Below are 57,671 nucleotides of genomic sequence, written 5' to 3' on the forward strand. Positions count from 1 at the left end.
CGCCTGCAGGCGAGTATCCAGGGTAGTGACGACCGCTGGCAAACCGACTCACGCTACCTGCCCGCGCTGTCCGAGGCCGGCGTGCCGGTCGAACGGCGCGTGTTCGGCCATGGCCACTATCTGCGCCCGTGCATGATCGAGCTGATTGGCTGCAGCAAGGTGCTGCTGCAGGGCTACCAGGTCAATGCCGCGCCGTTCTGGCTGCACCACCCGGTCAATTGCAGGGACCTCGTGTTCCGCCGCGTGAACATGGAAAGCCTGGGCCCGAACAGCGACGGATTCGACCCGGAGGCTTGCGACGGCGTGCTGGTCGACGAGTGCCACTTCAATAATGGCGACGACTGCATTGCCATCAAGGCCGGCAAGAACCGCGACACGCAGCATGGCCCGACGCGCAATATCGTCATCCAGCGCTGCGTGATGAACAGCGGCCATGGCGGCGTCACGCTCGGCAGCGAGATGGCTGGCGGGATCGAGCACGTCTACGCGCAGCAGCTCGATTTTCGCAATACCCATTGGAAGGACGATCCGCTGAACACGGCGATCCGGCTCAAGACGAACATGAACCGGGGCGGCTTTCTGCGCCACCTGTACGTGCGCGACGTGACGCTGCCCAATGGCGTGGCGCTCGAACCGGGGCTGTACAAGCCGCTGGCCGGCGCGCATGAACTCAAGAAGCCGGTCGCCTCGAGCGCCGGCGCGATCATCACGATCGACTGCGATTACGTGCCGGGCGACGACACGATGCGCAGTCGTCCACCGCAGGTGTCGGACATCGACATCCGCAATGTGCGCGCCAGGAATGTCGCGACGGGGAAGGGTCAATTCTCGTGCTATCAGGCGTTCGTGCTGCTCGGCCCCGTGGCGTCGAGCTTCAACGGCAAGCCGGGCACCGTGATACCGCCGATCGCGCGCGTGCGCATCAGCGATTCGGATTTCGGCACGCCCGCCAACACGCGCCAGCCGTGGTTCGTGCACAACGCTGTCGACATCACGTTGGACAACGTCACCATTGCGGGCAAGCGATACAAGCAGGTCTTGCACAAAAAGACCTGACTCGCAACAGGTCAGGCCAGATGAAAAATATTTTTCAATTGGTCTGACCAAAATTGCCAGTTGTGACATAGAATTCAAAAACTGGCCTGACCAGATTAAACAATGCAGCGCCGGTGGACCAACCGATGTCCACCCCGATAAAAACGCATGGAGACAGCATGAACCAACACCCGCACCGCGCATCGCTGCGCAAACTCACCCTGTGCCTGCTCGGCATAGCCTCGGTATCCGCCATGTCGCTGGGCCCCGCGTTCGCGCAGGAAGTGGCCGCGACACCGGCCGGCGCCGGCGCAGCGCAAACGGTGGTCGTCACGGGCCTGCGCGCCTCGCTCGAAAGTGCCCTGAACGCCAAGCGCCAGGAAAACGGCATCGTCGACGTCATCAAGTCGGAAGACATGGGCAAGTTCCCTGACACGAACCTGGCCGAGTCGCTGCAGCGCGTGCCGGGCGTCGTCATCGACCGCGATGCGGGTGAAGGCCGTTCGATCACGGTGCGCGGCCTGGGCCAGGACTTCACCCGCGTGCGCATCAACGGCATCGAGGGCCTGGCCACCACCGGCGGCACCGACAGCTCGGGCGGCACCAACCGTGGCCGCGGCTTCGACTTCAACGTGTTTGCGTCTGAACTGTTCAGCGCCCTGACGGTGCGCAAGAGCTCCTCGGCCGATGTCGACGAAGGCTCGCTTGGCGCCACCGTCGACCTGCAGACGCTGCGCCCGTTCGACCTGAAAGGCTTCAACGCCACGGTCGCCCTCAAGGGCAAGTACAACGACGGCTCCGAGAAGACCGATCCGCGCGCGGCTTTCATGATTTCGGATACGTTCTTCGACCGCAAGGTCGGCGTGCTGGTCTCGGGCGCATTCTCGAAACGGCGCGTACTGGAAGACGGTTTCAGCACCGTGCGCTGGGATAACGGCCCGTCGTCCGGCGGCTGGTGCGCACCGCAAGGCGCTGCCGCCGCCAACCCGGCCAACTCCACCGCGACCACCTGCGGCCCCGCCGCACAAGGTGTCGCGCGCCTGCCGAACACCCCGGAAAACCAGGCTGCCTACAACGCCGCCAGCAGCCCGGACAACTTCCATCCGCGCCTGCCACGTTATGGCCGCCTGACCCACGACCAGGATCGCCTGGGCCTGACCGCCTCGGTGCAGTGGCGCCCGCAGCGCGGCACCCTGCTCACGTTCGACATGCTGTATTCGAAGCTCGACGCCACGCGCCAGGAAGACTTCCTGGAAGCGACCTCGTTCAGCCGCAGCGCCAGCCAGGGCGGCAAGCCGCAAATGAGCGTGGTACAGGCCGAGTATGCGCCGAACGGCGCTCTGCTGTACGGCAAATACAACGGCGTTGACATCCGCTCCGAGCAGCGCTTCGACGAACTGAAGACCACCTTCACGCAGCCGACGCTGACGCTCGAACACAAGATCACCGACACGCTGAGCATGAGCGCCCGCTACGGCCGCGCCAATTCGAAGTTCCGCAATCCGGTGCAGACCACGGTCACGCTCGACGCGCTGAACGTCGACGGCTACACGCTCGACTTCCGCAACGACGACCGCCGCCCGGTCATCGGCTATCCGTTCGACCCGATGGGCAACCGTCTGGGCCTGGTCGGCGTACCGCAGGTGGCCAGCGGCACCCAGCCATCGACGGTCCCCAACACCACGACCAGCGAGATCCGCACCCGTCCGCAAGGCACCGACAACGTCAACAACGTCGGCCAGTTCGACCTGGCGTGGGAAGCCAGTGACATCTTCACGATCAAGGGTGGCGTCAACAGCAAGAAGTACAGCTCGGACACCTACGAATTCCGGCGCGTGAACCAGAACGACACGATCTTCGCACCGCCCGCAGGCGCCACCGGCCTGACGTCCAACCTGACCGGCTTTGGCAGCAACCTGGGCCTCCCCGCCGGAAATCCGACCGGCTGGGTCGTGCCGAACCTGCAGGCGATCGCCGCTGCCTACGACATCTACTGCAACTGCATCAAGAGCGGTCCTGCAGGCGGCCCGGGCGACTTCCGGCTGTCGTCGATCGAGAACGGCAATGCACGCGGCAACAACCGCTCGGTCACCGAGAAGAGCGATGGCCTGTACCTGATGGGCGAGTTCCGCTACGACCTGTGGAATATCCCGGTGCGCGGCAACGTCGGCGTGCGCCATGTGAAGACCGACCTGTCGACGACCGGCTACCAGGCCGCCGGCGGTGGCACCGCGGTCACGGTCGACCACGACTACAAGGACACGCTGCCATCGTTCAACCTGGCTGCGAACATCACCGACGAATTCATCGTGCGCGTCGGCGCCGCCAAGGTCATGACGCGCCCGCAACTGGGCTTCCTGTCGCCGGGCGGCAGCATCGCGACCACCGGCAACCTGTCGATCAACACGGGCAACCCGTTCCTGAAACCGTTCCGCGCCAAGACCTTCGACACCAGCTTCGAGTACTACTTCAAGAACAAGGCGTTCGTCGGCGTGGGCCTGTTCCAGAAGAACATCGACACCTATATCCAGAGCCTGCGTACCAACGTGGCGTTCCGCGATTCGGGTCTGCCGCTGTCGCTGCTGCCGGCAAACTTCACGGGTGAAGAAGTGTTTGCGCTGACCACCCCGGTCAATACCGACGGCGGCAAGCTGAAAGGCTTCGAGATCAACTACCAGCAGCCGTTCACGTTCCTGCCTGGCTGGGGCAAGAACTTCGGCACGCTGCTGAACTACACCCGCGTCTCGTCGAAGATCGAATACCTGGTCTCGCCGACCAGCGACGCGCGCATCACGGACGACCTGCTGAACCTGTCGCCGAAAGCATGGAACGCCACGCTGTTCTATGACGACGGCAAGTTCAGCGCGCGTGTCTCGGCCGCCCAGCGCTCGGGCTTCGTGACCCGCGTGCCGGGCCAGAACAACAACGACGTCGAAGGCAAGAACGAAACCCTCAACGTCGACCTGTCGTTCTCGTACAAGGTCAACGACAAGCTCGAGTTCACGCTCGAAGGCGTCAACCTGACCAACGAAGAGAGCGACCAGTTCATCAGCCGGGCGCGCAACAGCGTCGTCGTCAACAACGTCACGGGCCGCGAATATCTGTTCGGGCTGCGTTACAAGTTCTGACCGAACGCGTCCTCGCGTCCTTGGGCCCGCGCTTGCGCGGGCTTTTTTTCGTCCGCGCCCGGCATGCCCCGGCGGCACGCCGGGCATCCGCCTGGCCTCAGGTACGCTACAATCTACGGCCCGCGACGCACGCGATTTTCTCCAACCTGCCAGCGAAAGACCCATGAGCACCTCGACCGAGATTGACAACGGCCTCCCCCTCGACATGACCATCTTCGGCGGGATGGGCGACCTTGCCATGCGCAAGCTGCTGCCCGCCCTGTACATGGCCTACCTGCACGGCAACCTGCCGACATCGACCCGCATCCTGTCGACCGGCCGCCAGGACTATGACCGCGCGGCCTATCTCGCCTTCATCGAAGAGCATTCGCGCTCGTTCATCAGCGGCGACAACTTCAACGAGAAAAGCTGGGCCGGTTTCCTGGATCTGCTGGTCTACGTGAAGGTCGACGTCGCTGAGGCGCCGGTCTTCGACACGCTGCGCGACGTCTCGCGCGATGGCGCCCAGCGCGTGTTCTATCTCGCCACCGCGCCATCGCTGTTCACGATGATCTGCGACAAGCTCGCCGCCACCGGCCTGGTCGACGCCAATGCGCGCGTCGTGCTCGAGAAACCGCTGGGGCGCGACCTGGCCTCGGCCGTCGAGATCAACGAGGCGGTCGGCAAGCACTTTGCCGAGTCGCAGATCTACCGCATCGACCACTACCTGGGCAAAGAGACCGTGCAGAACCTGATGGTGCTGCGCTTCGGGAACTCGATCCTGGAACCGCTGTGGCGCGCGCCGAACATCGCCAGCGTGCAGATCACGGTGGCCGAAGAAGTCGGCGTGGGCAGCCGCGCGGGCTTCTACGACAGCGCCGGCGCGATGCGCGACATGGTGCAGAACCACCTGATGCAACTGTTGTGCATCGTGGCAATGGAGCCGCCAACCTCGCTCTCGCCCGACGCCGTACGCGACGAAAAGCTCAAGGTGCTGCGCTCGCTGCGCCGCATGGGCCTGGCCGATATCGCGCGCGACACCGTGCGCGGCCAGTATTCGCGTGGCGTCAGTGGCAACCAGGAAGCCAAGGGCTATCACGAAGAAAGCAACGTGCCGGCCGACAGCCACACCGAGACCTTCGTCGCCCTGCGTGCCCACATCGATACCTGGCGCTGGTCGAAGGTGCCGTTCTATCTGCGCACCGGCAAGCGCATGGCGCGCCGCTCGTCGAAGATCGTGATCGAGTTCGCCAATCCGCCGTTCCCGCTGTTCCCCGAAACGCCGGGCGGCGTGGCCAATCGCCTCGTCATCGAGCTGCAGCCCGAAGAAGCGATCAAGCTGCAGATCTTCGCCAAGCAGCCGGGCAGCGGCATGCTGATGCAGCAGGTCGCACTGAACCTCGATCTGCAATCGGCATTCGCGCAGCGCCGCGCCGAAGCCTACGAGCGCCTGCTGATCGACGTCGTGCGTGGCCGCCTGACGCACTTCATGCGCCGCGATGAACTCGAGGCAGCGTGGGAATGGGTCGAGCCGATCATCAATGGCTGGGAGACGCTGGGCGAAAAGCCGCATGCGTATGCGGCCGGTTCGTGGGGGCCGCCGGAATCGTTCGCGCTGCTGGCGCGCGACGGCTTCGGCTGGGTCGAGTAAACGTTTCGACCCACCCGCCGGCGCGGCCTCAGGCCGCGCCGGCTTCCAGGTTGGCGCGCACGCGCGCCAGCAACGCCATCAACTGGGCCTGCTCGGCCCCGTCCAACCCTGCCAGGGCAATCTTCCCCAATGCGCCGCTTTGCCGGCGCAGTTCCTCAGACACGGCCTGCCCTGCACTGCTCAATGTCAGCCGTGTACTGCGCCGATCCGCCTCATCGGCTGTCGCATCGAGCATCCCCGCATCGCGCAAGCCCTTGATCAGGCGCGCAACCTGCGCCTTGTCACGGCCCGAATGCGCGACCAGATCGCTCTGCGTCGCGCCGGGATGACGCCCGAAAAACCGCAGCACCTTGATTTCCATGTGCGCCAGCTCGTGCGAGCCGGCCTGCACGCCGCTGCGTAGACCGCGCATTTGCTGCGAACGATACAGGTGCACGATCGCGTGCATGACCTCGAGCGGATCTTCGCCGCCTTTTTTGTTGACTTTATCAACTTCTTTTTGCATAATGGTGGACGTTATCAACTAATTGATGAAGTGTAGCATGAGTGAAAACCGCATCCCCACGATCGAACGCGTGCGCCACGACCTGAAACTGCGCGAGGTCACCGTGGCGCGCATCAACCGCGTCAGCCCCGGCTTTGCCGGCATCACCTTCCAGGGCGAGGCGCTGGCGGACTTCACGTCGCTGTCGTTCGACGACCACGTCAAGTTCATGTTCAACGACGCCAGTGGCGAACAGGTACGGCGCGACTACACACCGCGCCGCGTCGACACCGACGCCCGCGAGATCGACATCGAATTTGCGCTGCACGGCCATGGCGGCGCGGCCGAGTGGGCGCGCAATGCAGCCATTGGCCAGCGCGCGACCATCGGCGGGCCGCGCGGTTCGATGATCTTGCCGCTGGCGATGGACTGGCATCTGCTGATCGGCGACGACAGCGCGCTGCCGGCCGTGACGCGCCGGCTCGAGGAATTGCCGGCAGACGCCCGCGTCGACGCAGTGCTGCTGGTGGGCGCCGCGGACCGTCGCACGTTCGTGACCCGCGCCGATGCCCGCATCCACTGGGTCGACAGCGACGATGCGCTGTTGCAGGTGCTGAAGGCGTTGCCGTTGCAGCCGGGCGCCGGGCTGGCCTGGGGTGGCGGCGAAGCGGCGCTGATGGCGCGTGTGCGCCAGGTGCTGGTCGAGGCAGGCATGCCACGCCAGGCCGCCAAAGTATCGGCCTACTGGAAGCGCGGCGTGGCCGATCATCACGAGCGCCTGGACTGACAGGGCAGCCGCTCAGCGCGGATAGGTGAACCCGGTGGCGATATCCATCGGCGCCAGGCGTTTGCCATCGCGTACCATCAGGCGGTCGGGCGGCTCGTCGCCGGCCAGTGCGCCCGGCGTATTCAACAGGCCTTCGCCCTGGCGCACGAGCGGGTCGCTGCGTTCGTAGACGTTGCGGCAACCGGTGGCCTTCAATAGCGCCTGCACGACCGGCACCTTCCACATGTCGACACCGGCAGCGTTGAACTGGCAGATCAGGTAACCGTCGGCACCACCATACTGATGTACCTGCAGGCCCGGCAAGCCGTCCTTTTCACCATCGATCAAACCGATCAGCGCCTGCGGATCGGCAATGCGCAAAGCCGCGGCGCGCTTGTCGATGGCGCCCTGGACGCGGCGCTTGATCATTGCATGATCGACCGGTTCGTCTTCGCGCAACGACCACATGCGCCCGACGATCTGCGACTTGGCGTTGTAGGCGGCGCGGCCGATGAACTGGCGCGTCGACGTTTGCACGATGGCGGTGATGCCCGGCTTGTTGCGTTCGTGGCCCTTGCCGTCGACTTTTTCGACGGCCGACAGGTAAATCCACGGGTCGCCGGCGAGCAGGGCTTTTTCCTTGCCCTGCTTGATGGTGATGATGAGCATGTGTGACTTTCGTTTGCAGGACGGGGATGATACAGCAATGCGGCGCCCTTATCTCCCCTTGTTGACGACCTCAGTCCACCGGCGTCGGCAGCGGCTGGCCTTCGAAATGCGCGACCAGATTAGCCACTGCCAGCGCGCCCATCGCGCGCCGCGCTTCAACGGTAAAACTGCCCACGTGCGGCGTGAGCACGACATTGTCCAGCGCCAGCAGCGCCTGCGGCACCTGCGGTTCGTGTTCGAACACGTCCAGGCCCGCAGCGCCCAGCCGGCCGTCCTGCAGCGCCGCTACCAGCGCCGCTTCGTCGACCACGGTGCCGCGCGCGATGTTGACCAGGGTGCCTTGCGGCCCCAGCGCCTCGATGATCTCCCGGTCGATCATGCCCTGCGTATCGGCGCCGCCCGGCATGCACAGCACGAGCATGTCGCTCTCCTGTGCCAGTGCGAGCAGCGTCGCACTGCGCTGCGCGGGCGCCGGCCCGGGGCTGCGCTGGTAGTAGCGGATCTGCAGCCCAAAGCCCTCCAGGCGCGTGGCGACAGCCTGGCCGATGCGCCCGAAGCCGACGATGCCGGCGACCTTGCCCTTCAGTGCGCGCGCCTGCACGTGTCCCAGGGGCGCCTTGGCCAGCCAGTCGCCGGCGCGCACATAGCGATCGAGCACCGGCAGGCGCCGCACCGTGGCCAGCAGCAACAACACGGCGAAATCGGCCACGTCGTCGGTCAGCACGTCGGGCGTGTTGGTCACGTGAATGCCCTTTTCAGCCAACAGCGACAGCGGCACCGCATCGACGCCCACGCCGTGCACCGTCACGATCTCAAGCTGCGGCAGGCTTGCCACCAGCGCCGGCGTGACACCGACCGTGCCGGTGGTGAGCACACCGCGGATGCTGCCGGCGATCGCGTCGAACGCGGCGTCGCCCGCCTGCGGGATCGCTTTCATGAAGTGACAGTCGAAGGCTTGCGCCACCTGTTCGCGCACGTCGTCCGACCAGACGCTGCCCAATACGAGAATGCTCGGTTTCATCGTTCAACACCCTGCCGTTTCGCCGTGGAAGATGGCCCGAGTATGCCAGAGGCGTCGCATGCCGGGCGCGGCGCAGGGTAGAATGCCGGGCTTTGCCACTGCATGAACGCCGCCGTGCACAGCCTCCCAGTCAATCCGCCAAGCCAGCGTATCGCGTCGATCGATGTCGTGCGCGGTCTCGTCATGCTGATCATGACGCTCGACCACGTCCGCGAAACCTTCTATCTGCAGCACCAGGTCAGCGACCCGATGGATGTCGCGAGCACCGACGCGGCCCTGTTCTTTTCACGCCTTGCCGCGCACTTCTGCGCGCCGATGTTCGTGTTCCTGACCGGCCTGTCGGCCTGGCTGTACGCCAATCCGGCGAGCGGTCCGCGCAGCGCGACGGGGTTCCTGGCCAAACGCGGCGCCTTCCTGATCCTGCTCGAAATCGTCGTCATCAACTTCGCCTGGACCGGCACCTTCACGCCGCAGACCGTGTATCTGCAGGTGATGTGGGCGATCGGCCTGTCGATGCTAGCGCTGGCCCTGCTGCACCGTCTGCCCCTGCTGCTGCTGGCGGCCATCGGCGCGGCGATCATCGGCGGCCACAATGGGCTGGCTGGCGTGGCGTTCGCGCCGGATACCTGGGCCGCCAGTGCCTGGACGATTCTCGAACAGCGCGGCAACCTGATGTACGACCCGGTGCGGGTGCGCATCAGCTATCCGCTGCTGGCGTGGATCGGCGTGATCCTGCTCGGTTACGTTTGCGGCCCGCTGTATGCGCGTGGGATGCCCGCCGCACAGCGCCGGCGCTGGCTGGTGCTGGCAGGTGCGGCCAGCCTGCTGCTGCTCGCGCTGCTGCGCACCTGGAACCTGTATGGCGAGCCGCTGCCATGGGCGCCGCACGAGACGCTGCTGCGCAGCGCGATGTCGTGGCTGAATTTCACGAAGTACCCGCCATCGCTGGACTTCCTGCTGCTCACGCTCGGCGTGGGCCTGCTGGTGCTGGCCTGGATCGAGCGCATCGACGCTGGATGGGTACGGATCGCGGCCGTGTTCGGTGGCGCGCCGCTGTTCTTCTATATCGCGCACCTGTATCTGTTGCTGGTGGCGCAGCGCGTGGCCGCGTTCGTGCTGGACCTGCCGCGCGTGGATGTCGGGCATGTCTGGCAGGTATGGCTCGGCTCAGTCTTGCTGGCGCTGCTGCTATACTGGCCAACAAAGCGGTTTGGCCATTACAAGCGCGAGAGCGGCAAGGCCTGGGTCAAGTACCTGTAGCCACCGGCTGCAATGTCGGCATGGTCATTGCCGTCACGGCCCGGGTGGTAGCGAGCGCAAACCCCATGGCGATTCCTTCACGCCGCGATTGGCGCAGATCGCCAAAGCCGGTAAAGTGCCATGGTCGCCACTTCGATGGGATCGCCATGTACGCCAGCAACTGGACTACCCTGGGGCCGCAGCAGGTACAAGCCCTCAGAAATATGGACCGCAGCCGCCAGGAGCGTGGCCGGCAACTCGAGCAGGCCGGTCACGGCCCGCAGGAAACGCCGTTTTCGGTCATCCTGGCCGAGACAGGTCTGCAACTGCGCCGCTACGAACCTGCCGCCGCCGCCGGCGGGCCGGCCGTTTTGTTGGTGCCGGCGCCGATCAAGCGCGCCTATATCTGGGACCTGGCGCCCGACATCAGCGTCGTGCAGCGCTGGCAGGAGCGCGGCTACCGCGTCTACCTGGCCGAATGGCTGCCGATGCCCGACGGCGACCCGGCCGTTGGCCTGGCCGACTATGGCGACCGCATGCTGTCGAGCTGCCAGCGCGCCATCCAGGCCGATAGCGGCGAAGCCAGCCTGACGGTAGTGGGCCACTCGCTCGGCGGCATTCTCGCCGCGATCTACAGCGCCATGCATCCCGGGCACGTGACGGCCACCGTGCTGCTCGAATCGCCGCTGGGCTTCGGGCATGGGGCCTCGTGCTTCGCGCCGCTGGTCAAGGCCACGCCCGATGCGCGCCAGATTGCCGACACGTTCCGTCACATCCCGGGCGCCTTCCTCAACCTGATGAGTGCGATGGCCGAGCCGCAGGCCTTCGGCTGGGAGCGCGCGACCGACCGCTGGCTGTCGCTGTTTGACCCCAAAGCGCTGGCCACGCACATGCAGGTCGAGCGCTGGAGCCATGACGAATTCCCCCTGCCCGGCAAGCTGTTCGTCGACATCGTCGAGTCGCTCTACCGCAACGATGACTTCATGGGCGGCCGGCTCGTCATCAACGGCCGCACGATTGGCCCGGCCGACCTGCGCTCGCCATTGATCAGCGTCGTCGATTTTCGCAGCAAGGTGATTCCGCCTGCCGCGATGGTGCCATTCCACGAGGCGACCTCGAGCGTGCGCAAGCAGGTGCTGCAATACCATGGCGACATCGGCGTGAATCTGCAGCACGTTGGGGTGCTCGCCGGGCGCAACGCGCATGCGACGCTGTGGCCCACCATCTTCGACTGGCTCGGCGCGCCCGCGTCGAACGGTTGAGCAACGATCAGCGGCGCAGCCTGCGCCGCTGATCCCCTGTTGCCCCCATCCCCGTCAGGCAAGTCCATCCAGGTTGGCGCGCCACGTTCCGCTGGGCAATCGCGCGCCGCCGTCCAGTCGCCGTCGATACCATGATTTGAGGAACAGCGAGTGCGCGGCCGCGTGTCGGCAGCACTGGATACGACCAACCACGCAAGGCGCTCCTTGAGCCGCCGGGCAACTTCCTGACATATCCGCCATGGATACCATCGAAGCTGAATGCGTTGTTTCATCACGTGCCGGCACCCGCCCCCGGCCGACGATCGGCCTGCGCGAGGCGGTAGCCGTCATCGTCGGCGTGGTCATCGGCGCGGGCATTTTCAAGGCACCATCCCTTGTCGCCAGTCTCAGCGGCGGCGCCACGCAGATGTTCACGCTGTGGGTGCTGGGTGGCATCCTGTCGCTGATCGGTGCGCTCTGCTACGCCGAGTTGACGACCACCTATCCGCACGCTGGCGGCGACTACCATTACCTGCAGCGCGCATTCGGCCGCCCGGTCGCCTTCCTCTTCGGCTGGGCCCGCTTCTCCGTCATCACGACCGGCTCGATCGCCCTGCTCGCGTTCGTGTTCGGCGACTACATGCAGCAGGCGGTGCCCCTCACGGTGCTGCCCGGCGACTGGGGCAGCACGGCATATGCGGTGGCAGTCATCGCCGGCCTGTCGCTGCTGAACCTGCGCGGCATCCGCACCGGCGCCGGCGCCCAGACCCTCCTGACCATCACCGAGATTCTGGGCCTGCTCGTGATCGTCGGCGCGGCCGCCCTGTTTGCCGATCCGGCGCCGGCGCGCAGCGCTGCCGCGGCTTCTGCTGCAGTGCCAGAAGTCGCCGCGCTCGGCATGGCAATGGTCTTTGTGCTGCTGACCTATGGCGGCTGGAACGAGGCCGCCTACATCAGCGCCGAACTGCGCGGCGGCCCGCGCAATATGGTGCTCGCGCTGACCCTGGGCATCGTGGTCATCACCGTCCTGTATCTGCTGGTGACGTGGGCCTACTGGACCGTGCTGGGCCTGGAAGGCATGGCCGCGTCCGAGGCCGTGGCGGCCGATGTAATGAAGACCGTGTTCGGCGCGCCCGGCGAGAAGATCATGGCGGTGCTCGTCGCGGTCTCGGCCCTCACCTCCATCAACGCCACGATGATCGTCGGCGCCCGCACCAGTTATGCCGTGGGTCTGGACTGGAACAAGCTCGGGCCCCTGGCGACCTGGGATCACGAACGCGGCACGCCGACCGTGGCCATGGCGGTGCAATGCATCGCCGCGCTGGCGCTGGTCGGACTCGGCGCCGCGCTGGGCAGCGGGTTCAAGGCCATGGTCGAATTCACGGCGCCCGTGTTCTGGCTGTTCTTCCTGCTCACCGGCCTGTCGCTGTTCGTGCTGCGCCGGCGCGAGCCGCAGATGCCGCGCCTGTTCAGGGTGCCGCTGTATCCGGTGTTGCCGCTGCTGTTCTGCGCCAGTTGCGCCTACATGCTCTGGTCGAGCCTGTCGTACGTGTACAGCCAGTCGCTCGGCGGCCTGAATGCGGCCTGGATCGGCGTGGCGGTGCTGGCCTGCGGCGCCCTGCTGCTGCTCGTGCTGCGTTCGCGGCACGATCGTCCGGCTACCTGACCAACCCACCTTCCCGAAGGAGATGCTCCGATGACCCCGCCCCCCCGCCGTCGTACGATCCTGCTGTCCGCCGCTGCCGCCACCGGCCTGACGATGCTGCCGTTCGGGCGCGCACTGGCCCAGATCACGGCCGCCATACCCCGCCTCGATGTCCCGTACGTGCCGACGCCACAGGACGTCGTCGACAAGATGCTCGACCTGGCCAGGGTCGGCAAGAACGATACGCTGTTCGACCTTGGCTGCGGCGACGGACGCATCGTCGTGACGGCCGCGAAAGCGCGGGGTGCACGCGGCACCGGCATCGACATCGATCCGGTCCGCATCGCCGAGGCGACCGAAAACGCGAAAAAGGCGGGGGTGTCCGACCGCGCCAAATTTCGTGTCGGCGACCTGTTCAAGACGGATTTCTCGACTGCCACTGTCGTAACGCTGTACTTGCTGCCCAACATCAACGCGAAGCTGCGCCCGCAATTGTGGAAGCAACTGAAGGTCGGCACGCGCGTGGTCTCGCATGCCTTCGATATGGGCGCCGAATGGCCTGCCGAAAAAACGGTCGAGGTCGATGGCCGCACTATCTATTATTGGACGGTGACCGAGGCGAACAAGCGCGCGGTGGCTTGAACCAGCACGGCCGCTGCGATATCCCGCGCGGTCACCCATCATTCTCCAGCCTGCTAAACAGTCGCCCGGCACCATGCCGGGCGAACTCATTATATTTCCCATTAACAAGTTGACATTCCTAGATGAGAATGGTTATCATTACCGTCTTTTGGCGATCTGACCACACCCGTCCATGAAAACGGAGTAGCGGTCGTGTGAATCAACCACGAACAACAGGATAAAAAGATGGATAAGCTGGTCTGCCCTACGGGGCGTCTTCACGTGAAAACACTGACGCTGTGCGTGAGCCTCGCGCTTCCGTTCGTTGCCCAGGCCCAGTCCACCGACGCGGGCACCACGTCGATGCCGCAAGTGCAAGTGCAGGCGCAGAAGCTGGGCGACGCGGTCGGCTCGTACACGATCGGCCGCACCCGCACCGCCACGCCACTGGACATGTCGCTGCGCGACACACCGCAATCGGTGTCGGTCATCACGCAGCAGCGCATCGAAGACCAGGGCCTGCTCACCATCACCGACGTCGCCAACAACGTCACCGGCGTCTCGGTCAACCAGTACGAAACCCACCGCGCGAGCTTCACGGCCCGTGGTTTCGAAGTCACCAATCTGCAGATCGACAACATCCCGACCACCTGGGACGCCGCCTGGAGCGCCGGCGAAGTGTTGGGCAGCCTGGCCCTGTACGACCGCGTCGAAGTCGTGCGCGGCGCCACCGGCCTGATGACCGGCGCCGGCACGCCATCGGCCGCCCTGAACCTGGTGCGCAAGCGCGCCTTCAGCAAGAAGCTGGACGGCACGATCGAGGCCACCGTCGGCCGCTGGGACAAGCGCCGCATCATGGCCGATGTCTCGACGCCTTTGAGCGCGTCGGGCAGCATCCGTGGCCGCGCCGTGGCCGAGTACAGCGCCGGCGACAGCTGGGTGCAGTACCTGGAAAACAAGGATCGCACCATCTACGCCACCGTCGAAGCCGACATCGGCCGCGACGGCACCTTCTCGACCGGTTTCTCGCGCCAGAAAATGAACCCGCGCGGCTCGATGTGGGGCGGCCTGCCATACCGCTACAGCGACGGCTCGATCATCGACTGGGACCGTTCGAAGACCACCGGCACCCCGTGGACCGGCTATGAAAACCAGTATGACAATTTCTTCGCCGATTACGAGCACCGCTTTGCCAACGGCTGGAACCTGCGCCTGACCTACACCGATGCCACCCGCGACGGCGACTCGCACCTGCTGTACCTGTCGGGCGTGCCGGATCGCGTGACGGGTTCTGGCCTGGGAGCCTTTGCCGGCTCCTACGTCATCCAGACGAAGCAGAAAGACCTCGGCGTGCACGCCAGCGGCCCCTTCTCGGCCTTCGGACGCCAGCACGAAGCCGCGTTCGGCTACCTGCATGCCAAGACCGATTTCCACTCGAACAACCGCCTGGCCAGCTTCGCCGGTGAACCTGACGGTGCGGCACCAGCAGTCCGTGATTTCAACAACTGGAATCCGGCGTCGTACCCCGCCCCGGTATGGGGCCAGCAGGCCCGCTACGAGACCAGCGCAACGAAGCAGCAAGGCCTGTACGGCATGGCGCGTTTCTCGGTCACCAACGATCTCAAGGCAATCATCGGCGCGCGCGTGACCAAATACGAAAAGCAAGGCGGCGGCCAGTGGCAAGACCCGTACTCGCTCAATTACGACAACGAGATCACGCCCTACGCCGGCCTCGTGTTCGACCTGAACGACACCTACTCGCTGTATGCCAGCCACACGAGCATCTTCGAGCCGCAAAACCTGAAGGACCTGGCGGGCAACCTGCTCGACCCGATCGAAGGCAAGGCCAACGAAGCGGGCATCAAGGGCGAGTTCTTCGACCGCCGCGTCAACGCCTCACTGGCCGTGTTCCATCTGAAGCAGGACAACCTGGGCCAGGCCGCCGGCCGCATCGACCGCGATGGTGCGGCCGGCCCGCTGCTTGAAGAAAGCTATTACCGCGCCGCGCAGGGCGCTACCAGCAAGGGGATCGAGCTGGATGTGTCGGGCGAGATCGTCCCGGGCCTGAACGCCAGCATCGGCTACGCGATCTTCCGCGCCAAGGATGCAACGGGCGTCGACTTCAACTCGATCTACCCACGCAAAACGCTGCGCGCATTTGCCAGCTATCGCCTGCCGGGCCAATGGAACAAGCTGACCGTCGGCGGCGGCGTGAACTGGGAAGGCAGCACCTACACGATCGACGGCACCGTTGCACCGGGAATCGACGGCCGCATGGAACAGGAATCCTACGCGCTGGTCAACCTGATGGCGCGCTACGAGTTCAACAAGCAGCTGTCGGCCCAGCTGAACGTCAACAATGCGACCGATAAGAAAACGTTCGCGATGTTCGCCGCCTACAACCAGTTCACCTACGGCGCACCGCGCAACACATCGCTGACGCTGCGCTACCGCTTCTGATGGTGTGACGCGGTAAAGCCCTCTGTCGCGGGCCTGGCCATGAACCTGACGCCGTCAGCGTGTGGCCATGGCCCCGACCGCATTGAGCCAGGCGCAATGTTCCGAGGCGGCGAACCCTTTCAGAAAAGCGCGCCGCACCGAGCCCGCCGCGATGCAGGCCGAGACCTGCTTCGAATGGCGCTCGGCCCCGCTCAACTTGCGCACCCAGCCGCGAAACGGGATCAACCCCTCCGCCGTGCGCCGCAGCGCGCCCACCGCCTGGTCCTGAACCAGCGACGAGGCGCGGCGCATCAGGGACGGATCGGCTGGCGACACCGGCGCGTCGAGGTCGGCGCCGAGCACCTCATCGAGCTCGCGGATTTCCAGCGAAATCGCCACGCAGTTCTGGCTGGCCGGCACCTGATACGGATGTCCCCGGGCGGCCAGCAAAATGGCGGGAATATCCTCTTGCGCGACGTTCAGGTCGGTCAGTGGCACGGTCGCTGCCGTCCCGATCCGGTCTGCGGCCGACGACGCGCAACCGGCCAGCACCATCAGCACGATCGGCACGACCAGCGTGGGAATGGCGGCGAACGTGCAGGGTAAGCACCTACGATACGTGGTCATGGCTGGACTATTTCTGAGAGGAAAGGAAGTCAACTCTACCGAGTACGGCGCAGCCCGCCAGTACGCACATCAATCGTGCGCAGTAAAATGGACGACAATTGTCAAATCAGGAGCCACACATGAAACGAACTGCACTCGTCGTTGGTGTTACCGGTATTGGCGGCAACCACGCCGCCCGTGAACTGCTGGCGCAAGGCTGGGATGTCGTTGGCCTGTCGCGCCGCGCACCGCGCGATCTGCCGCAGGTGCGCCACATCGCCGCCGACCTGCTCGACCCTGCTGCGCTCGGCGCTGCATTAAAGGACGTCGCCCCGACCCACGTCTTCATCACGACCTGGATGCGCCAGGATACCGAAGCCGAGAACATCCGCGTCAACGCTGCGCTCGTGCGCAACCTGCTGGACGCGTTGTCGTCGCACAAGAGCGTGCGCCACGTCGCGCTGGTCACGGGCCTGAAGCATTACCTGGGGCCGTTCGAAGCGTATGCCAGTTCGGGCACGCTGCCCGACACGCCGCTGCGCGAATCGCAGCCGCGCCTGCCGCTCGAGAATTTCTATTACGCGCAGGAAGACGAGGTCTATGCCGCGGCCGAGCGCGACCGCTTCACCTGGACCATCCACCGGCCGCACACCGTCATCGGCCTGGCCGTTGGCAATGCGATGAACCTGGGCACCACGCTGGCCGTGTATGCGACGATCTGCAAGGAGACGGGCCGCCCGTTCCAGTTCCCCGGGTCAAAGGCGCAGTGGGATGGCATGTCGGACGTGACCGATGCCCGGATGCTGGCCAAGCAGCTGGTCTGGGCCGCCGATACCGATGCGTCGCGCAACGAGGCCTTCAATATCGTCAATGGCGACGTGTTCCGCTGGAGCTGGTTGTGGCCAAAGCTGGCCGCGTTCTTCGGCGTCGAGGCGGCCGGTTTCAATGGCACGGTGCAGCCACTCGAAGCGGCGATGGCAAACGATGCGCCGCTGTGGCGTGACATCGCGGCGCGCCACGGCCTGGTGGAAGCCGATCTGGATCGCCTGGCCTCGGCCTGGCATACCGACCTCGATCTGGGCCGGCCGCTTGAAGTCATAACAGACATGAGCAACAGCCGCCGCCTTGGCTTCACGGCCTATCAGGCGACCGACGCGTCGTTCTTCGACCTGTTTGAACGCCTGCGCGCAGAACGTCTGATCCCATAACGAACCAGGCAGGTGCGGCCCGTCCTGTCACGGCCGCGCCCTGAAGCCATGCTCAAGCGACAGCGGCAAGACGCAGCGGCGCAGCCGCAAGCGCGGGCCGCTCTTGCCGGCCTGTTTCGCCACCGGCGCCCGAAAGCCGGAACTGGCCTACCAGGCTGGCCAGGGTCGATGCCTGCGCCTGCAGTTCCTGCGACGCGGCTGAGGCTTCTTCAACAAGCGCGGTGTTTTGCTGGGTCATGCCATCCATTTCGCCGATCGCGTTGCTCACTTCGCCCAGGCCCACGCTTTGCTCGGCGCTGGCAAGCGTGATGTCGCCCATGATTTCGGTCACGCGTTGCACGCTCTCCATCAGGGTCTGCATGGTGCTGCCTGCGCGCTGGACCAGTTCAGAACCCGTGTCCACTTTACCGACCGAGTCTTCGATCAGCACCTTGATTTCCTTGGCAGCGCTGGCCGAACGCTGCGCCAGGTTGCGTACTTCGCTGGCCACGACGGCAAACCCGCGCCCCTGTTCGCCTGCGCGCGCTGCTTCCACCGCGGCGTTGAGCGCCAGGATGTTCGTCTGGAACGCGATGCCGTCGATGACCGAAATGATGTCGACGATGCGCTTGGATGACGCATTGATCGACGCCATCGTGTCCGTCACCTGAAGCATGACGGCGCCGCCCTCCTGCGAGACCGACGACGCAGACTGCGCGAACGTGTTGGCCTGCCGTGCATTGTTCGCGTTTTGCTGGACGGTCGTGGTCAGCTCTTCCATGGCAGATGCAATGCGTTCCAGTGAAGACGCCTGTACCTCGGTGCGTGAGGCCAGATCGCAGCTGCCCTCGGCGATTTCGGACGAGGCACTCGCAATCGCATCGGTTCCATGGCGCACCTTGCCGACGATCGACGCGAGACTGTCGCGCATGGTTTTTACCGAGAACAGCAGGCTCGTGCTGTCGCCGCTGCGAACATCGACGTTCGTGGCGAGGTCGCCCGAGGCAATCTGGTTGGCAATCTGGGCGGTATAGGCAGGCTCGCCACCCAGCTGTTTGAGCAGCAGGCGCTTGATGGCGGTCGATATCACGACGCTGAACACGAACGCGGTCAGGGTCAGACCGATCACCCAGTTACGAGCGGCAGCTTCAGCCTGTTCGGCCGATGCGTCGGCGTCAGCCACCTCGCGCTCGGCGTTGGCGACCAGTACCGCGATGTCCTTCACGATCTGCTGTCGTAGCGGGCTGCACTCCTCGACCAGGAATTGTCCAAATGCTTCCATCTGGCCCGCTTCACGGAACTTGCGTGGTTTTTCCAGTGCAGCGGCCATCGTCAGCAATCCCGCACGCACCTTGTCGAACTGGGAGTCGCCGGCAAACGCCGGCGACATGCCCTCGAGCGCGGCGAGATATACCTTCTTTTGCTGGTCGACCAGGTCGAGCTCGTTCCTGGCCTGCGCGTCGCTGGTGAAGACGTAGGCATTGCGCGCTGCCAGCCCGGTCTGCGCCAGTGCTTCGCGGGCGATGTACAGTGGCTTGAGGTGCGCCTGATTGACGCGATGCAGCTTCTGCGTTGCGGTGTGAATGGCCGTCAAACCGAAAATGGAAAATGCACCAAGTAGCAGCATCAGCGCGGTGACCAGACCGAATCCCAGCATGAGTTGGGTGCCGATTCTCAGGTTCTTGAATGCGTTCATTTTTGCCTCGGAAGGGTTTCTGCTGGTTGATGTCGACGGTGCGATCGCCATGTGCACTGAAGCCGGATGCGGATTGACTGACAACGACAGAACGACGTTGCCTCTCTACACGGGTTTGTCAGGGCATGGAACGCGGCAGGTCGACCCGGTATGTTCGTGACAGGGCGTCATGAGCGAAGCGGCGCCGGCCCACCTGGCAGGTTCATCTCACCACTGCGTCATTACAGGCTTCAGTGTAAGCAAAATTTCTCCGCAGAATGCCATGCGATGCACATAAAGAATAGATCGTTGCCATGAAACAACATATACGTCAACTGTACCGCGTGGCATCATCTCGTATCTTCAATGGCGCCAATGCAGGCTGATGTCATTGCCATCGAGAGACGCACATAGCACCTTGTCATTTTTCCCAACGCAGCGGTCGAGCGCCGACCGCGGGCCGCCCGCCCGGGGCGCAGAACGATTCGGCCGCGACCAGCGCAGCGTCTGTAATGGGCGTTTTGCTCTACACTTCCTGTCGCCCCTTTGCACCTACGGCGCCGGCGCGTATTTCGCGCGCGTCGGCGACGGGCGTGCACCGCCTCGACAACCTGGCATCAATCCGCGAATGGAGATCTGGAAAACATGAATTCAAGCGTGCTCGGCCTTGCCACCACTTTCTCGCTCACCCTGCTCGCGTTCGCCGCTGCCCCGGCAACCGCAAACGCGCAGGCCAGCGCAACCGCCCCCGGCGGCCTGCCTTTCGAGGTCAAGGCAGTCGGCACATTCAACAGCCCTTGGGCCATGGCATTTCTGCCTGACGGCAACGTGCTGGTCACGCAGAAGGAAGGGACGATGATCCTGTTCGATCCTGCCACCGGTACCAAGCGGACCGTAGCAGGCACGCCCACCGTCAGCAGCAAGGGCCAGGGCGCGCTGATGGACATCGTGCCCGCTCCCGACTTCGCGGCCAGCAAAATGCTCTACTTTAGCTACTCTGAAGCGGGTAGCGGCGCCGACACCCGGGTGATGCTCGCCACGGCGACACTGGATCAGGCGGGCGGCGCACTCAAGAATACCAAGGTCATTTTCCGCGGCCAGGATGCGTCGACGGGCGGGCACTATTCGGGCCGTATTGGCTTCTCGCCGGATGGCAAGTACCTGTTCTTTACCAGTGGCGACCGCCAGCTGTTCGACCCGGCGCAAGACCCCAAGTCGACGCTCGGCAAAGTGCTGCGCCTGAACCTCGACGGCACGCCGGCGGCTGGCAACCCGCTCGCGGCGAAGGGGTTCACCCCGGCCGTCTGGTCGTATGGTCACCGCAATCTGCTGGGCGTGGCCTTTGACAAGCAGGGGCGCTTGTGGGAAATGGAGATGGGGCCGCGCCATGGCGACGAGATCAACCTGATCAAGCCAGGCCTTAACTATGGCTGGCCGAAAGCGTCGAACGGCAGTCACTATGACGGCCGGGACATTCCTGACCACAAGCCTGGCGACGGCTTCGAAGCCCCGAAAGTGTCCTGGGATCCGGCCATCTCACCAGGGGGCCTTGCCTACTACGACGCGGACCTGTTCCCGAAGTGGAAAAATTCCCTCTTCATCACCGGCCTCTCGGGCAAGTCGCTGGACCGCATCGCCCTCGACGGCGAGAACGCGAAGAAGGTAGATCATTGGGACATGGGCGAACGCATCCGCGCCGTTCGCACCGGGCCGGACGGCGCAGTATGGCTGCTGGAGGACGGTCCACGCGGCAAGCTCCTGATGCTGACACCGAAAAAGTAAGCCCGCAGCCACTGCGTGACGCGGGCCTGCCCGCTGTTGCGCTATGGGTTGTTCACGCAGGCCAGCGTGCCGCCGGCAACCTGGCTGCGCACGCCGGCCGAGATCGCCGCAGCCAGCTTGGCCAACGCAGCGCGATGCCCGGCCACCAGTGCCTCGTAACCCGGCCCCACGTTTTCCTGGAACACGCTGCGGCACGTCTGCACCGAGCCGCCATCGACCTTGCGCACGTTCCAGACCGCGTCGATCAGGGCATAGCTGCCCTCCTTCGATTCGAAGCGCTGGATGTTCGCACCGATACGGTACAGCGTGCTGCCGGCGGGTGCCGGGTTGCGGTACACATCCACACCACCCAGATTGGCCGCAATCCCCAGCGACAGCCCGGTGGTAATTTCATCGGCCAGCGGACCGGCCCAGCGATGGTGCTCCATCAGCTCGATCTTGCCGGCCTCGCCCGCCACCATCAGTTGCGGACGGCGCACCTGCGCGGGAATCGTCACCGGGCGCATCTCGAAGAACAGCGGCGCGCTGGCCGCCGCCGGCGGCACGACCGTGGCTGCGCCGCCGCTGAGGGTATAGAACTGGTCGGTTGGCGTGCTCGAGCAGCCTGCCAGCAGCAGCGGGGCTGCCAGCGCCGCGCCTGTCAGTGCGCGGCGCGCCTGGATAAACAGCGTCATTCTTTTTTCTCCTGAGGTTTGCCGCGAATGAGCGACTGCGGATTGCGTTCGAGGTAATCGGCCAGCGCATCGATCTTGGCCATCGTGTCGGTCACCGACTGCAGCGCCTTTCGCAGGTCGGACTGCAGCGGCGCATCCTGCGCCAGCACGCTTTCGGCGCTGGCGAACGTGGCCTTGGCGGCATTGAGCGTCTGCTGCATCTCAGGCAGCACTTTCCCATCGATCCGTGCCAGTGTGGCGTTGGCCTGCACCAGCGTGCGGTTCAGGTTCACGCCGATCTCGTCGAACGGAATCTTGTCGAGTTTGCCCGCGATGCGCGAGATCTGGCTTTGCAGCTCGTCGAGCTGGCCTGGCACCGTCGGCAAGACCAGCATGTCGCCCTGCGCCGCGATCGTCGCCTTGCGGGCATTCGGGAAGAAGTCCAGCGCGATGTACAGCTGGCCGGTCAGCAGGTTGCCGTTGCGCAGCTGCGCGCGCAAACCGCGGCCCACCATCGCGGTCAAGGCACGCTGGCCGCCGTCTTCGCGTTCCATCGCCGCCATGAAGCCTTTGCCGAGACGTCCCGGATACAGGTCGACCGTAATCGGCATGGTGAATTTCTGGCGCTCGCGATCGAATTCGATGCCGACCGCGCGCACTTCGCCCAGCGCCACGCCGCGGAAATCGACGACAGCGCCCGGCGACAGGCCGCGCAGCGACTGGTCGAAGTACACCACGGCCGTCACCGCCGGACCGTCCGGCGGGCGCAGCGCGGCGCTGCGGTCTTCGGACAGCACGAAGCGGGTGCCGGCCGGCGCCGGCGTTACCGGCTTGCGGTCGTCGGCCGATTCGAACGCGATGCCGCCGGTGGCCAGGGCCGCCAGCGACTGGGTATTGAGCTTCAGGCCGCTCGCATCGAGGCGCAAATCGACGCCGCTGGCATGCCACCAGCGCGAATCCGGGCCCACCAGGCCGATGTAGGGCTGTTCGACGAACACCGACATGTCGATACCGTGCCCGGCCTTGTCCAGCGCCACCGATGCCACCTGCCCCACGCGCACGCGCTTGAAGTAGACCGGCGAACCGGGCGCCACCGAACCGAGCGTCTCGGCATGCAGCTTGTATTCGCGGCCCTTCAGGCCAATCGGAATCGGCGGCGCTGTTTCCAGGCCGGTGAAGCTGTTGGTCGTGTCTTCCTTGACCCCGGGCGCCGCGCCGATGTAGGGACCGGACAGCAGCGTGCCCAGCCCCGAGACACCGCTGGCGCCGATTTGCGGCTTCACGACCCAGAAGCGCGAGTCGATGGCGGTGAAGCGGTCGGCCTCCTTGGCCATCTCGATCTTGGCCACGACGCGGTTGCCGTCTTCGCCGAGCGTGACCGAGACGACGCGGCCGATGTCGACGTCCTTGTACTTGACCTTGGTCTGCCCGGCTTCGAGCCCTTCGCCACTGGAGAAATACACGTAGACGGTCGCGCCCTTGTTGGTCACCCAGCTGACCACCTGCCAGGCACCGATCAGCGCAGCGAGCACGGGAATCATCCAGATCAGCGACGGCAGCCAGCGGCTCGGGCGATCAACGGCGGGCGAAGCCGCCAGCGGCGCCGATGGCCCCACGGGTGGTCCGGGCGGGGTTGGTGGCGGTGTGCCCGGTGGTGTTGCGCTGTCCTGTTCAGACATGTGGTTCTCCGTTCGATTCAATAGGGTCCCAGATCAGGCGCGGGTCGAACTGGTGGGACGCGACCATTGTCACGATCACCACGCAGCCAAACGCAATCGCGCCCGGTCCGGCCGTGATCACCACCAGCGCATCGAAGCGCACCAGCGCGACGGTCAGGGCAACCACGAAAATATCCAGCATCGACCAGCGGCCGACGAATTCGATGGCGCGATACGCGCGCGTGCGCGCCATCGGCGCCGTGCGCGAGCGCGCCTGGGCAGTGGCGTTGAGCCATGCCAGCGCAGCGAGTTTTGAGACCGGCACCACGATGCTGGCCACGAAGATGATGATGGCCAGGCCCTTGGAGCCGGTGTTCCAGAACAGCACAACGCCGCTCATGATCGTGTCGCCTTCCGTACCCCCGATCGAGCGGGTGTACATCACGGGCAGCATATTGGCGGGAATATACAGCAGCGTGGCAGCCAGCAGCATGGCCCAGGTCCAGCCGACGCTGTGGGGAATCCGGCGGTGCAGCGCCGCGCTGCAGCGGGCGCAGCGGTCGGTGCCATCGCGCGACGGACACGTGTGGTTCACCAGGCCGCAGGCGCTGCACGAGACCAGCACCGAATCGGCTTCGGGAATCGTGGTGGTCTGGCGCGCCGGATCGGATTTGCGCAGCGGCGCGAGACGGTCGGCCAGCGCCCACAGCGCTTTCGGTTCGTAGCGCATGACGAGCGCGCACAGGATCGTGAGTATGCCAAAGGCGAACAGGGCCGGATGTGGCTCCACGCGCGCCAGGCTGGTCATCTTGATCACGGTGATCAGGATGCCGATCATCAGCACTTCGGTCATGGCCCAGTGACGCGCGCCCTGCACCGTGCGCAGCACGAGGTTGAAACCGGGCACGCGCACGCCCCGGGTCAGGCCGAGCGCCACGTAGAACAGGGAAGCGAGTTCGATGCCGGGAAAGATGATGGCGCAAAAAAAGACCATGGCCGCGATGACCTGGTCTCCCGCCCCCCACAGCACCGCCACCGCCTGGTACAGCGTGGCACCCGAGAGCATGCCACCCATCTCGAGCGTGACGATCGGGAACCACTGCGCCAGCAGGAACACCAGGACGGCGCCCAGCGTCAGGGCGGCCAGCACCTCGGCCTGGCGCGCCGGGCTGCCCTTGTGCCAGCGATACAACTCATGCTGGCAGCGGGTGCAGCTGGCGCGCTCGCAGGCGGCCAGCGGCCGCCAGTGATACAGGCTGCCACAGTCATGACACGCGACCAGTTGATCCGTTTTCACCCACTCCCCTTACACCAGTGCTTTCACACTAGGTATTATGACCGAGAGCAACTGAACGTGCAGTTCAAACGTGAGCGCAGTCCCGATCAGAAGCGGACCTTGAGGTAGGCCGACGGGCCGGTCAGCTTGAGGTCGATGTCGGCCGTGCGTTCGCCATTGCGATGCAGGTCGATCTTCTGGATGCCGTAGTCCAGCACCAGGCCGATGTTCTTGTGCGGGAAGTATTCCACGCCGACCGCGCCGTTATAGATATGGCCTTCGACGTTGCCGCCGTTCTTCTTCACGCCCGCGGCTTCCGCGTAGAAGCGGACCTGGTCGTTCAGGGCGTGGCGCCATGCCAGTTCAACGGTCGGGGCCCACACGCTTTCGCTGGCTGACGCCGAACCGCTCCACGTGTAGTTTTCCACTGGCGCGGTCGCGCTGACATTGGCCGTTGCCGAACCGGAAATCTTGGCGCGCAGGTGGGCTGCGCCCAGGCCGATGCCGAAGACATTCTTTTCCTTGCCGAACCACAGCTTGTACGACAGGCGCGCCAGCTCGATGCGCAGGTTGGCGTCGGCGCGGATCGAGCCGCTGACCGGACGGCCTTCATACTCCGTGTTGCCGTTCAGGTCAGCGCCATAGCCTTCGTCGAAGCGGAAGTAATCGAACGAAATGCCGTGGCTGTCGCCGATCAGAACCTCGGCCTTGACGCGTGGCAGCGTGACGTCGTCGATCTCTTCGTCTGGCGTGTCGATGCGGCCATAGCGCGTGTCGCCACCCAGGTGGATTTCCGGCTCGGCGTAGAACGCGCCGGCCGAGATGCTGACGCGATCGAGCGCTGGCGATTGCTGCGCCTGCGCCATGCCTGCTGCGGCGGCGCCCAGCAGGATCGCGCCCTTGAGCGCGCGGACGAGGGTGGTGTGGACAGACGGGGCAGCAGTGCGTCGTACAGGACGGGACATTCTTTCTCCGGATAATCAATTGATGGAAGTGCCCGCCAGACTGTGTCTGACGCGGCAACAATTAATTATCGCAAGATGTTAGTTTGCCAACCCACACGATTGAACTGACTTTGTGGTCATTAAGCCACAGCGGAATATCACGCCATGCAAGTTGCATACTTGGCACACCACCCCGCGTCATTACACGAACGTGCCGGGTGCTTTCAGCGGCTTGGTTTATCATCCAGAAACATTAACCTTTTCGCAAACGCAGCCAATGAAGCAATTTACCCTTCCGCAGAATTCCTTTCTGCTCCTGCTCACGATCGTCACGATCGCTTTCCTCTGGATTCTGTTGCCGTACTCGGGCGCCGTGTTCTGGGGCGTCGTGTTCGCCATCATCTTCGCGCCGTTGCAATCGAAACTGCTGCGCGCGACCAAGGGCAAGCCCACCGTCGCCGCCCTGCTCTCGCTGCTGGTCATCGTGCTGATGGTGCTGCTGCCGCTGGCCATGATCACGGCGTCGCTGGTCGACCAGGTCGCCGGTATCTACACGATGGTCAGCAGCGGCCAGATCGATTTCGCCCACTACTTCGAGGTCGTGATGCGCGCCTTGCCGAACTGGGCCATTTCGATCCTCGAACGCTTCGAACTGACCAACCTGGCATCGCTGCAGACCAAGATCACCGAATTTGCGGCGCAGATCAGCCAGGCTGCCGCCACGTATGCGCTCAATATCGGCCGCAACACGCTCGACTTCGTCGTCAGCATGACCATCATGCTGTACCTGCTGTTCTTCCTGCTGCGCGACGGCCGCATCCTGGCAGCGCGCATCCAGCGCGCCGTGCCGCTGAGTGTCGAATACAAGAGCCGTCTGTTCCAGAACTTCACGACGGTCATTCGCGCCACGGTCAAAGGCAATGTGCTGGTGGCGGTCGCGCAAGGCGCATTGGGCGGCCTGATCTTCTGGATGCTGGACGTGTCCGGCCCACTGCTGTGGGGCGTGGTGATGGCCTTCCTGTCACTGCTGCCGGCCATCGGTGCGGCACTGGTGTGGGGGCCGGTGGCGATTTACTTCCTGGTAACGGGCGCGATCTGGCAGGGCGTGGTGCTGGCCGCGTATGGCGTTCTGGTCATCGGCCTGGTCGACAATATCCTGCGTCCGATCCTGGTCGGCAAGGACACCAAGCTGCCCGACTATGTGATTCTGCTCTCGACGCTGGGCGGCATGGCGCTGTTCGGCCTGAACGGCTTCGTGATCGGACCGGTGATTGCGGCCCTGTTCATCGCGGCCTGGGATCTGTTCTGCCGCTCGGACGAATTCCAGGAAGAGTAACAGGACGGGTTGCAGTAAAGGTAAGATACGCGCTTTGCTCCGGCCAGCATGACGTTGGCCGGGGTCCTGCCGCAACCTGATTCAACGAGACATTCAATGTTTACTACCCTGCTCGACTGGTTCCTCCACCTGGACCGCCACCTCGCAGTACTGGCGGCCGAATACCAGTTGCTCGTCTACGTGCTGCTGTTTGCCGTGATCTTCGTCGAGACAGGCGTGGTCGTGATGCCATTCCTGCCCGGCGACTCGCTGCTGTTCGTCACCGGCGCGCTGGCTGCCAAAGGCATGCTGTCACTGGAAATGCTGATCCCGCTGCTGATCGTCGCAGCGGTGACTGGCGATATCCTCAACTTTGCCATTGGCAGTGCGTTTCGTGAACGCGTGAAGCGCGGTTACCGGTTCCGCCTCATCAAGGCCGAGCACATCGCGCATACCGAGCGCTTCTTCGAGCGCCATGGTCCCAAGACCATCGTGCTGGCGCGTTATGTGCCGATCGTCCGTACGCTCGCACCGTTCGTGGCAGCGCTGGGCAGCATGCGCTATGCCACCTTCCTGGCGTATAACGTCGCTGGCGGAACCCTGTGGGTCGTGTCGCTGACGGTTGCCGGCTACATCTTTGGCAATATCAAATGGGTCAACGACAATCTGACCGCAGTCATCATGGGCATCATCGTGCTGTCGCTGGTGCCAGGCATCGTGGCCTGGCTGCTGGAGCGTCACCGCGCGCGCCGTGCCGGCGGCCAGGTCTGACCTGACCACATGTGTGACGATCCAAGCCGGGAGACGATCCCGGTCAGCATGTCAGGCAGCGCAGACGGCCACCGGCAAGGCCATCGACACGGTGGTGCCCATCCCGGGCCCCGCACTGCGCACGAAGATCGATCCGCCATGGGCTTCGCAGACGCCCTTGGCGATCGTCAAGCCCAGTCCCGCCCCAACGGGCGCGCGGCCCGGTGCCAGCGCACGGCGCTCGAATGGCTCGAAAATGTGCTGCAAGTCTTCTGCCGCAATGCCGGCCCCGCAGTCGATGACCTCGGCGCGCAGCATATTGCCCTCGATATAGACCCGCAGGCAGATTTCCTCGCCATCCGGCGTGAACGCACTGGCATTGCACAGCACGTTCCCCAGTGCCTGCGCCACCCGCTCCGGATCGCAGCGCAACTCGGCGTCGGGATTGTCGACCTCGACGATCAAACGCTGGTTGCGTGACCGCACCAGCGTTTCCACCGCGTCCAGCGACAGGTTCACGATCTCGTGCTTCGTGCACCTGCGCAGCTCGACAGGCAGCGTGTGCACGCAATCAACACGTGACGCGTCCAGCAGATCGGCAATGAAACGTGCGAGCTGCTTGGTTTGCCGCTGGACGACGCCGGCCATTTTTGCCACGACCGGGTCCTTGTTGGCGCGTTGCAGAAGGCCCGCAATACTCATGATGGGCGCCAGCGGGTTGCGCAATTCGTGCGCCAGCATGGCCAGGAATTCTTCACGCGCATTCGCCGCGTCCCGCTCGCGCTCTTGCAACCGCCGCTGTTCGCTGATGTCGGTCAGGCAGCACAAGGCGCCGACGACTGCGCCGTTTGCTTGGAACACGGGCTTGGCATGAATGACGATACGGCGCGCTTGGCCATCGCGGCACACGGCGAGCAGCTCGGTCGGGCATGGTGATGCGCCCGCTGCGGCCTGCGCCGCCGGACTGGTGGCCTTGTCCAGCAATTGGCCGTCCAGTCCGCGCAGCGTCTCAAAACCATCCCAGCGCATGTCTTCCACCAGCGGACACGACTCGCCCCAGATCCGCCGCGCAGCCGCATTGACATGGACCAGCGCACCAGTCGGGGAGCAACAATACGCAGGGCAAGGCATTTGCTCGATTGCCCACGCATAGGATTCCGGCCAGCCATTGTCCAACTCGGTAAATTGACCCTCAACGGGCGTTTTTTTAATGTTCATGGTGCATATGCGGACGAGCACCGCTATCGAATTCTCAATCGACATTATCGAGCTTGCAACATTTGCACAGCGTAGGAGACGAACTACCCTGTGTGTGGGAGGTTGTCGTACAGGCTGCCTGTAAACGACAAACGCCCCGCATCGTGCGGGGCGTTCGAGGCAGACCGGGCGAAAGCCCGGCGCGGGAATCAGTTCGACTTGGCGTGCGCAGCCAGGCGGCGGGCCACTGCTGGCGAGACTGCATCGGCGCCGCGGGTCATGCGGTACAACGCCCAGACATCAGCGCTGCCGGTGGTGCGGGTTGCGACGCTTGGCGCTGCCTTGACTTCACGCACGAAATCGAATGCGGTGCTGAACACGGCGGCCAGTTGGGCAGCGAACGATGGGCGAAGGGACAAGGTGGTCATGATTTTCTTCCTGTGTGTTTGATCTGGTATGAAGCTAGTATGCGCTCTCTCAGATAGAAATCAAATTGCGATCCATGATAGTCGTCATTCACAAATCAACTATCTCGAAAATCCCGTATTTGATCAACAACAGGAAACCACGTGGTACGGGCGCAATGCCGGTACCACCATGCATCCAGCGCAGGCCGTCTTAGACGCCCGCCAATGCAAGGCGTCCAGCCGGCGCTTCCTGGCTACGCGCTGGTGCCGGATGGGCGGCGCCAGCGCGCACGTCCGTCTTGAAGACACTGACGACATCGGCCAGGTGCGCAGCCTGCTCCTGCATCGAACCGGCGGCGGCAGCGGCTTGCTCGACCAGCGCGGCGTTCTGCTGCGTGGCCTGGTCCATCTCGGTGATGGCGGCGTTGACTTGCTCGATGCCGGCGCTCTGTTCGTCGCTGGCATGCGAGATTTCGCTCATGATGCCGGTCACGAGGGAAATGCTCTGCACGATATTGGTCATCGTGGTCCCCGCACTGTCGACCAGGCTGGTGCCCGCTTCGACCTTTTGCACCGAGTCGTCGATGAGGCCCTTGATTTCCTTGGCCGCAGCAGCCGAGCGATGCGCAAGGTTACGCACTTCGGTGGCGACGACGGCAAAGCCACGGCCCTGTTCACCGGCACGCGCCGCTTCCACGGCGGCATTCAGCGCCAGGATATTGGTCTGGAACGCGATGCTGTCGATGACACTGGTGATGTCGACGATCTTGCGCGACGAGGCATTGATCTCGCTCATCGTGCCGACCACTTGCGCAATCACGGCGCCGCCCTGCCCGGCAATGCTGGCCGCTTCGGAGGCCATCGTGTTGGCGCGGCGGGCGTTATCGGCATTCTGGCGCACGGTGGACGTGAGTTCTTCCATCGACGAAGCAGTTTCTTCCAGCGAACCGGCCTGCTGTTCGGTGCGACGCGACAGGTCCAGATTGCCGGCAGCGATTTCGGCCGAGGCAGTCGCGATGGTTTCCGTACCGGCCCGGACGCGGGTTACGATACCGAGCAGGTTATCGTTCATTTTCTGCAAGGCCGCCATCAACTGGCCGGTCTCGTCGCGGGTCGTGACGGTGAACTGGCTGCCCAGGTCGCCCGACGACACGCGGTCGGCAACCGCCACCGCATCCTGGATCGGCCGCACGATCGAGCGGGTAATGAAGATGCCGAAGGAAACGCCCAGCACGATGGCGAGCGTTCCCAGGCCGATCAGGGTCGTACGCGCCGTGTCATACGCTGCAGCCGCATCGGCCACGAATTTTCCTGCCGAGTTTTGCTGGGCAACCGCAAGCTTGTTGATCGATTCGAGGTAGGCAAGGCTCGTCGGGCGCATCTGGGTGTCGAAGATGCGTCGTGCGCCTTCCGTGTCGCCGCCATTCTTGGCAGCGAGCAGCGCGGTGCGTGCGGCCAGGTACGGCGCCCGGGCAGCCACCACCTCTTCGAGCTGGGCCTGCGACTTCGGGTTGCGCAAGCCGGCCTTGATCGTTTGCTGCAATTCGGTGGAGCGCACCGAGCCTGCTGCAATACGGTCAGTGATGATCCTGACCTGCTCCGGCTCTGGCGTGCGGTACGCCATTTCCATCAGCGTGGTGTTGACTTCGATGATCTTGGACCACTCGGCCACGTTGCGCTGGTTCTTCATGCTGGTATTGACCACGCGATCGGTCGCATCCTTCATGTCGCCCATGCGACCGAGGGTCACGACGATCACGATGGCCATGAGGATCAGTACGGCCGCATAGCTGAACGCCAGGCGCGTGCCTATTTTTAAGTTTTTCATCAACGGTTATCCGGGAGGGTGTGTGTGAGACCGGCGCCCTGCGTATGCAAAGGAACGCCGCATGGGCAAAGATGCCCAAAAGAAATATCATCGCACATGCGACACCCTCGCGTGTTGCACACGGCCAACATCTTCGGCTAACAGAGACGAATCTTCGTGTAATACGCGTAAATACTTTCAACCTCAAACATGGTCGATTCAGCATGCATGCGACGCTGCTCGGTCTTCTGCGCCGATGGATCGGACAGACTGCCGTGCAGCGCGAACCTGTACTGCACGCTCAGTGACCGGCCACCGGGGTCATCGCGCGGAAGATCTGGATGACTGCCGGTCCCAGCAACACCACCAGCAACGCCGGAAAAATGCAGAAGATCAGCGGGAACAACAGCTTGGTTGCAATCTGCCCCGCCTTCTCTTCCACCAGTTGCCGCCGCCGCGTGCGCAGTTGTTCCGATTGCACACGCAGCGCGGTGCCGACGCTGGTGCCGAAGCGTTCGGCCTGGATCAGCATTTTGACGAGCGCATCCACGTCTTCCACGCCGGTGCGCAGCGCCAGATTGCGCAGCGCTTTTTCCTTGGCGCTGCCGGCGCGCAGTTCGAGCGTCACCAGTTGCAGCTCATCGGCCAGCACCGGACTTTTCAGGCCGATCTCGTTGCCCACGCGAGCCAGCGCCGCATCCATCGCCAGACCCGCTTCGACACAGACGGTCATCAGGTCGAGCGCATCGGGGAAGCTTTCGAAGATGTCGCGCTGGCGATTGGCGACACGGCGCTTCAGGAGAAAGTCCGGCAGGTAGTAGCCGATGCTGGCCGCGCTCACCAGCAACAGGAAGGTCAGCGCCAGAGGCCGGTCAGGCTGGTGCGGCAGCGCGATCCAGACCAGCAGTGGCAGGCCGATCGTCAGCACCGATTTGCCGGCGTGGTACAGCCCGGGAGCCGAGGGCGCGCGCCAGCCGGCATTGATGAAGCGCAGCCGCAATGGCGAGGATTCCCACCCGTCGGTCGGCACCGACAGCTTGGCCAGCGGCTCGGCGAAATCGGCCAGGCGCGCGCCCCAGCCGTCCCCGCGCCGGGTCTTGGGCATATCGCGCTCGTCCAGCGCCACCAGACGCGCCTTGACGGGATCGCGCGTGAGCAGCAGCAAGGCTGCCACCGCAATGCCGAACACCAGCAGGAACATCGCTGCCAGCATGAGAATGTTTGCCATGGTCATCGTGTCGTACTTTCGTTACATCCGGATGCGGACGATCTTGCGGATCGCCAGCACGCCAAAACCCATCATGCCCAGCGCCGCGCCGCTCAGCTGGCGCCCGATCGGATCATTGACCAGCACACCCATTGTCTCGGGATTGGCCAGCGCCATCATGCCGCCGGCGCCAAACGGCAGCAGGCACAGCACCCAGGCCGAGATGCGACCCTCGGCAGACAGCACGCGCACCTGGCCGGCCAGCTTGTGGCGATCGCGGATGATGCTCGAAATCGACGTCAGCAATTCAGTCAGGTTGCCACCGCTCTCGCGCTGGATCAGCACGGCGACGACGAAGTACTGCAAATCCATGCTCGGTACGCGCTGCGCCAGGTTATTCAGCGCGTCGCCCATCGAGACGCCAAAGTTGACTTCATCGAATGCGGTCTTGAATTCTTCGCCCAGCGGTGCACTCACCTCGTCGGCCGCCAGTTTCAGCGCCGTCGGAAACGCGTGGCCGGCGCGCATCGCGCGGCTCATCATGTCGAGCGCTTCAGGCAGCTGGCGCTCGAAGCGCACCATGCGCGCATCGCGCGCGCGCGTCAGGCGCAGCAGCGGCAGCCACCCGGCAACGAGGGTGCAACCCACGAAGCCGAGCAAGGGCAGGCGCAGCAGCAACGCCGCCACGATCCCGCCAACCGCACACGCTGCGCACACGGCCAGCAGCGACGCCACTTTCTGCGCACTGCCCGCCTGCAGCAGCATGCGGTCCAGCCGGTACACACCAGGCACGCGGCGCAGCAACGGTTCCAGCTCCGGGTTGTCGGACAGGCGCCGTTCCTTGACGATGGTGACATCGAGTTCGCGCGTCTCGCGCCCGATCACGCTGCGCAGGCGGCGCGCGATGCGCTCGGCTTCCGGGTTGTTGTTCGCCTGCCAGGCCGTATACACGCCCCATACCAGCAGCAGGACGGCGACGAACAGCAGCAGGATGAACAGGAGGAAGGTGGTATCCATGCCAGGGGTCCTAACGCGGCTCGAAGATGTGCGGCGCCAGGTTCACGCCGAACGTGCGCAGGCGCTCGGCAAAGTGCGGCCGCACACCGGTGGCGGTGGACTGACCCAGCACCGTGCCATCGTCCGCCACGCCGGTCTGGCGGAACGTGAAGATCTCCTGCATCGTGATGACGTCGCCCTCCATGCCCGTCACTTCCGTGATCGACAGCACCTTGCGCTTGCCGTCGGTCAGGCGCGAAACCTGCACGACGACGCCCACGGCCGACGAGATCTGCTGGCGCATGGCCTTCGGCGGCAGGTTCGGCGCCGCCATGCTGATCATGTTTTCCAGGCGCGTGAGCGCTTCGCGCGGCGTATTGGCGTGCAGGGTCGCCATCGAGCCTTCGTGGCCGGTGTTCATCGCGCCCAGCATGTCCATGGCTTCTTCGCCGCGTACCTCGCCCAGGATGATGCGGTCGGGGCGCATCCGCAGCGCGTTCTTGACCAGCGCGCGCTGGGTCACTTCGCCCTTGCCTTCGATGTTCGCAGGGCGCGTTTCCAGACGCACCACGTGCGGCTGCTGCAGCTGCAGTTCGGCCGCGTCTTCGACCGTCACGATGCGCTCGTTGTGGCTGATGAAGCCCGAGATCACATTGAGCATCGTCGTCTTGCCCGAACCCGTGCCGCCCGAGATCACGATATTGACCTTGGCCTTGCCCAGGCCCTGCAGCACCTCGGCCATGTCGGCCGTCATGCTGCCATATGCCACCAGGTCGGCCAGGCGCAGCGGATCGGCCGAGAAGCGCCGGATCGACATCACGGCGCCATCGATCGCCAGCGGCGGGATGATCGCGTTCACGCGCGAGCCGTCCGGCAGGCGCGCATCGACCATCGGGCTCGATTCGTCGATGCGGCGCCCCACGCGCGAGACGATCTTGTCGATGATCTTCATCAGGTGGGCTTCGTCGGTGAAGGTCACGTCGGTCAGTTCGAGCTTGCCGCGCCGTTCGACGTAGACCTGCTTGTGCGTGTTGACCAGGATGTCCGAGACGGTCGGGTCTTCCAGCAGCGGCTCGAGCGGGCCGAAGCCCAGCATCTCGTTCTGGATATCGCGCGTGAGCATCTTGCGCTCGGCGTCGTTGATGACGACCATTTCTTCTTCGAGCAGGCGCTCGACCAGCAGGCGCAGCTCTTGCCGGATCTGGTCGCCGTTCAGGCGCTGCATGCTTTCCAGGTCGATGCGGTCGAGCAGCGCTTCGTGGATGCGGGACTTGAGCTGGTGATACGCGCGGTTGTCGATCGGCCCGCCGCGCACGGCGGCGGCGCGCGGCGCCGGAGCGCCACTGGTCACGCGCGTCGGTGCGCTCGCTATCGTGCTGGTGCTGCTGGCCAGGGCTGCGCTGCCGAGGCGTTCGCGCAGCGAAGCAGATGGGATCATGTTCATGTCGTTGGATTCCTTGGACAATTCGCGGGTCATGCGTCAGTCTTGCGGCGCTTGAACAGGCGCGCCATCACGCTGGCCGCCGCCTGCGGCGCCGCCTCGCCCGTCTGGCTGCGCGCCATGGTCATCAAGGCCGCGCTCAGCGGGCTCTCGGGCGCCAGGCGCGTGATCGGCACGCCCTGATTGACCGACTTGGCCGCCGCATCGTAGTGATTCGGCATCGTGCGCAGGTGGGTCGTGTCAAAGGCCTGCTCGAGGTCCTTGAGCTTGATGTCGCTGTTGTTGTCGTGGCGGTTCACCACGATTTCGACCTTGTCGTTGCCATATTCGAGATTGCGGAACACGTCGAGCAGGCGCTTGCCGTCGCGGATATACGGCAGCGTCGTTTGCAGTACCGGGTAGATCGTGTCGGCATGGTCGAGCGCGCGGATCGTCACCGGATCCAGGCTGCGCGCGACGTCGAGCACGATGAAATCGTACTGGCGGCGCGCCAGCTTGATGATCGCGTCGATGTGCTCCGGCTTGACGTCGCTGGCATGGGCCGGATCCGATGGCGCAGCCAGCACGCTGAAGTTCGGCGTCACGGCAACCATGCTCGACGACAGAAACGACGGATCGAGCCGGTGGATCTGGGTTGCGACATCCGACAGTGTAGCAAGCGGCTTGCTGTCCGAGACGAACAGTGACGCGTCGCCGAACTGCAGATTCATGTCGATCATGGCGACACGCTTGTTGCCGCCGGCCGACAACGCATAGGCCAGGTTCGTGGCCAGGAAGGTTGCGCCACTGCCGCCCTTGCAGGAAATAAAAGCCAGCACCTTCCCCTGCGCGGCGCCCTGGCTGCCGAACTTCTCGGCGATGTGGTCGACGGCCTTGGCCAGGTCGGCCGCGCCGGGCGCGGCAGGCAGCACTTCGCGCACGCCGGCGCGCATCGCGCGCAGCAGAAAATCCTGCGACAGGTCGCCCGACAGCACGATGAACGCCATGCGCGGGAACAGATGGCCGAGCCGCTCGAGCTGGTCAAGATCACCCTCGTCGGCGCGCGGCTGGTCGACCACCAGCAGGTCGGGGATGGCGTCGTCGCTCATCGTCGACAGGCGCGCCGGGGTGCCGGCGATCATGTCGACTTCGTCGCTGCCCGGGCGTGCGCGCAATTGGCGCGACAGCTCGATCAGGTGGCGCTCATCGCGCGAAAGGACTGCGATTTTCATGATGATCTCTATTTGTTCGCGCCGAACAGCGTGCTGTCGACCTGGGGTGCGGGCGCGGCGAACGAGCCCTGGTAATTCTTGTAGCCGAGGATCGCGGCGCGGGCGTCGTTGCCCGGCACCGACGGCGCGGCCTGGGGCGTGATGACCTGGCTGGCCATGATGCTCCGCACGGTGGTGCCGGTGCCGGCGGGCGTGTCGGTTGCGCAGCCGCCCAGCAGGAGCGTGCAGGATGCGGCGAGGATGGCGGTGGTGATGGTCTTCATGATCATTTCTCTGGTGCGACAGGAGCGGCGCGGCCTTCGAGCTGGCCGCCAAGCAGGAATTCGGCGCGGGTCGGCTGCACGTAACCGTCGGTCGGCAATGCGGGCTGCGACTGCATCGGCTTGGCCAGGCGCGGCGTCACGATGAACACCAGTTCGGTGCGGTCGTTCTGGAAGTCGCTGCTGCGAAACAAGGTGCCGAGCACCGGGACGTCGCCCAGGAACGGGAAGCGCTTGATGGTGCTGGTCACGTTATTGCGGATCAGGCCACCGATGGCGAAACTCTGGCCATCCTGCAGCTGCACGGTGGTCGCCGCGCGGCGCGTCGTAAACGATGGCAGGATCGCGGTCGCGCTGTTGCTGGAACCGCCCGTGCTGATGCCGATGCCTTCGCGATTGAGTTCCGATACTTCCGGTGCCACGCGCAGGTTGATGCGCCCACCCGCCAGCACGGTCGGCGTGAATTTCACCGCCACGCCATACTCTTTTTCTTCGAGCGTGATCAGGCCCGCGCCGCCGGATGAATTCTGCGCGACCGGGATGAAGATCTTGCCGCCGGCAAGAAAACTCGCCTCTTGCCCACTGATGGCCATGACGTTCGGCTCGGCCAGGATCTTGACCAGCCCGTCGCGCTTTTCGCCGTCGATGGTGAGTTCCTTGATGCCGGTGCCCACGGCGCTGACGGCGCCGGCGCCGCCACTGAGCAGGCTCGATACGGCGGCATAGGTCCAGTTCCCGTTGGTCTTGGAAAAACCTGCCTTGGCGCCCAGCTGGTCCACGAGCGACTTCGAGATTTCGGCGATCTTCACTTCCAGCATGACCTGCTGGGGTGCCGCGATCGACAGCATGTTCAATACTTTCGCTGCGGCGCCAGAGCCTGCAGCCGGTGCCGATGCAGGCGCGCCGACGGACAACGGCGACGGGCTGCCGGCCCCGCTGTCGGCCTGACCGCCGGCTCCGGGAACGGCGCTTTCCTGGAACGCCGTGGCCAGGTCCACCAGAGCGCTGGCCACGCCGACATCGCTGACCATGCCCGACAACACCACGGCGTTGCCGCTGGCGCCGATGCGGATATCGCGCTCGAGCGGGAACAGCGCGTCGAACTGCGCGCGCAGCGCCGACGTGTCGATCGCCACGTCCAGGTCGATCACGGTCGAGCGCTTGTCGCGGCCGGACACGATCAGGTTGGTGCTGCCGACACTGCGCGCGACGATCACGACTTCGCTCGCACCCGGGACCACGACGTTGGCCACTTTCGGGTCGCCCACCATGACCGCGCCGGCCGGCGTGCAGAAACGCTTGAGAACGGATTTGCCGCGCATCAGCTGGAGCCGCCCGTTAGCACCGCCGCGCAGGTCGATGCAGTCGGCCGCTGCGGCGCTTGTGTCGCCGGCGTCCACCTTGCTGGCGGGGGCCGCATGGGCATCCAGCGTCAACGCAATGGCGCAGGCAAGCAGGGTCTTGTGAGTCAATGTGGTCATGACGGATTCTTCAATCAAAAGCTTTGCGAAGCGGCGTCCAGGCCGCGGATCACCAGGACGCCGTCGCGCGGCGCGCTTGGCTGACGTGGTGCAGGAGATGGGGTGCGCGGCGCCGGCTCGACCACGGGCGCTGGTGCCTTAACCGACAGTGCAGGCAGGCCAAGCACCGATTCGCGCGTGGCGCCGGTGGTATTGGCCGGTTGCGCTTCGACCTGGTTGCGCAGTACCAGCGACAGGGAGCCGATCGAGCGGGCCAGGTCGAGCTTTTCGACCTGATCCGGGGTCAGCTCCAGCGTGACGGCATTGACGACACGCGGCTTGCTGTCGTCGACAGCCGATTCCTGCGCCACGGCCAGCACCAGGATGCGCTCGAGTACGATTTTCGAAATCGAGCCGGCGTTCTGCGCCAGGTCGCTGTTGGTGGGCGCCAGGTTGACGAGGATATCGACATAGTTGCCCGGAAGTGCAAAGCCGGCCACGCCAACGACGTCGTTGACGCGTACGGTCATGGCGCGCTTGCCGCTGGCCACCACCGCCGACAGGCCGCCCAGCGTGCCAGCCGGCGCCAGCTTCGATTCGAGCACCGGCTCGCCGCGTGCGATGTCGCCGCGGGCGATGCGCCCTTCGAGCACCTTCATGTCGGTGATCGCGCCGGGCGGCAGTGCGCCGGCAGGCCAGTCGGCCAGTTGCAGGCTGGCCGGCAGGATGCGCGCACCCTGCCCGATGTCGGCGGCGGCCACCACCACGCGGGTGCCGGCCGGGCCCTGCTCGCCCATCCACTTGGCTGCCAGTACCACGGCGCCCAGCGCCAGCAGCAGCGCCACGCCGATGATCAGGATCGCTCTCGAATTACGCATGCTCATACTCCGTCGTGCCGCGTTCGCGGCGTTCTTGTGATGCGGGCCGGCCTGGGGCGCCCGCGGCAAAATAGTTGTCCCAGGCCCAGTCCAGGGTGCGGCGCGATAATTCGGGCGCGCGGTCTTCGTAGCGCGCCAGGTCGCGCAACTGGCGCATCAGGTCGCGCGGGTAGCAAGCCAGCAGCGGCACACCGCGCTCGCGGTGGCACGTCAGCAGGTAGTCGAATGACGCGGCATCGAACGCCACGCCGACGCTGTCGCACGCCTGGCGGAACAGGCGCGTGTATTCGTCGGTCGACGCTGCCGGCACCTCGATCTTGTAGCCGAGGCGGCGCAGGAACGCGCCGTCCGACAGGCGCTGCGGCACGAAGTTCGACGAGAACACGATGATCACGTCGAACGGCACCTGGAATGTGTGGCCCGTGTGCAGCGTCAGGTAATCGACATTGCGGTCCATTGGCACGATCCAGCGGTTCATCAGGGCTTCCGGGGTGCAGCGCTGGCGGCCCAGATCGTCGATGATGAAGATGCCATTGTTCGATTTGAGATGCGGCGGTGCCTGATACAGGCGGGTGTGCGGATCGAACCGCAGGTCAAGCATGTCAAGCGTCAGTTCGCCGCCGGCCAGCGCAGCGGGACGACGCACGCCGCGGATCCAGCGCAGGTCGGGCGCGCTGCCGCGGTCCAGGCTCGGCGCTTCCGTCACCGCCGCTTCGGTCACGCAGTGCTGCACGTTGTCGAAGAACGGAATCACTTCGCCATCGACCATCAGCGCGTGCGGCACGGCGATCGTGCCGACGAGCAGGTCGCGCAGGCGCTCTGCGAGATAAGTCTTGCCACTGCCGGCCGCGCCGTACAGGAACAGCGCCCGGCCCGAATTCATGCCGGCGCCGATCTGGTCGAGCACGACCGGGGTGACGACGACACCATCGAAGGTGGCGGCCATCGCGTCCCGCGTCACCTGCATGTTGGCCACGCTGTGCGCCTTGACCTGGGCCACGTAGGCCGCCAGCGTGACAGGCGCCGGACCGGCGTAGGCATTGCGGCCCAGCGCAGCGGCGGCACGTGCGCGACCGGCCTCGGTGAGGATATAGCACAGGTCGGCGTCGGTGCCGCTGTTGCCGATGCGCGCGATTTCACACAGCTTTTCGCTGCGCAGGAACGCGATCAAAGGATCGATGACACTGACGTTGAGTTTGGTGTGCGCGGCCAGTTCGGCCAGGCGGAGTTGTCCGCGTTGGGCCAGCACCTTGCCGAGCAATTCGGCCAGGAACAGGAACGGCAGGCCGGTCTCGTCGACCGTGCGCGGCGCCCTTGCATCGGCCGGAGCGTGCGCGGGGGCGAGCAGGGACTGGTTCACAGGGGCAGCTCCCCATGCACGCGCAACCACAGCACACAGAAAATGGTGGCAACCGCAATCGCAATCGCATACGGCAGGCGGCCACTGGCTGCTTTCGGCGGTACCGTTGGCGCGGCAACCGCGCCGGCCAGCGCCGAGAATGTCGTGTGCAGTGCCATGTGGTACGCATTGGCGACCAGACGGCGCAGATTGCCCTGCCAGGCCGCAAACGCCAGCGCAAGCACGCCGCCTGCAACCAGCGTGACCAGTCCGACCGTGATGATCTGGCCGGCGCCGACAAAGGCGCCCACCATGGCCAGCAGTTTGACGTCACCGGCGCCCATCAGGCGCAGCGCATACATCGGCAGCAGGATCGCCAGTCCCACCCCGAAGCCGCCCAATGACGACAACAGCCCCAGCCCGCCCATCGGCGTGCCGAACAAGCCCGGCCCGGCCGGCAACGCGGTGTGCAGCACGAACGCCGCGAGCATACCGGGGAAAACGACGGCGTTCGGAATGCGGCGCGCATGCACGTCATGCCATACGGCGGCGCCGAGTAGCAAGCACAGCATCATAAGTGGCAAGATCGTCAAGGAAATGCTCCGGGTAAAAAAAATCCGGCGAGGGACAGTCCGCGCCGGATGAGGACCGCTCAAGGCGGGCCGTGCTGTGTTCGATTACGTGGTCGGGGTCTTGATGCGTGCGGCCAGGTCCGAGAACAGCGTGCTGATGTTGCCGCCCAGCAGGGTCACGGCGGTGATGATGACGCCGGCGATCAGCGATGCGATCAGTGCGTATTCGATGGCGGTGACGCCGTCTTCTTCTTTGATCAGGTTTTTGATGAAGTTCACAATGGAGCCTTTCAAGGGTCGGTATTCAAGCATTAGCAGGTTGGCTTTATGCGCTCGTCCATGCAGCCATTGCCGCGATGAAGCAGACGACTGCGAGCAGAACCGAGAGAACGACATACGACATGGCCGGATTGCTGCTGCTTTCATACTGCTGTTCCGGGTTGTCTTCTCTGTCGTGCACCGTTCGCTCCTGTTCGCTTGCCGCCGTACCGCATGTCACGATACGCAGCGCATGAGTTGAATCTTACGGACCCCCGACTTTGTTGCCATCCGTCAAAACTACCTTTTTGAAAGGTACGTTGCTACCTGGAAACCCGGTACATTTGTCCTGGGTCGCGCGCCAGCGCATTCCGACGGAAGAAAGGGCGGTGCCTCAGGAGAGGCCGTGCTTCGTGGCGTAGACGTACAATTCGAGGCGGTTGGCGACGTCCAGCTTCTGATAGATGGTGGTGAGGTGATTGCGCAGCGTGCGCTCGGAGATGAACGCGCGTTCCGCCAGGTCCTTGTTCAGGGCGCCCTTGCCCTGCACGATCATGCCGATGACGTCACGCTCGCGCGCCGTCAGCGTGGCAATACGCTCGGCCTCCGGATCAGCCTTTGGTGCCGGTGCCACCAGTTGGCCCAGCAGGGCCTGCATCAGCGACTGGTCGAGCCACAGCTCGCCGCCATGCACCTTGCGCACTGCCAGCAGCACATCGTCGGTCGGCGCTTCCTTGCTGACGACGCCGCGCGCACCGGCCTTCACGGCGGCCGCCAGCGTGCCCTGGTCGCGGTTGGCACTCAGGATCACGACGCGCGTGCTGCCGTTGGCCACCAGCGCCGGTAAAAAGTCGATCGAACTGCTGCCTTTCAGATCGAGGTCGAGCAGTACGATGTCCGGGTGCAGTGCAGCGCACAGGGCCGTCGCCTCCATGCCATCGCCAGCGCTGCCCACCAGTGTGAACGACGCGCCCTCGGACTGGATCAGGCGTTCAAGGCCCCACAGCATGGTCTTGTGGTCATCCACGAGCAGGATGCGGATGGTCATTGTTTCTCCATTACGTTGTGTCGGTGCCAGTCAAACCGGGATGCGGACGCGCAGCAGCGTCTGGCGCCCGTCGGCTTCGACGTCGAGCGTCCCCCCCACCGCGGCGACGCGCTCGGCAATCGAGCGCGGCACGAAGGGTTTGGCCGCCGGGGCGCCATTGGACACCGGGTTGAAGATATCGATCGCCAGCTGACCGGCGGCGTCCTCGATCACGACGCCGGCCGTGCGTGCCCGCGTGTGCTTGCAGATATTGCTGATGCCTTCGGTGACGATCTGGAACACCTCGGCCGCCATGCGGTCGTTGGTTACGCCCTCGCCCTGCACCTCGAGCATCACGTCCACGCCGTAGAAGGTTTGCACTTGGCGCAACTGGCGGCGCAACGCTACCAGCAGTTCGGGCTCTTCCTGGCGTCCGCTGCGAAAACGCTGGGCGAAGTCGCGCATGTCGCCGATCACGTCCGAACACATGGCCAGCAGGCGGTCGAGTTGGGGTGCGACAGCGCTGTCTTCACCGGCACTGTTGCGGATCGCGGCCACCGCGTGGCGCAGACCGATATACGGCTGGATCGTGCTGTCGTGCAGGTCGCGGGCGATGGTCTGGCGTTCGCGAAACGCCGCTTCCGACGCCAGCCGGTCGAGCAGATCGATGGTTTCGATGACGGGAAACGCCTGCTGCACAATGTGCTTCAAGAACGTGGCGTCGCCACGGCGAAGGCGGCTACCGGTGACAAAGATGCGCCCGCTGCCCTTGCGCAGCGGCAGCGACGTGCTGACGAAACCGTCGGCGTCGAGCAGGTCGGCCACGTGGCCGCAGGCGTCCAGGTCCGTCCTGCACCACTCCTTTTCGCCAGTGGCCATACGCACCGCGCGCACGCCGCCGGGCAGCAGGCGCAGCAGGCCGGTGCCGGGGCCGCGGTACAGGATCGCCCCCGTCCCCAGTGCCAGCAGCGGCTGCACGTCCGCCACATCGGGCCGGCTGCGGCTGATTGGCCGGCCGGCCCGGGGATGATGGGCCGTATTGAGGATCCAGCGCTGGTGGCTATCCTGCATCAGCAAGGTGCAGGTGCTGGCGCCATAGTAACGCAGGATCTTGTCCATCAGCGAATCGAGGGTGTGCTGAACGCCGAAGCGCGGGTTCGACAGCCGACTGACGTCGCGCAGCAGCGCCAGTCGGCGGCGCTGGTCGACGGACAGGCCGCCCCAGAACGCGATCATGTAGCCCAGCGCAAGCAGGAATGTCGCGCGCAGCAGAAGGATGTGAAACGACTGGAAACCCTGCACCAGCATCACCGACACGGTCACGATGCCGACCGCGCCCAGGGTGAGCCTGGCGCCGGCATCGAACCCGTGACGAAACGACGTGGCCAGGATCGCAAACAGGAAGAAGGAAAAGAACGGACTGGTGCCCCCGCCGGTGGCAAGCACGATCAGTCCATACCAGATGATGTCGATCCAGTAGACGTTGGGACCATGCCAGAAGCCGGCCCGGTAGCTCGCGATCACGAGCAGTGTCAGGCTGTGCAGCACGTAAGCGCCGAGCACCGGCCAGGTCCAGGCACTGGAGGCGACGACGCCACCGGGGCCGATGTACAGCGTCAGCAGCGCCGAAATCGACAGTAGCACGCGCATGCCGAACACCATCCAGGCTTCTGCCTCGGGCGAGGCAGCCGATGGCGCGGCGGCGCCGGGCGTGCGCCGGGCGGCGGCAATCAAACGACGGATATCAGGGTTCCAACTCATGTTGTTGCGCGCCGACAAACGCGCTGACTCCTCACTAAAACGGTTACAGGGTGTGATTATTGCCCTGTAGAATCCCTGCAGTTTATCGCATACGACCAACGTACACTCTCACAGTTGCCCGAATATGTTGTTTAAGAGACCCCAACGTCAATCTGGCGCCACACTCGTCGAGATGGCCATCATCGCGCCCGTGCTCATGCTGGTCCTCGTGGCGATTATTGAAATGAGCATGATGTTCTTCGCCACGCTGACCATGCAGTACGCGGTGCGGGAAGGCGCGCGCTTTGCCATTACCGGCCGCGCAAACGAGGGCGGGACCAGTACCCAGCAGCGTTACGCTACCGTGATCGCGAAGATCCGCGACAATTCACTGGGCATGTACGAGCGCACGAATTGCGTCGTGTCGGTCAATGGCAAGAGCTACGCTAGCAACAGCTATAGCAACGCCATGTTTGGCGGCGCGGGCGACATGGTGGTGCTGCAGCTTAATTGCGCCTGGCGGGTGACGACGCCGCTGCTCGCGACATTCTTTACCGGCGGCCAGAACAGTTTTGCAGTCGGCGCCACCATGCGAAACGAGTACTTCTGATGCTGCCAACATCATCTGCTGTCACCCGCCATGCGCGCCGCCAGCGTGGCGTTGCCGCGGTCGAACTTGCCCTGCTGCTGCCGATGCTGGTGGTCCTGCTGCTGTGCGCCATCGACGGTGCACGCGCATTGCAAGCCAATATCATCATCACCAATATCGCGCGCGAAGGTGCGAGCATCCTCTCGCGCAGTGGCGTCGATCTCGACGCCAGCGGCCAGGACACGATCAATGCACTCATGGCCAGCGCCCCGCCACTGAACGTCAACCAACTCGGAATGATATACATCACGCGCGTAATGGGCGTGATGACTAACGGCGTCTCGCGCAGCGTCGTGCTGGACCAGTACCGCTGGGATGATGCCAAGCGCCAGCAGGGCTTTCGCAAGAGCGGCTATGCGCCAATGAGCAAGGTTTATCGCTGCACTGCCTGGAGCGGCACTGGCAAGTGCTCCAGTGCCAACAGCGTTACCCGGCCCGCGACGACGATCATGACTGGCAAGCTCGACGATGGCGAAGTCGTCTTCGTGGTCGAGTCGTTCTATCGCTTCGACATGCTGGCCAGCGGGTTCACCAGCGGTTCCAGCACCCTGCCCACGTTCGGGCCCGACCTGTATTCCATGAGTGTGTTCTGAGATGAATCCGAATCTTCCCCGTCAGCGCGGTGCGGTCGCCATCATGGTGGCCGTGTCGATGTTCGTGCTGCTTGCCGTCGTGGGGCTGTGTGTCGATGCCGGGCTGGCGTATCTGGTCAAGGCGCGGCTGAATGCGGCGGTGGATTCTGCGGCGCTGGCCGGCGCGCGCGCGGTCACGACCGGCAATAACCAGACGGAGCAGATCGCCAGCGCGCGCGCCGCCGCGGCCGACTTTTTCGCCGCCAATATCCCGAGCAATTACCTGTTGTCGTCGCCACGGATCATCAGCACCAACGTGACCTTCAATGGCGGCCAGGCAACGATCGATGTCAAGGCTGAAGCGCCGATGCCGGTGTCGATCATGCAGATCATGAAGTTCACGTCGCTGACGCCGGTCGCGGCGGCCCAGACGGTTCGGAATGATCTGGATATGGCGCTGGTGGTCGATACATCCGGCTCGATCGGTGCTGCCGGCCCGGGTGTGCGCACTGCTGCGAAATCGTTCCTGAGCAAGTTCAATGTGACGCAGGACCGTGTGGCGCTCATCCATTTTGCGTCCGGGGCGGTCGTCGATGCGCCAATCAGCCCGTCGGCGCGCGGCTTCAATCGTAGCGCGATGAACACCAAAATCAACAACTTCAGCTTCGAAGATGGCACTGCCTCGGTTGAAGGCATGTGGAATGCACGCGACCAGCTCAACAAAGTCCCGCAGGGCAGCCGTTCCACCATGCGCGTCATCGTGTTCTTCTCGGATGGCGCGCCGACTGCACTCGGTTCTTACCTCATCTTCGACAACAAGGACAAGGACTGCATCGAACCCGGCACCCTCGATTCGGGCGGCCCAACCTATGCGCTCGGTAACCTCAACAGCGCGTCCTTCAATTATGTCAGCGACAAATGCCGCCTGGTGCGGAACAACAGTTACGCGGCAAGGCGGCTGCCGAACTTTTACAATGCGCACGCACCGGACTGGAAGACTGCGACAGATGTGAACTTCACGAGCGAGTTTCCGATCGTGACCAAGGGGCCGCGTGAAGTGACTGCCGACCTGTCCGGAAACTACGCACGCAACATCGACCGGGCGGCGCGCAATCTGGCTGAAAGCGTCGCTGCCAAAGCGCGTGAAGAAGGTATGTATGTATTCACGCTCGGCCTGGGCGCAGCGCTGAAAAGCACGAGCCCCTACGATACTGCGCACACCGGTGAGATGGTGTTGAAGTGCATGGCCAACACGGTGGATGCGCCGCAGCGCTGCCAAACCCCGAGTCAGCCGGTAGGCATGTACTGCTACGCCGCGACCGACAACGACCTGACGCCCTGTTTCTCGCGGCTGGCCTCGGCAATCTTGCGTATTACCAAATAATCGCAGGCTTAGCCTCATCGGCACCCCGCCTTATCGAAAGTGGGGTGCGCGCGCGCACCTTCAGCGCGATGCGCACGAGCGCGTTCCCGGGTCTACTGAGCGATCACCACCACTCACCACCGGGAGCAGCGCTCATGAGCGCATTAACCACCTAAGACGGCGTCGAACTCCATTACAAGGACTGGGGCAGCCGCCAGCCCATCGTCTTCTGCCACGGCTGGCCCCTGAATGCCGACAGCTGGAAGTCGCAGATGATCTTCCTGGCCGGCCACGGCTACCGCTGCATCGCCCATGACCGGCGCGGCCACGGCCGTTCGAGCTAGCCGTGGGACGGTAACGACATGGACCACTACGCCGACGACATGGCCGAGCTGCTCGATCATCTCGACGTGACCAATGCCGTGCTGGTCGGCTTTCGACGGGTGGCCGCGAAGTGGCACGCTATATCGGCCGACATGGCACGCAACGCGTCGCCAAGGCCAGCCTGGTCTCGGCGGTGCCGCCCTTGATGCTCAAAACAGCAGCCAATCCGGGCGGCTTGCCGATGGAGGTGTCCGACGGCATTCGCGCCGCCCAGGTGGCCAATCGTTTGCAGTTGTACCTGGATCTGCCGACCGGCCCGTTCTACGGGTTCAACCGTCCTGGCGCGGCCGTGTCGCAGGGCCTGATGGGTGGCCACAAGAACACCTTCGACTCGATCAAGGCGTTTTCCGAGGCCGACTTCACTGAAGACCTAAAGCAGTTCACCATCCCCACGCTGATCATCCACTACGCCGACGACCAGGTGGTGCCAACCGATGCAGCCTTCCGGGCTTCAGAAACGCTGGTCCCGCATGCCACGCTGATCGTCTACACGGACGCGCCGCACGGCGTGACCGACACGCACAAGGACCAGGTCAACGCCGATTTGCTGGCGTCCATCCGGGAGCAGGCGCGGCCATGCGCTAGAATCGCCGTCTTCGGTGCCGCGCGCACCAGCATTTGCAAGGTGGATTCACGTGTTTGCCGTTCTTGCCCTCGACATGGGGGCCGCCATGAAAACGCTGGTGCTCACGCTCGACCTGGTGGGCACCTTTGTGTTTGCGCTGTCCGGCGCCACTGCCGGCGTGCGGCGCCATCTCGATCTGTTCGGGGTGCTCGTGCTGTCGTTCGTGGCCGCCACTTCGGGTGGCATCGTGCGCGACCTCCTGATCGGCGCCACGCCGCCGGCTGCGTTTTCAGACTGGCGCTACCTCGGCGTATCGCTGCTGGCGGGCGTAACGATCTTCTTCTGGCATCCATTCATCCACCGCGCGCGCAATCCGGTATTGCTGTTCGATGGCGCGGGCCTCGCGCTGTTTTGCGTGGCGGGCGCGCAAAAGGCGCTCGTGTTCGGGCTGGAGCCCGTGATGGCCGCGCTGCTCGGCATGCTGACCGGCATTGGCGGCGGCGTCGCGCGTGACGTTTTGCTGTCGAACGTGCCGGCCGTGTTCCGTTCGGATATCTACGCGGTCGCAGCGCTGGCTGGTGCCTCGGTGGTGGTGATCGGCGACGCGCTGCAGTGGCCCACGACGCCCACCGCCTGCGTCGGCGCGGCGCTATGCTTCGGCTTGCGCCTGGCCGCGATCCGCTATGGCTGGCATCTGCCGACGGCGCGCGGGGTCGAGCCGCCGGACGCCAATGACCACAATCGCGACGGGCGCTGAACCCGACCCGGCAAATGCATGCACTACAATGGGGGCCAGCCACGCCCTCCCCACTGAATCGACATGAGCGCCACCGACCTGCCCTACCGTGCCACCCTGCTTGACGCCTGCACCTGGCTCGAACAACAGACCGCATCACCCTGGACCCTGGCGCGCCTGCTCGAACACGCGGTCACGCCGTATGTCTGGCTCGACTACGACCCGGCCCACGCCGACTTGTTCGGTGACGCCAATGGCGGTTATGCAGCGCCGATCTTCTTCCAGGACGACATCGCGCGCCTGATCGCCGGCAGTGACGACGTGTTGATGACGATGACCAAGGACGCCTACAAGATCGTCGCGCACCTGCCGCCGCCGGGCTTCAGACGCCCGCTCGATGCGTTGCGGTTCCAGAAGAAGGACCTGACGCAGCTGGTGGCCAGGCTGGAGCGTGAGGCACAGGCGGCCATCGCTGCAGCGGCCGCGCCGCCGCCAGAACCAAAAGTGCCGACCGAGTCGGCCTTCGGCATCAACAAGGCGCAGGTGCTGGAAGCGTTTGCCGCACATGCGCGCATGGATCTGGGCGCAGCGCTCGAGAATGCCATCGGCATCTTTGGTGACGATGGCGCGCGTGTGAAGGCCAGCGTGCGCAAGTCCAAACGCAACGCAGTCTGGAACCCGGTGACGCTGGCGCTCGGCCTGCATGATCTCCACCGCGTACCACTGGGCCCGCTACGACGCGCGTTCCAGACCCACGATTTTCTGCTGGACTGGGAAGACGACTGGGAACAGTCGCTGCGCCTGCTGGGCAAATAGCCCCGGTCAGCGCGCCAGCAGGCGGCGCAGCTGCGCCGCCTGGTACGCGCCGAAGGTATCGCTGAACAGGCAGCGGATCAGCGGATCGTCAACGACGTCAACGTCCAGCAGGTCACGCTCGGCATCGGCATCGAAATGTGCGTCGTTGATCCTCATGTACATCGTGGTGAGCGACTCGCCCTGTTCGAGCGCGCCATACAGTCTGGCGGCCGGAATTTCCGTCGTCCAGCCAAGCGGGCCAGCTTCGGTCACGAGCGTGGCCACGTCACCATCGAGCAGGTAATCGAACACGCTCGCCTGGCCCTGGTGGTCATACACCGACAAACGCCAGTAGCGCGGGCCGTCGAAGTAGCTTGAGGCCGCCTCGACCTCACTGTACTTGGCAGGCACACCCGCGCGGCAGTAATCCAGCACGCGCGCCATCTGCGCTTCGCTCAGGGCTGCAAAATGCTGCGCGATCGACGCCGTCGATGGCGGCGCTGCATTGCCTTCATAAACGTAGTCGACATCCTGCGGCCCCACGGGCACGAGCCACGCCAGCGGCGCTGCCGGTTGCAGCGCCGCGCCGCCTAGCCGCACGGACGTGCCGGGGTCGAGCCGCACGACCGATGCCGCCGGCAGCGCGGCGCCCACCTCGCGGGTAAACTGCGCATAGGTGATCGGGAAGAACGCGCGGTTGTACCACGACCACGGCTCTTGTACGAACTGGCACGAACTGGGCACCACATAGCGCGGCTGCAGCGCCTGCAGCTGCGCGATCCATTCGGCCGGCAGTTCGGGCGGCGCGGCTGCGGCGCGCGATGGCGTGAGCACCTCGATTTCACGCATCGTCTGGAACGGCCACAGCACCATGTCCCACGGCCCCAGTCCAACCAGCTGGGCCAGCGTGTCGTCGTCGATCCATGAATCGACGACATTGAGCACGTTCTGCCCGGCCGCCTGGACCTGGAACATCGAATCGACGTCGACGTCCATCGCCTCGCGCGGCGTGACGGTGAACGGACCCACCGTGACCGGGGTGTTCAGGCGCAGCGGGTGCACGTGCGTGAAGCCCAGCTGGCGCACCATCTCGAACAACGCGTCGAAGATGCAGTAGATGTACAGGGGCGTGGCGCGGTCCAGCAAATCGAGGCTGTCGAGCGAGCAGTGATCGTCATGGAAATGCGAAATGAACACGGCGTCGAAATGCTGGCGGCGGATCGCCGCGACATCGAAGCGCACGTCCGGAAATGCATGGCAGTTGCGGCTGAACGGGTTCTCGAAGATCGTGTCGAAGGCGATCGTTGCGCCCTCGCACGCGAATACGTACCCCGCATGCAGGATGCGCGAAATGGTCAGGCCTGGCGTCGTCATTGGTCCCCCTTTGGAGGCGGCATTCTACAGGGCGCGCTCCGGGACGGCGCTTGTTGTTGCCAAACCGAACCGCTACACTGCACCACCCCAGCGTTTCCGAAAGTAGCAGATGATCATGAGCCGCCCCGTCCCCCGCGCCGTCCTTGCCGTGTGCGTGTTGCTGGTCACCGCTTGGGGCGCGCTGGCGCTGTGGTTCCAGCTATCCAGGCCCGGCGGCTACGCCGCGATCGCACTGTGGTCGCTGGCCGGCCTGGCCGCCACCATCGCCATCGCACGCGGCGCGGGCAAGTGGCCCGGCGCCAGGGCGCTGGTCACCGGCGCCGTGGCGCTGGCCGTGCTGCTGGGCTGGTGGTTTTCACTGACGCCATCGCACGAGCGCGTGTGGGCTGACGACGTGTCGCGCATGCTCGTCTCGCGCGTCGACGGCGATCGCCTCGTGCTGCACAACGTGCGCAACTTCGACTGGCGCACCGAGACCGACTACACGCCGCGCTGGGAGACCCGTGACTATGATCTGGCTGGCATCGTGTCGGCCGATCTGATCATGTCGTACTGGATGGGGCCACACATCGCCCACACACTGGTGACGTTCGGCTTCAGGGACGGCAAACAGCTCGTGTTTTCGCTCGAAATCCGCAAGGAGCGCACCGAAACGTTCTCGGCGGTCGGCGGCTTCTTTCGCCAGTTCGAACAGGTGATCATCGCCTCGGACGAGCGCGACCTGATCCGCACGCGCAGCAATGCACGCGGCGAGCAGGTCTACCTGTACCGCCTGCGCGCCACACCGGGGCAGCTGCGCGCCGTGCTGCTGGCGTACCTGGAACGCGCCGAAGCACTGCGCCGCCAGCCCGAGTTCTACAACACGCTCACCAGCAACTGCACGACGATCCTGTACGAACTGGCGCACCGCATCGCACCCGACCTGCCGCTCGATTACCGGCTGCTGGCATCGGGCCACTTCGCCGAATACGCGTACGACCAGGACGCACTGACGCCGGGCGTGCCGTACGCGGTGCTGCAGCAGCGCGGCCACATCAACGCGCGGGCGCGCCAGGCCGATATCGACGGCAGCGATTTTTCGCGCGCGATCCGCGTCGGCGTACCCGGTATTCGCTGAGGACGATCGCGCCACCTCTCGCGATAGTTGCCGCAAGTCAAATCGGGACCAAAGGCTTCCTCTAGTATCGGCAATGGTCGAACGCTGGAAGGAGGACGCCATGGTTGTACGCTACAAGCGATTCCGCAGCTCGGTGACCGGCAGCGTCGCGGTCGAAATGGCACTGATTCTGCCCTTGTTTCTGATCCTGCTGGCCGGGCCGCTCTATATGGCGCGCGCCGCATGGTTTTACAGCGTGGGGCAGAAAGCGGCGCACGATGCCACGCGCTATATCGCGACCGCAACGCAGGCCGAACTGCGCACCGGTGGCGGTGGCTTCAACGAAGCACGCGTTCCGGCAATTGCCCGCTGGATCGCCCAACAGGAACTGGGCGAACTCGTGCCGCTCACCGATAGCATTGCCATCGGGATCCAATGCGATGGCGAGCCATGCAGTGCGCTGACGCCTACGCAGGTCCACACAAGTGTGCAAATCACGTTGCACGATCATCTACTCGGCAGCCTGACGATGGATTACCTGGGCTCTGCCGATATAACAATGACCAGCGAAGTCACGATGCGCTATGTCGCCCAGTGAAAATGCCGGGCCGGCGCGCCCGCGTCGGCAACACCCGCCACACCCTGGCAAACAGACCGGCGTCATCAGCTGGATGTTCGCGTCTGCCATGTTCATCATTCTCGGGTTTCTCGCGCTGGCCTTCGACCTGTCCCTCGTCACCCACCGCAAGATGGAACTCCAGAATGTCGCCGACAGCGTTGCGTTGTCGGCCGCGCATGAACTTGACGGGACTGCGGCCGGCATTACCTCTGCACTGGCAATCGCCTCGCAGCGCTTTTTGCAAGGGAACGACAGATTTACCTACCAGTACGGCAAGGCCACGATGGCCTGGTCGGATGCTGCCATCGAATTCGCCCGCAGCCCGTCCGGCCCGTGGCGCACGGTCGGCGAGGCCATGACAGATTTTGACGATCTGCTGTATGTGCAAGTCGATACTGCAAGGCTGGATACCGAGTACGGGACCGTCGCCACGCTGTTCCTCCGGACGTTCACGGACATCCCTGACACCTTCACCAGCGCCCGCGCCATCGCCGGCCGCTCTGCCATCAAGGTCACCCCGCTGGGCATCTGCGCCATGCGTGAGGATGCCCACCGCGACCATGGGGGTGAACTGGAAGAGTTCGGTTTTCGCCGGGGCGTGGGCTACAACCTGCTGGACCTGAACCTGCCCGGCGCCACCACCGGTCAGACCTTCATCGTCAATCCGGTTGCGCAGGCCACGCCGATCATTGACACAGCGACACTGGCGCCGTTCGTCTGTACCGGCACGATGGCCATGTCGCGGCTGTCCGGTGGCACGGTCAAGGTGTCGGCGTCGTTTCCGATCAATTCTCTCTCGCAGCAGCTCAATTCCCGCTTCGGCACCTACGGGACAGGTGCCAACGCCTGCGACGCCCGCACGGCGCCCGCCGACATCAATATCAAGGAATTCACCTTCAACAGCGGCGCCTCCTGGATGGGCGCGACGCCCGCGGGGCAGTCAGCTACGCTGTTGGCGACAACAGAGCGCCGGTGGACGATTGCAGGCCCCGATACGGCGCCCGCCGGGACCCTGGGCGTGCAATTCGGCCCGCTCTGGTCGTACGCAAAGGCGGTACAGTATACATCGTACGCCAGTACGGGTGCGCCGGAACCGGCAACCGGCTATGCAACGTATGACGTGACCAAATGGAGCACCCTGTACACGCCGGGCAATCCCACCACATCAACGACTACACCCTATCCCGACAGCGCGGACACGCCGACGCCCTACTCCTACACGACTGGTACCCAATTTTACAAAGGGCCACCGGCGAGTAACAAGAGTCTTGCCAACCGCCGCGTTCTGAACCTGCCATTGCTCGCTTGCCCGATCACGGGCAGCGACGCCACGGTGCTTGGCATCGGCAAATTCTTCATGACCGTTCCCGCCACGCAGACCTCCCTGTACGGCGAGTTCGCAGGCCTGGCGACCGAGCAGTCGCTGGGCACCCGCATCGTCCTGTACCCCTGACGGATGGACCTGACATGACCCGCCAAACGCCAACGCGGCAACGTGGTGTCGCCGCAGTCGAATTCGCCGTGGTTGCCGTGGTCTTTTTCATGCTCTTCTTCGGCATTGTCGACATCATCCGGGCACTTTATATCTGCAATATCCTGCAGGAGGTCACGCGGCGCGCGACGGCGCTGGCCGTCAACAGTGACTTCTCCGATGCGACCGCGATGCTGAATGTGCGCACCCACGCGGTGTTTCGCACCACGCGCGGCGCCCTGCTGTTTGCCGATCCCATCACCGACGATTACGTTAAGATCGATTATCTGCACATCCCGGCGACATCGGACCCCGTCCCGATCGGGACAGGCATGCCGGCAAGTCCCCGGCAAAACCGGATCAACTGCACGTCCAATCCCAACGCGGCCAACTGCATTCAGCTGGTCCGGGTGCGGATCTGCTTGCCCGGGAGCGCCAGCGGTGTCTGCGATCCGGTGCCGTACCAGACCCTGACGTCATTCGTCCCGTTTTCTTTCGGCCTTCCCACTGCGACCACCATCGCCCGGGCCGAGACCCTGGGCATGCCGCCCGGCGTGCCAGTCCCGACGGGCGGCAGCTAGCGTTTACAGGACGTCTGGCGCTGTGTCGCCTGCCACACGGGATATCGCAACCTTCGCGATGCGGCGATCTCCGACGGCGACGACTTCATAGCGCCAGCCATCGAGCTCGATGGCCTGCCCCGGTTCGGGCATGGACGCGAAGCGCGCGAGCAGGAAGCCCGCCAGCGACGTGTAATCGTCATCGCCCACCAGCGCATCCGTCTCCAGCAGTTGCTCCAGCTGGTGCAGATCGGCCGCGCCATCGGCTTCCCACAGGTCCGGGCCCAGCGGCCGGATGGCCAGTTGCTCGTCCTCGTCCGGGAATTCACCGGCGATCGCCTCCAGGATGTCCACCGGCGTAAGCAGGCCCTGGACAATCCCGAATTCGTCGGTCACCAGCACGGGCTGGCCATGTGCGCGCTTGAGCGTCTCCATCGCGCCCAGCACACCGGCCGTATCGGGCAGCAGGATCGGCGCGCGCACGATGCCGCCGTCGGCCGATGCATCGATGCGCCCGTGCAGCATCAGCGCGCTGACCAGGTCCTTGGTGCGCGCAATGCCCACCAGCTGGTCCAGCTGGCCGCGACCGACCGGCATGCCACTGTGCGGCGACGCCTGCAACTGGCGCAGGATGGTGTCGGCGTCGTCGTCCAGATTGACCCACGTGAGTTCCGAGCGTGGCGTCATGATCGAGCGGATCGACCGGTCGGCCAGCGCCAATACGCCGCTGACCATATTGCGCTCTTCGGCGCCGAACGCTTCCGGCTCGGTCGCCGGTTCATCCTGCGGTTCGGCATCGGCATCCACGTGCATCCGCTTCTTGCCGCCCATGAGGCGCAGCACCGAATCGGCGGTGCGGTCGCGCAGCGGCACGCGCGCTTCCTGTTTCAGAAAATTGCGGCGTGCGAACTGGTTCAGCGCCTCGATCAGGATCGAGAAACCGATGGCGGCGTACAGATAGCCTTTCGGGATATGAAAGCCCAGGCCTTCGGCAACCAGCGACAGGCCGATCATCAGGAGGAAGCTCAGGCACAGCACGACGACCGTTGGATGCGCATTCACGAAACGCGTCAGTGGCTTGGAGGCCAGGATCATGACGCCGATCGAAATGATCACCGCGGCCATCATCACGTACAGGTTGTCGACCATGCCGACGGCGGTGATGACCGCATCGAGCGAGAACACGGCGTCGAGCACGACGATCTGCGCGACCACGGCGCCAAAGCCCGCGTACACCCGCGACTTGGTTTGCACGTGCGTGACGCCTTCCATGCGCTCATGCAGTTCGACGGTGGCCTTGAACAGCAGGAAGACGCCGCCCAGCAGCAGGATCAGGTCGCGGCCGGAAAACGCCATCGAGCCAAGCGCAAACAACGGCGTCGTCAGCGTGACGAGCCACGAGACGATCGTGAGCAGGCCAAGCCGCATCAGCATCGCGAGAGACAGGCCGATCAGGCGCGCCTTGTCGCGCTGGTGCGGCGGCAGTTTGTCCGCCAGGATGGCGATGAAAATCAGGTTGTCGATGCCCAGGACGATTTCCAGGACAACGAGCGTGAGCAGACCCGCCCAGATGGTGGGGTCGAATAGCCATTCCATGTGTTACCTCTTGTTTGAATCAGTGTGAACGTGCCGCTGCGCGGGGCGCAGCGAGGGCATGCCGCAAAAGCGGCACAGGCAGGCATCACACCGCGCGCGGTGGCTTGAACAAGGGGTGCCAGGACCTGCTGGCATGGGACAGGAATGGGGGTGCGAGCGCGCCGCCGCGCACATCGGCCAGGCGCAGCGAGAGCTCTTCGTTGATGGTGTCGTGCACGTCGGCGCCGGCCGGCGGTTCATCGGGATCGATGTCGCAGCTGGTCTGGCAGTCGTAGTTGTCGGGCAGGTAGGCGTCGGCGAAGACGGGTGCGGACGTCGGCTGCACCACCGGCGCGGCGTCGGCAGCGCGCTGCGATGGCGCGGGCGGCAGCATCGCAGATGCGGCCATGGCCAGGGCAAACATGTTCAGGGGGAGCAGCAGGATCAGGCAGATGACGAATACTCGTCTCATAGATAGGAGGGAACTGCAGCGGGGAAGTCGATGACCCGTTCATTCTAGCATGGCCCCGCGCACGCCATTCGTGCGCGCCGCACGCATGGCAGCCCTCTTGTACAATGGCCGCCACCTTACCCACCGGCCCTGCCGGGAAGCACCCGATGCACACATCTGCCCAGCGCATGAGCGCGCTGCTCGACTATCTCGTCGAGCAGGCCAAAGACATAGACCCTTCCGCGTTCACGCTCGCGAAAGTCACCGAATTCAAGAAAACCTTTACCGACCTGTCGACGCTGCCGTGGATCGAGTTCAGCGTCGAGACCGAGCAGGACGACCTGTGGCTGCGCGTGCACCGGCTCGAGTCCACATCGCCGCCGCTGCTGGCCGATCCGGCGCTGGCGCCATACCTGCTGATCGGCGCCGACCCGTCCGGCAATCCGCCGGCGCTCAATGAAGCCACATTGGCCGATGCGCGCCATGACGATGCTGCCAGTGCCACCGATGACCAGGCGAAGCAGCGCGTTGAAGAACGCGATGCAGAGCGCCGCGCCCGCGTCGCGCAGGGGTTGGCTGCCTACCTGCCACCGTGGCAGGAGTGGGCGGCGCGCGAGCGTCCGCGCCGCCAGGTAATCACGCTGTACGCAGACCTGTTCGCACTGAAAGCAAGGCTGGAATCCGAAGAAGCGGCGCGCCCGCTGGAACTGGTCTGGGGCATGGGCCTGTCGTCGTGGCAGATGCGCACCCCGGCGCCTGTCGACTTCCATTACCCGCTCATCACGCAGGCGCTGGAAATCGACATCGACCCGACCTCGCACGCCATCGGCTTGCGGCCCCGCCAGCTCGACGCGCACCTGGAACTCGATGCGTTCGCGGCCTGCGGCGTGCCCGGTATCGGCGACGTCGAACGCGCGGCGCGCAGCCTGCTGGCCGCGCGCGGCGACAGCACGATCTCGCCGTTCGCACCCGAGATGATCGAGCCGATCCTCAAGCTGATCGCCGGCCAGGTCAGCGCCGACGCCCGCTACGACATGGCCGCCACGCAGGCGCCGCCTCCGGGCGAGCGCCTCGTCGTCACGCACGGCTGGGTGATCTTCGCCCGGCCGCGCGCAACCCACTTCCTGATCGATGACATCGCGCGCCTGAAAGACCGCGTGGACGACGCCGAAGCGCTGCCAGACGGCCCGCTGAGCCTTGTCACGCCACCCGGCAGCGCGGTGCTCGAACACGAACCGATTGCGTTTCGCGGCCTGTCCGGCGGCGCCGTCAACGCTGGCGAGCCGCGCGAACTGTACTTCCCGCTGCCGTACAACCGCGAGCAGGAAACCATCGTGCAGCAACTGGCGCGCTCGCCCGGCGTCACGGTCCAGGGCCCGCCTGGCACCGGCAAGACGCACACGATCGCCAATATCATCAGCCACTACCTGGCCTCGGGCAAACGCATCCTGGTCACCTCCAAGGGCGAGCCGGCGCTGAAGGTCCTGCAGGAGAAGATTCCGGAATCGATCCGGCCGCTGACCGTCGCCCTGCTGTCGGGCGACAAGGAAGGCATGCGCCAGTTCCAGGCATCGATCGAAGCGATCATCCACACGCTGTCGCATCTGAACCCGCAGCTCGAGACCGAGGCGATTGCCGCGTGCCGCGTCGCGCTCGACCGCGCGCACGCCGAAACCGCCGCCATCGACACCCGCATCGACGAGATCGCGCATGCCCAGCTGGCCGCCGTCAGCGTCGACGGCGTCGACATGCGCGCGCAGAAGATGGCCGAACTGGTCATCGACGGCAAGGACCGTTTCGGCTGGTTCGACGATGACTTGTCGCTGGCTCCGCACCACGCGCCGCCGTTCGGCGACGAACAGGCGATGGGATTGCGCGAGGCGCGGCGCCGGCTGGG

General features: G+C 64.7%; 50 protein-coding genes and 1 pseudogene (2 of these 51 only partly in view). 24 read left to right on the forward strand and 27 right to left on the reverse strand.

From position 1 onward, the window contains the following. The 3 genes from AC56LW_RS10545 to zwf all read left to right on the forward strand — a co-directional run. Positions 1-1,056 carry the 3' portion of a glycoside hydrolase family 28 protein gene (locus AC56LW_RS10545; RefSeq protein ID WP_499634074.1) on the forward strand. 780 nt of this gene lie to the left of the window's left edge, so 1,056 of the gene's 1,836 nt are visible here — the last part of the coding sequence; its start codon lies beyond the left edge, outside the window; it ends in the stop codon at positions 1,054-1,056. A 158-nt stretch (positions 1,057-1,214) separates the two neighbouring features. Beyond that, a complete protein-coding gene (locus AC56LW_RS10550) occupies positions 1,215-4,163 on the forward strand; it encodes a TonB-dependent receptor (protein ID WP_499634076.1) in 2,949 nt (982 codons plus the stop codon). Between the two features lie 163 nt (positions 4,164-4,326). Further along, positions 4,327-5,793: a glucose-6-phosphate dehydrogenase gene (zwf, locus tag AC56LW_RS10555; protein WP_499634078.1), complete on the forward strand. Its 1,467-nt coding sequence runs from the start codon at positions 4,327-4,329 to the stop codon at positions 5,791-5,793. A 28-nt stretch (positions 5,794-5,821) separates the two neighbouring features. Here the strand turns inward: zwf and AC56LW_RS10560 are convergent, their stop codons facing one another. Continuing rightward, positions 5,822-6,298 carry a MarR family winged helix-turn-helix transcriptional regulator gene (locus tag AC56LW_RS10560; RefSeq protein WP_499634079.1) on the reverse strand — a complete coding sequence of 159 codons (477 nt, stop codon included), beginning with the start codon at positions 6,296-6,298 and terminating at the stop codon, positions 5,822-5,824. Between the two features lie 37 nt (positions 6,299-6,335). Between AC56LW_RS10560 and AC56LW_RS10565 the strand changes: the two genes are divergently transcribed. Further along, positions 6,336-7,064: a siderophore-interacting protein gene (locus AC56LW_RS10565; protein WP_499634081.1), complete on the forward strand. Its 729-nt coding sequence runs from the start codon at positions 6,336-6,338 to the stop codon at positions 7,062-7,064. Positions 7,065-7,076: 12 nt separating this feature from the next. On the opposite strand, the gene AC56LW_RS10570 is transcribed toward AC56LW_RS10565, so the two are convergent. Together AC56LW_RS10570 and AC56LW_RS10575 are read right to left on the reverse strand one after the other, a co-directional pair. Then, entirely contained in the window at positions 7,077-7,712 is a 636-nt protein-coding gene (locus AC56LW_RS10570) for a class I SAM-dependent rRNA methyltransferase (RefSeq protein ID WP_499634083.1), read from the reverse strand. Positions 7,713-7,782: 70 nt separating this feature from the next. After that, positions 7,783-8,733: a 2-hydroxyacid dehydrogenase gene (locus tag AC56LW_RS10575; protein ID WP_499634085.1), complete on the reverse strand. Its 951-nt coding sequence runs from the start codon at positions 8,731-8,733 to the stop codon at positions 7,783-7,785. Between the two features lie 114 nt (positions 8,734-8,847). Here AC56LW_RS10575 and AC56LW_RS10580 point away from each other — a divergent pair, with 114 nt between their 5' ends. The 5 genes from AC56LW_RS10580 to AC56LW_RS10600 all read left to right on the forward strand — a co-directional run bounded on the left by AC56LW_RS10580 (position 8,848) and on the right by AC56LW_RS10600 (position 15,939). After that, positions 8,848-9,993 (forward strand): acetyltransferase domain-containing protein, encoded by a 1,146-nt coding sequence (locus AC56LW_RS10580; RefSeq protein ID WP_499634087.1) that lies wholly within the window; start codon positions 8,848-8,850, stop codon positions 9,991-9,993. A 146-nt stretch (positions 9,994-10,139) separates the two neighbouring features. Continuing rightward, entirely contained in the window at positions 10,140-11,234 is a 1,095-nt protein-coding gene (locus AC56LW_RS10585; protein ID WP_499634089.1) for an alpha/beta fold hydrolase, read from the forward strand. Between the two features lie 238 nt (positions 11,235-11,472). Further along, on the forward strand, positions 11,473-12,879 hold the full coding sequence (locus AC56LW_RS10590; protein WP_499634091.1) for an APC family permease: 1,407 nt from the start codon (positions 11,473-11,475) through the stop codon (positions 12,877-12,879). Between the two features lie 30 nt (positions 12,880-12,909). Then, positions 12,910-13,500: an SAM-dependent methyltransferase gene (locus tag AC56LW_RS10595; RefSeq protein WP_499634093.1), complete on the forward strand. Its 591-nt coding sequence runs from the start codon at positions 12,910-12,912 to the stop codon at positions 13,498-13,500. A 225-nt stretch (positions 13,501-13,725) separates the two neighbouring features. Next, on the forward strand, positions 13,726-15,939 hold the full coding sequence (locus AC56LW_RS10600) for a TonB-dependent siderophore receptor (RefSeq protein ID WP_499634095.1): 2,214 nt from the start codon (positions 13,726-13,728) through the stop codon (positions 15,937-15,939). 54 nt (positions 15,940-15,993) lie between these two features. On the opposite strand, the gene AC56LW_RS10605 is transcribed toward AC56LW_RS10600, so the two are convergent. Further along, positions 15,994-16,545 (reverse strand): hypothetical protein, encoded by a 552-nt coding sequence (locus AC56LW_RS10605; RefSeq protein ID WP_499634099.1) that lies wholly within the window; start codon positions 16,543-16,545, stop codon positions 15,994-15,996. A 119-nt stretch (positions 16,546-16,664) separates the two neighbouring features. Between AC56LW_RS10605 and AC56LW_RS10610 the strand changes: the two genes are divergently transcribed. Beyond that, positions 16,665-17,732: an SDR family oxidoreductase gene (locus AC56LW_RS10610; RefSeq protein ID WP_499634101.1), complete on the forward strand. Its 1,068-nt coding sequence runs from the start codon at positions 16,665-16,667 to the stop codon at positions 17,730-17,732. A gap of 52 nt (positions 17,733-17,784) precedes the next feature. Here AC56LW_RS10610 and AC56LW_RS10615 read toward each other — a convergent pair whose 3' ends face one another. Next, positions 17,785-19,407: a methyl-accepting chemotaxis protein gene (locus AC56LW_RS10615; protein WP_499634103.1), complete on the reverse strand. Its 1,623-nt coding sequence runs from the start codon at positions 19,405-19,407 to the stop codon at positions 17,785-17,787. Positions 19,408-20,031: 624 nt separating this feature from the next. Here AC56LW_RS10615 and AC56LW_RS10620 point away from each other — a divergent pair. Then, positions 20,032-21,168: a PQQ-dependent sugar dehydrogenase gene (locus AC56LW_RS10620; protein WP_499634105.1), complete on the forward strand. Its 1,137-nt coding sequence runs from the start codon at positions 20,032-20,034 to the stop codon at positions 21,166-21,168. A 41-nt stretch (positions 21,169-21,209) separates the two neighbouring features. On the opposite strand, the gene AC56LW_RS10625 is transcribed toward AC56LW_RS10620, so the two are convergent. The 4 genes from AC56LW_RS10625 to AC56LW_RS10640 form a co-directional block, all read right to left on the reverse strand. Further along, on the reverse strand, positions 21,210-21,842 hold the full coding sequence (locus AC56LW_RS10625; protein WP_499634107.1) for a PqiC family protein: 633 nt from the start codon (positions 21,840-21,842) through the stop codon (positions 21,210-21,212). After that, positions 21,839-23,500 (reverse strand): PqiB family protein, encoded by a 1,662-nt coding sequence (locus tag AC56LW_RS10630; RefSeq protein ID WP_332531699.1) that lies wholly within the window; start codon positions 23,498-23,500, stop codon positions 21,839-21,841. The genes AC56LW_RS10625 and AC56LW_RS10630 overlap by 4 nt, the downstream gene beginning before the upstream one ends. Further along, entirely contained in the window at positions 23,493-24,776 is a 1,284-nt protein-coding gene (locus AC56LW_RS10635) for a paraquat-inducible protein A (RefSeq protein WP_332531698.1), read from the reverse strand. Before AC56LW_RS10635 ends, AC56LW_RS10630 begins: the two co-directional genes overlap by 8 nt. Positions 24,777-24,862: 86 nt before the next feature. Continuing rightward, the gene (locus AC56LW_RS10640) at positions 24,863-25,720 is read right to left on the reverse strand and encodes a hypothetical protein (RefSeq protein ID WP_499634109.1); all 858 of its coding nucleotides are present in this window, start codon (positions 25,718-25,720) and stop codon (positions 24,863-24,865) included. Positions 25,721-25,976: 256 nt separating this feature from the next. Between AC56LW_RS10640 and AC56LW_RS10645 the strand changes: the two genes are divergently transcribed. Together AC56LW_RS10645 and AC56LW_RS10650 are read left to right on the forward strand one after the other, a co-directional pair. Further along, on the forward strand, positions 25,977-27,035 hold the full coding sequence (locus AC56LW_RS10645) for an AI-2E family transporter (protein WP_183552805.1): 1,059 nt from the start codon (positions 25,977-25,979) through the stop codon (positions 27,033-27,035). 96 nt (positions 27,036-27,131) lie between these two features. Then, positions 27,132-27,785 (forward strand): VTT domain-containing protein, encoded by a 654-nt coding sequence (locus tag AC56LW_RS10650; RefSeq protein ID WP_332531696.1) that lies wholly within the window; start codon positions 27,132-27,134, stop codon positions 27,783-27,785. A 51-nt stretch (positions 27,786-27,836) separates the two neighbouring features. On the opposite strand, the gene AC56LW_RS10655 is transcribed toward AC56LW_RS10650, so the two are convergent. The 15 genes from AC56LW_RS10655 to AC56LW_RS10725 form a co-directional block, all read right to left on the reverse strand. After that, positions 27,837-28,982 (reverse strand): PAS domain-containing sensor histidine kinase, encoded by a 1,146-nt coding sequence (locus tag AC56LW_RS10655; RefSeq protein ID WP_499634112.1) that lies wholly within the window; start codon positions 28,980-28,982, stop codon positions 27,837-27,839. 188 nt (positions 28,983-29,170) lie between these two features. Further along, complete coding sequence (locus AC56LW_RS10660; protein WP_499634114.1) at positions 29,171-29,389, reverse strand: hypothetical protein; 219 nt, start codon at positions 29,387-29,389, stop codon at positions 29,171-29,173. 190 nt (positions 29,390-29,579) lie between these two features. Continuing rightward, the gene (locus AC56LW_RS10665; RefSeq protein ID WP_499634116.1) at positions 29,580-31,196 is read right to left on the reverse strand and encodes a methyl-accepting chemotaxis protein; all 1,617 of its coding nucleotides are present in this window, start codon (positions 31,194-31,196) and stop codon (positions 29,580-29,582) included. Positions 31,197-31,476: 280 nt separating this feature from the next. Beyond that, positions 31,477-32,409 (reverse strand): type II secretion system F family protein, encoded by a 933-nt coding sequence (locus AC56LW_RS10670; RefSeq protein WP_499634118.1) that lies wholly within the window; start codon positions 32,407-32,409, stop codon positions 31,477-31,479. A gap of 15 nt (positions 32,410-32,424) precedes the next feature. Next, complete coding sequence (locus AC56LW_RS10675) at positions 32,425-33,399, reverse strand: type II secretion system F family protein (RefSeq protein ID WP_499634120.1); 975 nt, start codon at positions 33,397-33,399, stop codon at positions 32,425-32,427. A 10-nt stretch (positions 33,400-33,409) separates the two neighbouring features. Next, entirely contained in the window at positions 33,410-34,855 is a 1,446-nt protein-coding gene (locus AC56LW_RS10680; protein ID WP_499634122.1) for a TadA family conjugal transfer-associated ATPase, read from the reverse strand. Beyond that, entirely contained in the window at positions 34,852-36,030 is a 1,179-nt protein-coding gene (locus AC56LW_RS10685) for a CpaE/TadZ family protein (RefSeq protein ID WP_499634124.1), read from the reverse strand. The genes AC56LW_RS10680 and AC56LW_RS10685 overlap by 4 nt, the downstream gene beginning before the upstream one ends. Positions 36,031-36,038: 8 nt before the next feature. Next, complete coding sequence (locus tag AC56LW_RS10690) at positions 36,039-36,293, reverse strand: hypothetical protein (RefSeq protein WP_332531689.1); 255 nt, start codon at positions 36,291-36,293, stop codon at positions 36,039-36,041. A gap of 2 nt (positions 36,294-36,295) precedes the next feature. Then, on the reverse strand, positions 36,296-37,771 hold the full coding sequence (locus tag AC56LW_RS10695; RefSeq protein WP_499634126.1) for a type II and III secretion system protein family protein: 1,476 nt from the start codon (positions 37,769-37,771) through the stop codon (positions 36,296-36,298). Between the two features lie 14 nt (positions 37,772-37,785). Then, positions 37,786-38,628: a Flp pilus assembly protein CpaB gene (gene cpaB, locus AC56LW_RS10700; protein ID WP_499634128.1), complete on the reverse strand. Its 843-nt coding sequence runs from the start codon at positions 38,626-38,628 to the stop codon at positions 37,786-37,788. Continuing rightward, entirely contained in the window at positions 38,621-39,988 is a 1,368-nt protein-coding gene (locus AC56LW_RS10705) for a DUF8689 domain-containing protein (protein WP_499634130.1), read from the reverse strand. Before AC56LW_RS10705 ends, cpaB begins: the two co-directional genes overlap by 8 nt. Further along, on the reverse strand, positions 39,985-40,560 hold the full coding sequence (locus AC56LW_RS10710; protein WP_332531685.1) for an A24 family peptidase: 576 nt from the start codon (positions 40,558-40,560) through the stop codon (positions 39,985-39,987). Before AC56LW_RS10710 ends, AC56LW_RS10705 begins: the two co-directional genes overlap by 4 nt. An 84-nt stretch (positions 40,561-40,644) precedes the next feature. Then, positions 40,645-40,818 (reverse strand): Flp family type IVb pilin, encoded by a 174-nt coding sequence (locus AC56LW_RS10715; RefSeq protein WP_332531684.1) that lies wholly within the window; start codon positions 40,816-40,818, stop codon positions 40,645-40,647. A gap of 373 nt (positions 40,819-41,191) precedes the next feature. After that, positions 41,192-41,845: a response regulator gene (locus AC56LW_RS10720; protein ID WP_499634132.1), complete on the reverse strand. Its 654-nt coding sequence runs from the start codon at positions 41,843-41,845 to the stop codon at positions 41,192-41,194. Between the two features lie 30 nt (positions 41,846-41,875). Next, complete coding sequence (locus AC56LW_RS10725; RefSeq protein ID WP_332531682.1) at positions 41,876-43,585, reverse strand: sensor histidine kinase; 1,710 nt, start codon at positions 43,583-43,585, stop codon at positions 41,876-41,878. Between the two features lie 124 nt (positions 43,586-43,709). On the opposite strand from AC56LW_RS10725, the gene AC56LW_RS10730 reads away from it, so the two are divergent. The 6 genes and pseudogenes from AC56LW_RS10730 (at position 43,710) to AC56LW_RS10755 (ending at position 48,649) form a co-directional block, all read left to right on the forward strand. Continuing rightward, a complete protein-coding gene (locus tag AC56LW_RS10730; protein ID WP_499634134.1) occupies positions 43,710-44,174 on the forward strand; it encodes a TadE/TadG family type IV pilus assembly protein in 465 nt (154 codons plus the stop codon). Beyond that, the gene (locus tag AC56LW_RS10735) at positions 44,174-44,806 is read left to right on the forward strand and encodes a TadE/TadG family type IV pilus assembly protein (RefSeq protein ID WP_332531680.1); all 633 of its coding nucleotides are present in this window, start codon (positions 44,174-44,176) and stop codon (positions 44,804-44,806) included. Before AC56LW_RS10730 ends, AC56LW_RS10735 begins: the two co-directional genes overlap by 1 nt. A gap of 1 nt (position 44,807) precedes the next feature. Further along, positions 44,808-46,169 (forward strand): VWA domain-containing protein, encoded by a 1,362-nt coding sequence (locus tag AC56LW_RS10740; protein WP_499634136.1) that lies wholly within the window; start codon positions 44,808-44,810, stop codon positions 46,167-46,169. Positions 46,170-46,324: 155 nt separating this feature from the next. Next, positions 46,325-47,094: pseudogene (locus AC56LW_RS10745) on the forward strand (alpha/beta fold hydrolase); the annotation flags it as partial. 73 nt (positions 47,095-47,167) lie between these two features. Continuing rightward, the gene (locus AC56LW_RS10750) at positions 47,168-47,854 is read left to right on the forward strand and encodes a trimeric intracellular cation channel family protein (protein WP_499634138.1); all 687 of its coding nucleotides are present in this window, start codon (positions 47,168-47,170) and stop codon (positions 47,852-47,854) included. Between the two features lie 63 nt (positions 47,855-47,917). Next, positions 47,918-48,649: a hypothetical protein gene (locus AC56LW_RS10755; protein WP_499634140.1), complete on the forward strand. Its 732-nt coding sequence runs from the start codon at positions 47,918-47,920 to the stop codon at positions 48,647-48,649. Between the two features lie 6 nt (positions 48,650-48,655). Here AC56LW_RS10755 and AC56LW_RS10760 read toward each other — a convergent pair whose 3' ends face one another. Then, positions 48,656-50,002 (reverse strand): MBL fold metallo-hydrolase, encoded by a 1,347-nt coding sequence (locus tag AC56LW_RS10760; protein WP_499634142.1) that lies wholly within the window; start codon positions 50,000-50,002, stop codon positions 48,656-48,658. Positions 50,003-50,117: 115 nt separating this feature from the next. Here AC56LW_RS10760 and AC56LW_RS10765 point away from each other — a divergent pair, with 115 nt between their 5' ends. The 4 genes from AC56LW_RS10765 to AC56LW_RS10780 all read left to right on the forward strand — a co-directional run bounded on the left by AC56LW_RS10765 (position 50,118) and on the right by AC56LW_RS10780 (position 53,769). Then, positions 50,118-51,119, forward strand: coding sequence for an Lnb N-terminal periplasmic domain-containing protein (locus AC56LW_RS10765; protein WP_499634144.1), 1,002 nt, complete (start codon positions 50,118-50,120; stop codon positions 51,117-51,119). 73 nt (positions 51,120-51,192) lie between these two features. Continuing rightward, the gene (locus AC56LW_RS10770; RefSeq protein ID WP_332531674.1) at positions 51,193-51,696 is read left to right on the forward strand and encodes a TadE/TadG family type IV pilus assembly protein; all 504 of its coding nucleotides are present in this window, start codon (positions 51,193-51,195) and stop codon (positions 51,694-51,696) included. After that, a complete protein-coding gene (locus AC56LW_RS10775; protein WP_499634146.1) occupies positions 51,683-53,170 on the forward strand; it encodes a pilus assembly protein TadG-related protein in 1,488 nt (495 codons plus the stop codon). Before AC56LW_RS10770 ends, AC56LW_RS10775 begins: the two co-directional genes overlap by 14 nt. Positions 53,171-53,184: 14 nt before the next feature. Beyond that, entirely contained in the window at positions 53,185-53,769 is a 585-nt protein-coding gene (locus AC56LW_RS10780) for a TadE/TadG family type IV pilus assembly protein (RefSeq protein WP_499634148.1), read from the forward strand. Between the two features lie 3 nt (positions 53,770-53,772). On the opposite strand, the gene AC56LW_RS10785 is transcribed toward AC56LW_RS10780, so the two are convergent. After that, complete coding sequence (locus tag AC56LW_RS10785) at positions 53,773-55,344, reverse strand: TerC family protein (RefSeq protein WP_332531671.1); 1,572 nt, start codon at positions 55,342-55,344, stop codon at positions 53,773-53,775. Between the two features lie 85 nt (positions 55,345-55,429). Further along, the gene (locus AC56LW_RS10790; RefSeq protein WP_499634150.1) at positions 55,430-55,795 is read right to left on the reverse strand and encodes a hypothetical protein; all 366 of its coding nucleotides are present in this window, start codon (positions 55,793-55,795) and stop codon (positions 55,430-55,432) included. A 146-nt stretch (positions 55,796-55,941) separates the two neighbouring features. On the opposite strand from AC56LW_RS10790, the gene AC56LW_RS10795 reads away from it, so the two are divergent. Continuing rightward, positions 55,942-57,671 carry the start of a PDDEXK-like endonuclease domain-containing protein gene (locus tag AC56LW_RS10795; RefSeq protein WP_499634152.1) on the forward strand. Its footprint extends 2,818 nt past the window's final position, so only the first 1,730 of its 4,548 coding nucleotides appear in the window; its start codon is at positions 55,942-55,944; its stop codon lies off the right edge, out of view.

It is taken from the genome of Telluria sp. LT2P80 (genome assembly GCF_059685955.1).

Excerpts from the sequence above, each read along its gene's own strand:
- AC56LW_RS10550 (WP_499634076.1), top strand. The coding sequence starts at position 1,215 with ATGAACCAACACCCGCACCGCGCATCGCTGCGCAAACTCACCCTGTGC.
- zwf (WP_499634078.1), top strand. The coding sequence starts at position 4,327 with ATGAGCACCTCGACCGAGATTGACAACGGCCTCCCCCTCGACATGACC.
- AC56LW_RS10560 (WP_499634079.1), bottom strand. The coding sequence starts at position 6,298 with ATGCAAAAAGAAGTTGATAAAGTCAACAAAAAAGGCGGCGAAGATCCG.
- AC56LW_RS10565 (WP_499634081.1), top strand. The coding sequence starts at position 6,336 with ATGAGTGAAAACCGCATCCCCACGATCGAACGCGTGCGCCACGACCTG.
- AC56LW_RS10570 (WP_499634083.1), bottom strand. The coding sequence starts at position 7,712 with ATGCTCATCATCACCATCAAGCAGGGCAAGGAAAAAGCCCTGCTCGCC.
- AC56LW_RS10575 (WP_499634085.1), bottom strand. The coding sequence starts at position 8,733 with ATGAAACCGAGCATTCTCGTATTGGGCAGCGTCTGGTCGGACGACGTG.
- AC56LW_RS10585 (WP_499634089.1), top strand. The coding sequence starts at position 10,140 with ATGTACGCCAGCAACTGGACTACCCTGGGGCCGCAGCAGGTACAAGCC.
- AC56LW_RS10590 (WP_499634091.1), top strand. The coding sequence starts at position 11,473 with ATGGATACCATCGAAGCTGAATGCGTTGTTTCATCACGTGCCGGCACC.
- AC56LW_RS10595 (WP_499634093.1), top strand. The coding sequence starts at position 12,910 with ATGACCCCGCCCCCCCGCCGTCGTACGATCCTGCTGTCCGCCGCTGCC.
- AC56LW_RS10600 (WP_499634095.1), top strand. The coding sequence starts at position 13,726 with ATGGATAAGCTGGTCTGCCCTACGGGGCGTCTTCACGTGAAAACACTG.
- AC56LW_RS10605 (WP_499634099.1), bottom strand. The coding sequence starts at position 16,545 with ATGACCACGTATCGTAGGTGCTTACCCTGCACGTTCGCCGCCATTCCC.
- AC56LW_RS10610 (WP_499634101.1), top strand. The coding sequence starts at position 16,665 with ATGAAACGAACTGCACTCGTCGTTGGTGTTACCGGTATTGGCGGCAAC.
- AC56LW_RS10615 (WP_499634103.1), bottom strand. The coding sequence starts at position 19,407 with ATGAACGCATTCAAGAACCTGAGAATCGGCACCCAACTCATGCTGGGA.
- AC56LW_RS10620 (WP_499634105.1), top strand. The coding sequence starts at position 20,032 with ATGAATTCAAGCGTGCTCGGCCTTGCCACCACTTTCTCGCTCACCCTG.
- AC56LW_RS10625 (WP_499634107.1), bottom strand. The coding sequence starts at position 21,842 with ATGACGCTGTTTATCCAGGCGCGCCGCGCACTGACAGGCGCGGCGCTG.
- AC56LW_RS10630 (WP_332531699.1), bottom strand. The coding sequence starts at position 23,500 with ATGTCTGAACAGGACAGCGCAACACCACCGGGCACACCGCCACCAACC.
- AC56LW_RS10640 (WP_499634109.1), bottom strand. The coding sequence starts at position 25,720 with ATGTCCCGTCCTGTACGACGCACTGCTGCCCCGTCTGTCCACACCACC.
- AC56LW_RS10645 (WP_183552805.1), top strand. The coding sequence starts at position 25,977 with ATGAAGCAATTTACCCTTCCGCAGAATTCCTTTCTGCTCCTGCTCACG.
- AC56LW_RS10650 (WP_332531696.1), top strand. The coding sequence starts at position 27,132 with ATGTTTACTACCCTGCTCGACTGGTTCCTCCACCTGGACCGCCACCTC.
- AC56LW_RS10655 (WP_499634112.1), bottom strand. The coding sequence starts at position 28,982 with ATGAACATTAAAAAAACGCCCGTTGAGGGTCAATTTACCGAGTTGGAC.
- AC56LW_RS10660 (WP_499634114.1), bottom strand. The coding sequence starts at position 29,389 with ATGACCACCTTGTCCCTTCGCCCATCGTTCGCTGCCCAACTGGCCGCC.
- AC56LW_RS10665 (WP_499634116.1), bottom strand. The coding sequence starts at position 31,196 with ATGAAAAACTTAAAAATAGGCACGCGCCTGGCGTTCAGCTATGCGGCC.
- AC56LW_RS10670 (WP_499634118.1), bottom strand. The coding sequence starts at position 32,409 with ATGACCATGGCAAACATTCTCATGCTGGCAGCGATGTTCCTGCTGGTG.
- AC56LW_RS10675 (WP_499634120.1), bottom strand. The coding sequence starts at position 33,399 with ATGGATACCACCTTCCTCCTGTTCATCCTGCTGCTGTTCGTCGCCGTC.
- AC56LW_RS10680 (WP_499634122.1), bottom strand. The coding sequence starts at position 34,855 with ATGACCCGCGAATTGTCCAAGGAATCCAACGACATGAACATGATCCCA.
- AC56LW_RS10685 (WP_499634124.1), bottom strand. The coding sequence starts at position 36,030 with ATGAAAATCGCAGTCCTTTCGCGCGATGAGCGCCACCTGATCGAGCTG.
- AC56LW_RS10690 (WP_332531689.1), bottom strand. The coding sequence starts at position 36,293 with ATGAAGACCATCACCACCGCCATCCTCGCCGCATCCTGCACGCTCCTG.
- AC56LW_RS10695 (WP_499634126.1), bottom strand. The coding sequence starts at position 37,771 with ATGACCACATTGACTCACAAGACCCTGCTTGCCTGCGCCATTGCGTTG.
- cpaB (WP_499634128.1), bottom strand. The coding sequence starts at position 38,628 with ATGCGTAATTCGAGAGCGATCCTGATCATCGGCGTGGCGCTGCTGCTG.
- AC56LW_RS10720 (WP_499634132.1), bottom strand. The coding sequence starts at position 41,845 with ATGACCATCCGCATCCTGCTCGTGGATGACCACAAGACCATGCTGTGG.
- AC56LW_RS10725 (WP_332531682.1), bottom strand. The coding sequence starts at position 43,585 with ATGAGTTGGAACCCTGATATCCGTCGTTTGATTGCCGCCGCCCGGCGC.
- AC56LW_RS10730 (WP_499634134.1), top strand. The coding sequence starts at position 43,710 with ATGTTGTTTAAGAGACCCCAACGTCAATCTGGCGCCACACTCGTCGAG.
- AC56LW_RS10735 (WP_332531680.1), top strand. The coding sequence starts at position 44,174 with ATGCTGCCAACATCATCTGCTGTCACCCGCCATGCGCGCCGCCAGCGT.
- AC56LW_RS10740 (WP_499634136.1), top strand. The coding sequence starts at position 44,808 with ATGAATCCGAATCTTCCCCGTCAGCGCGGTGCGGTCGCCATCATGGTG.
- AC56LW_RS10755 (WP_499634140.1), top strand. The coding sequence starts at position 47,918 with ATGAGCGCCACCGACCTGCCCTACCGTGCCACCCTGCTTGACGCCTGC.
- AC56LW_RS10760 (WP_499634142.1), bottom strand. The coding sequence starts at position 50,002 with ATGACGACGCCAGGCCTGACCATTTCGCGCATCCTGCATGCGGGGTAC.
- AC56LW_RS10765 (WP_499634144.1), top strand. The coding sequence starts at position 50,118 with ATGAGCCGCCCCGTCCCCCGCGCCGTCCTTGCCGTGTGCGTGTTGCTG.
- AC56LW_RS10770 (WP_332531674.1), top strand. The coding sequence starts at position 51,193 with ATGGTCGAACGCTGGAAGGAGGACGCCATGGTTGTACGCTACAAGCGA.
- AC56LW_RS10775 (WP_499634146.1), top strand. The coding sequence starts at position 51,683 with ATGTCGCCCAGTGAAAATGCCGGGCCGGCGCGCCCGCGTCGGCAACAC.
- AC56LW_RS10780 (WP_499634148.1), top strand. The coding sequence starts at position 53,185 with ATGACCCGCCAAACGCCAACGCGGCAACGTGGTGTCGCCGCAGTCGAA.
- AC56LW_RS10785 (WP_332531671.1), bottom strand. The coding sequence starts at position 55,344 with ATGGAATGGCTATTCGACCCCACCATCTGGGCGGGTCTGCTCACGCTC.
- AC56LW_RS10790 (WP_499634150.1), bottom strand. The coding sequence starts at position 55,795 with ATGAGACGAGTATTCGTCATCTGCCTGATCCTGCTGCTCCCCCTGAAC.